41 protein-coding genes and 1 riboswitch are annotated in these 51,675 nt (G+C 44.4%); of the genes, 23 read left to right on the top strand and 18 right to left on the bottom strand.

The genetic code is table 11. The features are described from left to right. Positions 1-81: 81 nt before the first annotated feature. Positions 82-1,452, bottom strand: a complete 1,371-nt coding sequence (locus tag ACED28_RS09165) for an alanine/glycine:cation symporter family protein (RefSeq protein WP_371709705.1) — start codon at positions 1,450-1,452, stop codon at positions 82-84. Positions 1,453-1,580: 128 nt separating this feature from the next. Further along, a riboswitch (glycine riboswitch) is annotated at positions 1,581-1,715 on the bottom strand. Between the two features lie 301 nt (positions 1,716-2,016). On the opposite strand from ACED28_RS09165, the gene ACED28_RS09160 reads away from it, so the two are divergent. The 3 genes from ACED28_RS09160 (at position 2,017) to ACED28_RS09150 (ending at position 3,629) form a co-directional block, all read left to right on the top strand. Then, a complete protein-coding gene (locus ACED28_RS09160) occupies positions 2,017-2,175 on the top strand; it encodes a hypothetical protein (RefSeq protein ID WP_004733573.1) in 159 nt (52 codons plus the stop codon). Positions 2,176-2,354: 179 nt separating this feature from the next. Next, positions 2,355-3,089, top strand: coding sequence for a chromosome segregation ATPase (locus ACED28_RS09155; RefSeq protein WP_004733574.1), 735 nt, complete (start codon positions 2,355-2,357; stop codon positions 3,087-3,089). Between the two features lie 324 nt (positions 3,090-3,413). Then, positions 3,414-3,629: a hypothetical protein gene (locus ACED28_RS09150; protein WP_108100714.1), complete on the top strand. Its 216-nt coding sequence runs from the start codon at positions 3,414-3,416 to the stop codon at positions 3,627-3,629. Between the two features lie 143 nt (positions 3,630-3,772). Here the strand turns inward: ACED28_RS09150 and ACED28_RS09145 are convergent, their stop codons facing one another. The 6 genes from ACED28_RS09145 to ACED28_RS09120 form a co-directional block, all read right to left on the bottom strand. Continuing rightward, positions 3,773-5,314 carry a sodium:alanine symporter family protein gene (locus ACED28_RS09145; protein ID WP_009846571.1) on the bottom strand — a complete coding sequence of 514 codons (1,542 nt, stop codon included), beginning with the start codon at positions 5,312-5,314 and terminating at the stop codon, positions 3,773-3,775. A 558-nt stretch (positions 5,315-5,872) separates the two neighbouring features. Then, positions 5,873-7,027, bottom strand: a complete 1,155-nt coding sequence (locus tag ACED28_RS09140; RefSeq protein WP_371709704.1) for an ABC transporter permease — start codon at positions 7,025-7,027, stop codon at positions 5,873-5,875. Then, on the bottom strand, positions 7,024-8,286 hold the full coding sequence (locus tag ACED28_RS09135; RefSeq protein WP_371709703.1) for an ABC transporter permease: 1,263 nt from the start codon (positions 8,284-8,286) through the stop codon (positions 7,024-7,026). The genes ACED28_RS09140 and ACED28_RS09135 overlap by 4 nt, the downstream gene beginning before the upstream one ends. A gap of 7 nt (positions 8,287-8,293) precedes the next feature. After that, positions 8,294-9,268 carry an HlyD family secretion protein gene (locus ACED28_RS09130; RefSeq protein ID WP_371709702.1) on the bottom strand — a complete coding sequence of 325 codons (975 nt, stop codon included), beginning with the start codon at positions 9,266-9,268 and terminating at the stop codon, positions 8,294-8,296. Between the two features lie 3 nt (positions 9,269-9,271). Continuing rightward, positions 9,272-10,708: a TolC family protein gene (locus tag ACED28_RS09125; protein WP_371709701.1), complete on the bottom strand. Its 1,437-nt coding sequence runs from the start codon at positions 10,706-10,708 to the stop codon at positions 9,272-9,274. 215 nt (positions 10,709-10,923) lie between these two features. Further along, positions 10,924-11,151 carry a hypothetical protein gene (locus tag ACED28_RS09120; protein WP_009846577.1) on the bottom strand — a complete coding sequence of 76 codons (228 nt, stop codon included), beginning with the start codon at positions 11,149-11,151 and terminating at the stop codon, positions 10,924-10,926. A 661-nt stretch (positions 11,152-11,812) separates the two neighbouring features. Between ACED28_RS09120 and ACED28_RS09115 the strand changes: the two genes are divergently transcribed. From ACED28_RS09115 to gnd, 5 genes are all read left to right on the top strand, one after another. Then, complete coding sequence (locus ACED28_RS09115) at positions 11,813-13,423, top strand: ATP-binding protein (protein WP_371709707.1); 1,611 nt, start codon at positions 11,813-11,815, stop codon at positions 13,421-13,423. A 69-nt stretch (positions 13,424-13,492) separates the two neighbouring features. Further along, a complete protein-coding gene (locus tag ACED28_RS09110) occupies positions 13,493-14,188 on the top strand; it encodes a response regulator (RefSeq protein WP_371709700.1) in 696 nt (231 codons plus the stop codon). A gap of 437 nt (positions 14,189-14,625) precedes the next feature. After that, a complete protein-coding gene (gene zwf / locus ACED28_RS09105; protein ID WP_029222938.1) occupies positions 14,626-16,128 on the top strand; it encodes a glucose-6-phosphate dehydrogenase in 1,503 nt (500 codons plus the stop codon). Further along, complete coding sequence (gene pgl, locus ACED28_RS09100) at positions 16,125-16,841, top strand: 6-phosphogluconolactonase (RefSeq protein WP_371709706.1); 717 nt, start codon at positions 16,125-16,127, stop codon at positions 16,839-16,841. Before zwf ends, pgl begins: the two co-directional genes overlap by 4 nt. A gap of 28 nt (positions 16,842-16,869) precedes the next feature. After that, the gene (gene gnd / locus ACED28_RS09095; RefSeq protein ID WP_004733587.1) at positions 16,870-18,318 is read left to right on the top strand and encodes a decarboxylating NADP(+)-dependent phosphogluconate dehydrogenase; all 1,449 of its coding nucleotides are present in this window, start codon (positions 16,870-16,872) and stop codon (positions 18,316-18,318) included. Between the two features lie 128 nt (positions 18,319-18,446). Here the strand turns inward: gnd and ACED28_RS09090 are convergent, their stop codons facing one another. Continuing rightward, positions 18,447-19,607: an HD-GYP domain-containing protein gene (locus ACED28_RS09090; protein WP_371709699.1), complete on the bottom strand. Its 1,161-nt coding sequence runs from the start codon at positions 19,605-19,607 to the stop codon at positions 18,447-18,449. 423 nt (positions 19,608-20,030) lie between these two features. Here ACED28_RS09090 and ACED28_RS09085 point away from each other — a divergent pair, with 423 nt between their 5' ends. Further along, complete coding sequence (locus tag ACED28_RS09085; protein WP_012603790.1) at positions 20,031-20,444, top strand: VF530 family DNA-binding protein; 414 nt, start codon at positions 20,031-20,033, stop codon at positions 20,442-20,444. Between the two features lie 135 nt (positions 20,445-20,579). Here ACED28_RS09085 and ACED28_RS09080 read toward each other — a convergent pair whose 3' ends face one another. The 5 genes from ACED28_RS09080 to ACED28_RS09060 all read right to left on the bottom strand — a co-directional run bounded on the left by ACED28_RS09080 (position 20,580) and on the right by ACED28_RS09060 (position 25,243). After that, entirely contained in the window at positions 20,580-20,771 is a 192-nt protein-coding gene (locus ACED28_RS09080; RefSeq protein WP_004733590.1) for a hypothetical protein, read from the bottom strand. Between the two features lie 268 nt (positions 20,772-21,039). After that, complete coding sequence (locus ACED28_RS09075) at positions 21,040-21,798, bottom strand: sulfite exporter TauE/SafE family protein (protein WP_371709698.1); 759 nt, start codon at positions 21,796-21,798, stop codon at positions 21,040-21,042. Positions 21,799-21,992: 194 nt separating this feature from the next. Continuing rightward, positions 21,993-23,513: a tripartite tricarboxylate transporter permease gene (locus tag ACED28_RS09070; protein ID WP_009846586.1), complete on the bottom strand. Its 1,521-nt coding sequence runs from the start codon at positions 23,511-23,513 to the stop codon at positions 21,993-21,995. A 10-nt stretch (positions 23,514-23,523) separates the two neighbouring features. After that, positions 23,524-24,024, bottom strand: a complete 501-nt coding sequence (locus ACED28_RS09065) for a tripartite tricarboxylate transporter TctB family protein (RefSeq protein ID WP_009846587.1) — start codon at positions 24,022-24,024, stop codon at positions 23,524-23,526. A 247-nt stretch (positions 24,025-24,271) separates the two neighbouring features. Then, positions 24,272-25,243 (bottom strand): tripartite tricarboxylate transporter substrate binding protein, encoded by a 972-nt coding sequence (locus ACED28_RS09060; RefSeq protein WP_371709697.1) that lies wholly within the window; start codon positions 25,241-25,243, stop codon positions 24,272-24,274. 454 nt (positions 25,244-25,697) lie between these two features. Here ACED28_RS09060 and ACED28_RS09055 point away from each other — a divergent pair, with 454 nt between their 5' ends. The 11 genes from ACED28_RS09055 to ACED28_RS09005 all read left to right on the top strand — a co-directional run bounded on the left by ACED28_RS09055 (position 25,698) and on the right by ACED28_RS09005 (position 41,681). Beyond that, positions 25,698-28,871, top strand: coding sequence for an HD domain-containing phosphohydrolase (locus ACED28_RS09055; protein WP_371709696.1), 3,174 nt, complete (start codon positions 25,698-25,700; stop codon positions 28,869-28,871). Between the two features lie 391 nt (positions 28,872-29,262). Next, a complete protein-coding gene (locus ACED28_RS09050) occupies positions 29,263-29,982 on the top strand; it encodes a GntR family transcriptional regulator (protein WP_017071741.1) in 720 nt (239 codons plus the stop codon). Positions 29,983-30,082: 100 nt separating this feature from the next. After that, entirely contained in the window at positions 30,083-30,979 is an 897-nt protein-coding gene (gene prpB / locus ACED28_RS09045) for a methylisocitrate lyase (RefSeq protein ID WP_371709695.1), read from the top strand. 147 nt (positions 30,980-31,126) lie between these two features. Beyond that, positions 31,127-32,326, top strand: a complete 1,200-nt coding sequence (gene prpC / locus ACED28_RS09040) for a 2-methylcitrate synthase (protein ID WP_371709694.1) — start codon at positions 31,127-31,129, stop codon at positions 32,324-32,326. A gap of 100 nt (positions 32,327-32,426) precedes the next feature. Then, positions 32,427-35,063, top strand: coding sequence for a Fe/S-dependent 2-methylisocitrate dehydratase AcnD (gene acnD / locus ACED28_RS09035; protein WP_371709693.1), 2,637 nt, complete (start codon positions 32,427-32,429; stop codon positions 35,061-35,063). A 9-nt stretch (positions 35,064-35,072) separates the two neighbouring features. Continuing rightward, positions 35,073-36,245 carry a 2-methylaconitate cis-trans isomerase PrpF gene (gene prpF, locus ACED28_RS09030; RefSeq protein ID WP_371709692.1) on the top strand — a complete coding sequence of 391 codons (1,173 nt, stop codon included), beginning with the start codon at positions 35,073-35,075 and terminating at the stop codon, positions 36,243-36,245. Positions 36,246-36,362: 117 nt separating this feature from the next. Then, positions 36,363-38,267 carry a propionyl-CoA synthetase gene (locus ACED28_RS09025; RefSeq protein WP_371709691.1) on the top strand — a complete coding sequence of 635 codons (1,905 nt, stop codon included), beginning with the start codon at positions 36,363-36,365 and terminating at the stop codon, positions 38,265-38,267. A gap of 147 nt (positions 38,268-38,414) precedes the next feature. Next, positions 38,415-38,861, top strand: coding sequence for a hypothetical protein (locus ACED28_RS09020; RefSeq protein ID WP_371709690.1), 447 nt, complete (start codon positions 38,415-38,417; stop codon positions 38,859-38,861). A 238-nt stretch (positions 38,862-39,099) separates the two neighbouring features. Beyond that, positions 39,100-39,501 carry a glycine zipper domain-containing protein gene (locus tag ACED28_RS09015; protein ID WP_017062298.1) on the top strand — a complete coding sequence of 134 codons (402 nt, stop codon included), beginning with the start codon at positions 39,100-39,102 and terminating at the stop codon, positions 39,499-39,501. Positions 39,502-39,704: 203 nt separating this feature from the next. Next, positions 39,705-40,184 carry an N-acetyltransferase family protein gene (locus tag ACED28_RS09010; RefSeq protein WP_371709689.1) on the top strand — a complete coding sequence of 160 codons (480 nt, stop codon included), beginning with the start codon at positions 39,705-39,707 and terminating at the stop codon, positions 40,182-40,184. 84 nt (positions 40,185-40,268) lie between these two features. Next, positions 40,269-41,681 (top strand): NUDIX domain-containing protein, encoded by a 1,413-nt coding sequence (locus ACED28_RS09005; RefSeq protein ID WP_371709688.1) that lies wholly within the window; start codon positions 40,269-40,271, stop codon positions 41,679-41,681. 100 nt (positions 41,682-41,781) lie between these two features. Here ACED28_RS09005 and ACED28_RS09000 read toward each other — a convergent pair whose 3' ends face one another. After that, positions 41,782-42,591 (bottom strand): Cof-type HAD-IIB family hydrolase, encoded by an 810-nt coding sequence (locus ACED28_RS09000; RefSeq protein WP_371709687.1) that lies wholly within the window; start codon positions 42,589-42,591, stop codon positions 41,782-41,784. A gap of 185 nt (positions 42,592-42,776) precedes the next feature. Between ACED28_RS09000 and queE the strand changes: the two genes are divergently transcribed. Continuing rightward, positions 42,777-43,445, top strand: coding sequence for a 7-carboxy-7-deazaguanine synthase QueE (gene queE, locus ACED28_RS08995; protein WP_331284024.1), 669 nt, complete (start codon positions 42,777-42,779; stop codon positions 43,443-43,445). 60 nt (positions 43,446-43,505) lie between these two features. Continuing rightward, the gene (gene queC / locus ACED28_RS08990; protein ID WP_371702283.1) at positions 43,506-44,201 is read left to right on the top strand and encodes a 7-cyano-7-deazaguanine synthase QueC; all 696 of its coding nucleotides are present in this window, start codon (positions 43,506-43,508) and stop codon (positions 44,199-44,201) included. Between the two features lie 2 nt (positions 44,202-44,203). Here queC and ACED28_RS08985 read toward each other — a convergent pair whose 3' ends face one another. From ACED28_RS08985 to ACED28_RS08970, 4 genes are all read right to left on the bottom strand, one after another. After that, entirely contained in the window at positions 44,204-46,192 is a 1,989-nt protein-coding gene (locus ACED28_RS08985; RefSeq protein ID WP_371702281.1) for a diguanylate cyclase, read from the bottom strand. A gap of 162 nt (positions 46,193-46,354) precedes the next feature. Beyond that, positions 46,355-46,705, bottom strand: a complete 351-nt coding sequence (locus ACED28_RS08980; RefSeq protein ID WP_012603863.1) for a DUF2750 domain-containing protein — start codon at positions 46,703-46,705, stop codon at positions 46,355-46,357. 131 nt (positions 46,706-46,836) lie between these two features. Further along, the gene (locus ACED28_RS08975; protein ID WP_371709686.1) at positions 46,837-47,451 is read right to left on the bottom strand and encodes an OmpA family protein; all 615 of its coding nucleotides are present in this window, start codon (positions 47,449-47,451) and stop codon (positions 46,837-46,839) included. Then, on the bottom strand, positions 47,451-48,758 hold the full coding sequence (locus tag ACED28_RS08970; RefSeq protein WP_009846631.1) for a TolC family outer membrane protein: 1,308 nt from the start codon (positions 48,756-48,758) through the stop codon (positions 47,451-47,453). The genes ACED28_RS08975 and ACED28_RS08970 overlap by 1 nt, the downstream gene beginning before the upstream one ends. Before the next feature lie 400 nt (positions 48,759-49,158). Here ACED28_RS08970 and ACED28_RS08965 point away from each other — a divergent pair. After that, positions 49,159-51,675: Calx-beta domain-containing protein (locus ACED28_RS08965; RefSeq protein ID WP_371709685.1), on the top strand; the 2,517-nt coding region annotated here is incomplete at its 3' end.

Below are 51,675 nucleotides of genomic sequence, written 5' to 3'. Positions count from 1 at the left end.
TTCTACAATCAAAAATTCTAACGAAGTTATCGAGATTTTTAACAAGCTAGGGTGAGCAGTTATTTACTACGATTGGTATAATTATGCTTTAACTGCTTCACAATCCTTTGAGGAAGTTAACGGTTTGAAGAATAACTTGGTTTCTTCGATGACAACGTGACGTAACAAGATAAGACCGATTAGGTTAGGAATAGCCATTAGGCCGTTCACGATATCCGCCATCAGCCAGATCATGTCGAGCTTTAAGAATGCACCAGAAGCAACCAAGGCGATGAAGATAATCTTGTAAGGCAATACTGCTTTGGTACCCAGCAAGAAAACAACACAGCGCTCACCGTAGTAGTTCCAACCTAAAATTGTTGTAAACGCAAAGAAGATTAAGCCAACAGAAACCAACATAGGGCCAAGGGTGTCTGCATTCAAACCAACAGCGAACGCGTGAGTGGTCATCGCAGCACCAGAAAGGTCCGTCTGCCAAGCGCCCGTTAAGATAAGCGCCAAGCCGGTCATCGTACAGATGATGATGGTATCGAAGAAGGTGCCTGTCATAGAGACAAGCCCTTGCTTCACACATGAGTCTGTTTTAGCCGCGGCTGCTGCCATTGGTGCGCTACCTAGGCCAGACTCGTTCGAGAACACGCCACGAGCGATACCTGATTGGATAGCAAGCATGATGCTTGCACCAAAGAAACCACCAGTTGCAGCGGTGTTGGTAAACGCAGAGGTAACCACAAGGGTAATGGCATTCAGTAGTTGGTCGGCATTGGAAACCAGCACGCTCAAACACGCGACGATGTACATAATTGCCATGGTTGGAACCACTTTTCCTGCCACCTTCGCGATAGATTGAATACCACCAAGGGTTACAACTGCCACCAATATCGTAAGAACGACAGCAGACATCTCACGAGAAGCACCAAACGAAATTTGAGTTGCGTCTAAGATAGCGTTGACTTGTGGGAAGGTACCAATACCGAAGCAGGCAACACCTAACGCGAAGACAGCGAACATTACCGCTAAGATTCGTGAGCCGACACCGTATTGCAGGTAGTACATTGGGCCGCCAACCATTTCGCCATTGCTATCGGTTCTGCGGTATTTAACGGCAAGTAGACATTCTGCGTATTTGGTCGCCATACCAAATACAGCGGCAAGCCACATCCAGAATAGGGCACCAGGGCCACCAATCTTGATTGCGGTCGCTACACCAACGATGTTACCTGTACCAATGGTTGCTGAAAGTGCAGTACACAAAGCAGCGAAACTCGATACGTCACCCGTACCTGACTTGTCTTTGGTGAACACCATTTTTAGTGCGGTTGGGAGATATCTAAACTGGAGTAAGCCTAAGCGAAAAGTAAAGTAGATACCTGTACCCACTAGCAGAATAAGCAGTGGTGGTCCCCAAACGAATTGGTTGATGGTTTGAAGTGTAGCTTGTAGATGGTTCATAGTTTCCCCTTAATAAATATAAAATTTAAGGAGAAGAGGGAAGGCAGTGCAGATCACAGGGATCGATAGCACTACTTAATACATACGGATTTCTAGATAGAATTCTTTTGTTAATTAAGGCTGTTGCTTTCCACTCCTCTGTCCTTTTGCCTGAGAGTTTCACTTAGCGAATCACTTATAGATAAGTAACGGGCACTAAGCTTGCTCCTTCGGCGACCGCTTGCTACAAAAAAAGTAGTACGGTTCTCTCCAGAGGTTCCTCCAACGACAGTCCTCACTTTTCTGGATTTCTCCAGCACAAAGCGCCTGAAAGATTTACTTCTTCGGCGGGTTTATCTAACTAAATGTTAATATTTAGTTAAAAACCACTCTCCTGCAGTCTTCATCGGAACAATTACCTAAATAATTAGGTAATCTGTAGGCGTATCCTAGATCATATAAAATGTGATGTCAGCTACAAAATATCTGTTTGCTCAAATGTTGTTCAACTAAATGATCAAACAACGAGTCTCTGACGTAACTTGCTTATTTAAATGGTATAAAATAGAGAAACAAGGAGGAGTTATGACTCGATTAATAGCGATTGTTTTTTTATTGGCTTTGGCATTTGTGCTGTTTCGTTACCGGACAAACGAAAAACTGCAAAAATGGGTAGTGATTGTTATCGTTAGCAGCTTCCTTTTGTATACTGCCAGCCTGATGATTTCGGAGTTAACTCGTTAAATCTGTCTGTGAGCAGATAGGATAAACGTGTTAGCAAAGCTCAAGTGCTTCTGGCTTGGGCAATAGGTTTAACTGAGCTTAAAGTATCAGTATCAGTATCAGTATCAGTATCAGTATCAGTATCAGTATCAGTATCAGTGACCGTGTAACGTTAAACAAATTTTTGGGAGTACCCGCTAGTGAACCAGCAATCTGGACAAAGCGAACAAGATGAAGTGGTTGTTATTGAAGAACGCGATAAGCGCAGTCAGCTTTATATCGGCATTGCTGCGGTTATAGGTTTGGCGTTAGGTGGCTTGATCGGTTCTACAATCACGGCTTCGAAGTGGGAGTCCACTTATCAGGTACTCGAAACTCGTTATCAAGAACTGCATGACAGCAAAACACAGTTGATGACATCCGTTGAAACTAAAGTGGCAAAAGTCGATACCGAAATCGATGCAAAAGTAGAAGCCGCTCTAGTAAAACAAACAGAAGAACATCAAAAAGAGCTCCAAGACCTAGCGAAGCAGTCTTCGGTTTTAGAGAAAGCGAACTACTCGTTAGAGCAGCAGCTAAACGAACAGAAGCAAACGTTAGAGCAAACTCAGCAAGACAACCAGAAACTTAATCGTCAGGCTGACATGCAATCGACCTTGTTTGAGCGTTCGCGTGAAGTTTTCCGAAAAGAATTACAGATCTCTCAAGAACTTGAAAAGCTTGAGAAAGAAAAAAATGAACTTGAACAGAACCTTGGTTCTCTAAAGAAAGCGTGCGACGTTTTCTTAGATGGCACATCATGGGATGCTAAATCTGACGCGTGTGAGAAGCAGGATAACGCGAACTCTCGCCTGAGTGATATCAGACAAATGATTGAAGTCCACACCATGGATCTTAAGCAGATCAAAACGCTCACTGAAGAGATGGGTCTATAAGCCACAGGCTTTAATCAACCCAAAGATAGTTTGCAGTAAATATTGAAACGCCCACATCACACACGTGATGTGGGCGTTTTGCGTTTTCTCGACAGCATAGATCCGGTGCTTTCTCATTATTGATTTATTTGAGTGTTTTCATTGTTTGCTTAGATATTTGTGAATAGTTACGTATATCCACAATGATATGTTACTTGTTGTCTATTAAATGACTTTGCATACATATTTTCAGATCAGAGTCGCTGCATAATAGTGTTGTTCAGGATGAACACGCAGTCGATTGCTAGCTCGCATTTGGCTGCTTTGACGACAAGGGATGAAGTGATGCCAGAGTATCTTTGTGAGAACTGCACCATAGCTTATTGTTTCGATGATTGTTGTTCGCCATTAGCGCAAAAAGATATGATCGAAGTAGAAGAATTAGTTCGTCGTTTCGACGTTGAACACGATGATGAAAAGAGTGAAAAGAGTGAGCAAGGCATTGAGGATAGCAACTCGCCTAATCATTCAGGCATAAAAAATCCCCACAAGCAAAGCTAGTAGGGATTTGGATAAGTTGCAGTCCTGTTCTCGCTTTCTCAAGCAAAGGGCCTTACAAAAATTTTTAGAACAGTCTCGTTTATTAGAACTGTATCGTTATGAGACCTAAATTAGTTATTAGATCAACATCATTCCACTAAACGTTATTTTTCGTAAGTTTTGATTTCGCCAGATTTAACTCGAGCAACAAATGATTGCAGTTCTTTCTTCACAACAGGCATTAGGAAGTACAGGCCTAGAATGTTGAAAATAGACATCGCAAAGATAGCTGCGTCAGAGAAGTCGATTACCGCGCCAAACTGAATCGTCGCACCGATAACAACAAACACACAAAACATCACTTTAAAAATCAGTTCCGTTGTTTTGCCTTCACCAAATAGGTAAGTCCACGCTTTAAGACCGTAGTACGACCAAGAGATCATGGTAGAAAACGCGAACATGATTACCGCTAGAGCGAGTGTGTATTTGAACACTTCTGCCGTTTCAGTAAACGATGCAGCAGTAAGCGTTACACCCGTTAAGCCAGAACCATCGAATGGACCTGTATTTAGACCAGCGATAGTGATAACCAAGGCTGTCATTGTACAAATGATGACTGTATCAACGAACGGTTCTAATAGTGATACTAGACCTTCAGTGATTGGCTCTTTTGTTTTAACCGCTGAGTGAGCGATAGCTGCTGAACCTACACCTGCTTCGTTTGAGAACGTTGCACGTTTTAGACCTTGGATTAAGGCACCAATGAATCCACCAACCACACCTTCGCCAGTAAACGCACCTGTAAAGATTGCACTGAACGCAGGACCCACTTGATCAAGATTAGAACCGATAACAATCAGAGCCATACCGATATACAGAGCAGCCATCCAAGGAACAACTTTTTCCGTTACCGATGCGATAGAAGGCATACCACCAACAATCACAGAGAAAACTAAAGCGGCGAGTACAAGGCCTGTGATGACACCGTATTCACTTGGTACATCGAATGCGTAAGTTAACATGGCATGTGCTTGGTTAGCTTGGAACATGTTACCGCCGCCCAATGCGCCTAAAATACACATTAATGCAAAACCAATAGCAAGGGCTTTACCTAGTCCACCCAACCCTCTTTCACCAAGACCTTGGCTTAGGTAGTACATGGGACCACCGGAAACGACACCTGAAGGTAGGATAGTTCGGTATTTCACACCTAAGGTACACTCACAGAACTTAGACGCCATACCCAGAAGACCACACAAGATCATCCAGAATGTTGCACCAGGACCACCAATTGCGAGTGCAGCACCCACACCGGCAATATTACCAAGCCCAACAGTTCCAGAAAGCGCGGTTGTTAACGCTTGAAAGTGAGAAACTTCCCCTTCGTGTTTGGAGTTAGGGTCTGTGTACTTACCTTTAATAATGTCTATGGCCATCCCGACACGTTTAAATTGAACAAAGCCAAAGTAAACAGTAAAGATGATCGCAGCGAGCAGTAACCAGCCAACAATAATTGGGAAGTTTGCTTCACCTACCGGTACGCTTTTAAATATCAGTCCAACGAACCAACCTGTATATTCGTTGAAAAAACCATCAACACTTTGACTTAAGTTACTGATAGCTTGATTAAATGATCCTTCTTCTGCAAATGCACTGGAACTAAATAATAATATAAACCCAAAAAATAATTCACGTATGTTTTTCATGGTTTTCCCTGTCTTTTTATTAAATTATGTTTGTTGCTGTTGTGTTTTTTCTATTTGATTTTTTACATTTCAGCGACTTATTTATTGCAATTCGACGGCAACATAAACGGCTGTAGCTAGGTCGAAAAATGAAATAAATATGAGTACTGATCTTGCTTTATATGGATATCCTTTTGGTATGTGCACCAATTAGACTATGGCATTCGGCCTGCCAAGTCCTACTGATAATCCTATACACAAAAATAATACCATCAAAGATTTTTTTACAATAAATTTACAATTGTTCGGGTTTTGTCATTGTTTGGGAATAAGCAGGCATTTTTTAGGTTGGAAAAGGCATATGAAGTAGCTGTTATAGCATGAACTAAGGTGAATGATAGTGGAGGTGCATAGGGAAGTCGGCGAGTTTTAATGTTCAATATGTTTTGGGGAGGTGTTTAAACAATTGATAGCTGAAGATGTAATCAAGCTAAAAGACATTAAAAAAGCCCTTTATCAGAGCTTTGTTAATGGTTTCAATGAGCGTGAGGTTTAGTGCCTGACGAATAGAGACTAGAGTTAAACAGAGCCAATGATACGTTTACTCGATTTGTGGTAAAGCTTAAGTGCGAGTAACGAGCCCCATAGAGCGACTTGTATCCATAGCAATGTCCATTGAGACGCTACCTCTTGCCAAGATGCCCCCATCTGATTGAGCGCTAAAAAACCTTGGATAGCGGGTGTGCTTGGGAATAACTGTGACAGCAGTACTAACCATTCAGGCATCATTTCAACAGGCCAGATAAAACCTGAAGAGAAGATCAGCGGCATTGAACTGATTAACACCACAACCGTGACTAACGCTCTTCTTGGCACTAGCTCACCAATAAAAATCCCGATCAAACAACTAGCCAATAAGAAGGGTAGCAGTAAGGTCAAAATGTTTGTTATGGAGGCAAGTAGGTTAATGCCATACATCGAAAAGCTCGCGCCGAAGTAGTACATCGACAACAAGTAATATATGCCGACTAAGGTACAGCAGCGAGCAAGTATCAGTTTCGCTGGAGAGGTCTTACTCCAATAGCCAAACGTCGATTGAGCGTTTTGGGTCGCGCCAACTAAACCAGAAGCCATGGCTAAGGTTTGTTGCAGGATCAACACAAAGACGGCTGGAACCACGTAATCAATGTAGCCCATGCGACTATTGAAGGTTGGTTTTAGGTTCAAGCTGAATGCACTGTAGCCTTTGGCTGCGGATTCTAACGGCACACCTTCAACTAACAAGTGACTGACTTTAACTTGTGCAGCTAACGTGCCGCCTGCCTTGGCAAGCCCTTCAACAATGGTTCCGTAGACCAAGAAGTAAGATGCATCACCGGCGTAAGAAAGCGTAGGGCTCTTACCTAGGAGCAAGTCTTTATAGAAGTTCTCTGGGATGACGAGGAACCCACCAATCTCTTGATTAAGAACAGCTTGCTTAGCATCGGCAATGGTGGAGTCACGGCGTACCAAGTCAATTTGAGACGTGGCATCGACCATTCTTTCTAACTGGTAGCTGCTTTGGCTCTTATCCAAATTCACAACGGAAGCTTTAAGTTGTTGAGGAACTTGATTTGCGTAAGGCAGCGGATACAAGAATGAATAGAAGACCACACCACCAAATACCGTTAGAAGTACAACAGGGTTGCGAATTACCGCTAACAGTTCTTGTTTTAGCAGTTGAGTAAAGCTCATTGTTTTACTCCTTGTTCTGCTTCGTTTTTAGTTTTATCTGAGAGTGATGCTTGCATTAGATGTTTCTTAATTATTAACATAACCACCAATGCAGGAACTGCATACCACAACATAGAAGAGAGGCTGATCAGCGAATGTGCTGCGCTCACGCCATAGCTAGATTGTGCCGTTTGTACTTCGATGTAGTGACTCACGGGCAACAAGCTTCTCCAGATTTGCGCTGCAGTGTTCATGTCGGTTACTGGAAAGGTAATGCCCATGAACGCAAAGCTTGGTGCTGTAAAGGCGCCAGCGAAACTCATCGCCCTTGCTGGATCAAGCGTTAAGAAGAAAAACAAACACCCCATGATGATACAACTGATGACGGTAAGCAGTTGGGCGACGGTCAGTGCCACAAAACTGCCGTTAAACGGCCAGTCTAAGAGGACATAGAACCAAAAGCTAAACGCGATACCAAACATCAAAAACAAGACAAGGTAGGGCGTTAATGTTGATGCTAGTGACTTCATCGGGGCGTTGGATAACCAAGCATGAAGGCTACGTGCTCTAACGTTCGCTGTTAAAACCAATATCGTGCCCACCACAATCATGATCTGCCATAGCGCAGGAATAACCGCAGACACCAAGAACTGAGCATAACTGGTGTTCTTGTTGAACAGCGGCGTGATCTGGCTTTGCACTGTTATTGCTTGGCCTAATGCTGATTGCACCGTGGTATCACCGTGTGATAACTGCTTAACGACCTCAAGTTGCGCGTTAAAAGTCCCCTGAGCCTGCAGCAAGGCAGAGTTCACTAGCTTACCTATCAAGATAAATTGGCTGTTGTAGAACACAGACACTTGCGGATTCAATCCGAGCAGAAGGTCTCGGTCAAAATGCCTTGGTATCACAACATAACCGTAGATATCGCGTTCAATCATCGCTTTCGCCGCTTCACTCGCCGAGCTGTATTTCTGAGTGACTTGCAGCGTTGGTGATGCATCAACAAGACGTGTGAACTGTTGCGAAATTTGGCTGTGTTCCAAGTCAACAACCGCAACCGGTAAGTCACGAGCGATCCCTTGCGAAAAAATCAGCCAAATACTGGCAGCAAGCAGTAAAGGGATCCAAGTTAGGCAAGACAACAACCATTTGTCTTTGCGGACAATCGCCCACTGCCTAAGCAAGGTATTCTTCGCTCTATGATGCTCAGTTGATTGCGAGCCTCTAGATTGTGAGGCTGTAGCTCGCGAGCCTATCGGTCGAAAGTTAGCAGACATACGTCACCTAAAGCTCAACCACTAGGCTCATGCCCATACGCAGTGTTTCGCTAGTATTAACAGGGTGCGCTTCTACTTCAAAAGTACGTAAGTCGAAGCCTTGTGCTGCATCTGTTGAACGCCAAGTCGCGAAATCACCCATTACGGCGATGTGAGTCACTTGGAAAGTTAATGATTTATCCAGAGCCGGTAGGTACGCTTCAAACTGGCTGCCTTTCTCGAAATGCTTAAGCATATCTTCACGCACATTAAGTACTGCCCATGCATCCTTGGTGTCGATAACAGTCACAACAGGGAAACCTTGTGGTGCGAGCTCACCGCTGCTTAATAGCACCTGAGACACTTCGCCATTAAACCAGCTGTGGATCTGCGTGTCTTTTGCGTAAGCTTCAACTTCCGCCACCGCGCCTGCCGCCATTAACGCTTTTTGAGCGGCTGCCACTTTGGTTTCGTCACGAGCGCCTTCTCGTGCTAATTGATACATTTGGAACGCAGCGCTTTCCGTGTACTTCGCTGCTTGCCACTGTGTTTTGGCTTCATCGCGTTTTTGCTCGGCAACCACACCATCGTTGTAAAGGTTATTGACACGTTGATAAGTTTTGTCCATGAGATCGGCTGCTGCTTTTGCCTTCAACCACTGGTCTTTAGCAGCCTGGATCTGTTGAGTACGGGCACCATTCTCAGCTTGTTTTGCTAATGCGCCAGCAGCTTTTTGACCGGCTTTTGCTTGCTCTAATTTAGCGTCAATTTCTGGGCTAAGTAGGGAGAATATCAATTCGCCTTTTTCAACCGAATCGCCTTTACGCACGAATATTTCATCAATTCTGCCGGGTACTTTCGATGAGATGCTGTATTGCTGCGCATCTATTTGACCTTGAAGCTTAACAGGCTGTGGTTGGTACGCTTGGTAAAAGCCGTATCCAACCCAGCCAATAATGCCGATACCAACCAGAGAGAGAATAAATGGCTTAATAGGTTTCATGAATTATCCTTTTGACTGGCTAGCGGTGTCTGCTTTTGAATCGAAGTCAGACGGGACAGAAGACGTTAAGTAACTTGAATAAGCATTCATTTCACTGGTGAGTGCTAACAGCTTATTAAGAGAAATTAGGTATTTGAATCGAGCAGCAGATTGCTGTGTTTTAATGCTTGCAAGATAAAGCTCAGCATCAACCACTTCTAACGAATTGGATAACCCTTGAGTGAAGGCTTTTTTACGAAGTGAAAGGTTTTCTTGAGCTAAAGAAAGACTTGAGTTGAGGCCTTGAACTTCTTCAATTGCTTGGTTCGCTTCAAGATAGGTCTTTTGTACCAAAACGGTTAAGTCTTGCTTGGCTTGCGACTTAAGAAACTGGACTTGAGACACGGCGCTATGAGCGGCAGCGACTTTGTCGGAACGACCTGACGTGTCAAGCAGCGGTACATTCACACCAATACCGACTAACCAATCGGGTTTCATTTCACTGGCTAGCGAGTCATCTTCGTACAGGCCGTAATCACCGTATAGATAGACTTCTGGGTAGTATTTGCCTTTTTCAGCCTTGATCAAGCTACTCGCTTGTTTCTCTTTTGCATCAAGGATTTTAAGGCCTGGGTAGGTCATGAGTGTTTGATCAACAAATACGTCCATATGAGGCAGGTTTTTGTTGATAAAGAGTTGTTCTGAAGGTTCGACACTTTGGCTCTGACCAAGGATCTGAGTCAGTGCTAATTGAGCAATTTTGAGGTCGTTCTGCGCTTTGGTTCGTTCAACAACGGCTTTATCCAAAGAAGCATCCGCCTGCAGACGTTCTACTCGAGCAATTTGTCCTTGCTGTTCAAGCTTGATGGCGAAATCACGATGCTGAGTTAAGCCAGCTTCAACGGCTTGACGTGTTCTCACGACGTCTTCCGCTAAGATCACCGAGAAGTAATATTTACTTAAGTCTTCGTAGCGAGCCTGTTTCTCCATCAGCAGTTGGCTTTGCGCTTCTTCGCTTTTACCTTCGGCAGCAGTTTGCGCAGCGGTAATTCGTCCGCCTGTAAAGATAGGCCAAATAGCACGGATGGAAGAGCTGAAGATGTCTTGCTCTGTTATGGTCGAGGTAACGCCACCCAATTTAGCTAATAAGGGTGCAAATGCTGGATCTACGCCGCTTAAGCTATCGCCGAACTGTTTACCATTGATAGTCACATCATTATCAAGGTGCGTGTAGTTAGCTCCCAAGGTGATCGAGGGTAGATTAAGGCTACTTGTTGAGTTCTGAAGGTGTTGATAACGCTCAACGTTGGCTTGTTGGGCCGCAAGTGAGTTGTTGTTCTCTTGCAATATTTGCCACGCTTCAGAAAAAGTGAGCGGGGCGGACAAAACTGGCGAAGCCAATGTGCCGAGAAGCATACTGGCGAGCGCAAGGTATCGGAATTTTGGTTTGGTCATCTGCATTAAATACCAATTAGAGTATTGACTCTAATGTTAACAGGGCGATAGTCATTTGTCTTGAATAGATTGTCTCATATGAATAGAAATTCTCATAACTCGTTAATCAAGTGTAAATAAGATTGAGTGACGTGAATATCAAAGATAAATGAAACTTAAAAAGCACGCATAAGCGTGCTCTTTAAGTTCAGTATAGAAGTGTTTTTACAAAATGAAGTGGCTTATTTAAAGCTAGGACAATGGTGATCGGCGCGCCATACCAATTGTCTTGAACCTTGCATTGTTTGTAATAAATCTCTACCTGACATTTGCGGGAATGCTAACAATACCTTGAGATCGAGTGGGGAGGTGCCATCTTTCTCATAGGCTCTTACGTGAGTAAAAGTCGATTGTAAGTGTTTGAACAGCATAGTCTTAGTAAGACAAATTCCAAAGTTATCGCGTTTCATTGCCTGGTTTCCTTTTCAACAATGTTTATACGTTATGTTTTTTATCCTGTTTCTATTGGACGTTGCCACTGATCGATACTTCCTGCTCATCAATGTTTTATTATTGGGCGCTGATTTATCAGTCACCTCTTCGTTGTCTGGCTAGCCGAGTTTGAAATAGCGATGGATGAATAGGGGAGAATACTTAATCCGTTTGTCCATCATTCGTAACGGCGAACGAGTAACTTTTACTTATCGATACGTCCAGTGAGTGAAGAGTTGTTGCCTTTCTGTTAACCGAAATTCCGGTTTAAAGCGCAGTCTTAAAATTGCAACGTATAGCTTGGCAACAATAAACTTCTTCATATGCAACCATTATAATTGTATTTATTTTAAACAACCTAAAAAACACCTAAAAGCTTAGTGATCTAGCTCAATATTTATTCGTTTATTTTGGTTTTTAAGCTAATCCGTTCTAAAAATGAACGATTAATCGAGATGAACAACGTAAAGGATTATCAATTAACAATCTGCTCAATTATTTAGTTGAGTAGCAGTCACAAATTCACGTACCTAGAAAGGTCATGCGATTAACTTGGTGTTAACATCATTCGTCTAACACTAGGGACGGTGGAATATGAAATGGAGCAGTATCAGTTTCCGTAAAAGGTTACTGATTATCATGACGGTCACTGGCCTTGTTGAGCTTTTGATACTCTCAGGTGCTGGTTTTTACTACATCAAACAATCTCAAGAGCAAGAGATGGGTTTGAAAGCGTTAGGTGTTGCTGAATTTCTATCTGAATCGCCACTTGTCACCAGCATTATTCAAGAAAATGGAACGTTGGATCCTAACGGCGTTCCCTACGTTCTGTCTGAAGAAACCCAAGTTAAGTTTCGTAACCTTACCCAACTCATTGGTGCGGCGTTTATCGTTGTGGGAGATGATAAAGGTATCCGCCTGATTCACCCTTATGATGACAGGCTCGGTAAACCAATGCGTGGTGGCGATAACCAAAAAGCGTTGATATTGGGCGAGTCTTATGTGTCGACGGCTAAAGGTTCACTTGGCTTCTCTGTCCGTGGTAAATCTGCGGTAAAAGACCCCCAAGGTGCCGTTATTGGGGTAGTGTCGGTGGGTTATCTATTGGATTCTTTACAAGATCGAATTGAACCTTACTTAGCCTTTTTGATTGTGATGGCCTTGCTGGTGGTTGCGGTTAATGCTGTGATTTCAAGCTATGTATCTCGTCGTTTTCAACGCGCTATTTTGGGTTTTGAGCCTGAAGAGATTGGCCGTTTATACGTAGAACTTGATGTGACCATGAGTACTGTGAAAGAGGGCATTTTAAGTATCGATAAGAGCGGTATTTTGCGTTCAATTAATAAGAGTGCCTGCGATATTTTATCGATAGACCGAGATAAAGCACTTAATCAACAGCGCCTTTCTGATGTATTGCCAGGCAGTGATTTAGAGCAGCTGCTATCAACGGGTGACACTGATCATGATGTTGAGCTGTACCTGAACAATAAGCGAATCATTGCTAATCGCAGCCCAATTATCGTTGCGGGTGAGGTGGTCGGGGCGGTATCCAGTTTTCGATTACGAGATGAGATTAACGATTTAACCGATCAGCTTTCTCAAACTAAAGAGTATGCAGACTTACTTCGTTCGCAAACACATGAACATCAAAATAAGCTCAATACGATCAGTGGCTTGATTCAAATGGGCGAGCTGGACTCTGTTCAACAATTGATTGGTCAAGAAACCGCTCATTACCAGAGCTTAATTGAGTTCTTAAGAGAGACGGTGAAAGATCCATTGATTGCAGGCATGCTTTTAGGCAAAACAGAGCGAGCTCGAGAGATTGGTTTGGAGCTTAAAGTTGAAGAGGGGTCAAGGCTTGAGGCATTACCCGCTTGGTTAAACGCAGAGGATGTCGTGACGATTCTTGGCAACCTGATTGATAACGCGTTTGATGCCACCATGATGGCAATTAAACAAGAAGGGCCAATAGCACCAGCTCGTCGCGTAATCGATGTGTCGATCAGTGATTTTGGCAATGAAATCATAGTGGAAGTCGAAGACAAGGGCTGTGGTTTGCCGAAAGACTTGGCGACCAAAGCACTCACCGAAAAAGGCGTATCGAGCAAAGCGAAGCAGAACCGAGGTGTTGGTTTGTATCTCATTAAGCAACTTGCAGATCGTTATCAAGGGCAATTAGAAATGGTTGATAACCCTGATTTTGGGTCACGCATGACGGTGTATTTACCGAAAGAAGAACAACAATAATAATTGAGCACGGAGCGATCGAGTAAAGATCGTAGTGACGGAAAAAGCATGGTTAAAGGAAGAACATAAATGAACGCAATCACGAGAGTCATGGTCATTGAAGATGATATTGCGATTGCAGAGCTTCACCATCGTTATTTAGAACAGATGGGAGGCTTTGATGTGGTCGGGATTGCGACCACACAGTCTGAAGCATTAATGCAATTGGACATCTTAAAGCCTGATTTGGTTTTATTGGATGTGTATCTACCGGACGGATGCGGACTTGATATTTTGAACCACGTTCGTGGTAGTAATCAGGGATGTGATGTGATTTTGATTACTGCTGCCCGAGATGTCGACACCTTGCAACAGGCGATGCGTGGTGGAGTCGTCGACTATCTACTGAAACCTGTGATGTTTCCTCGTTTGGAAGCGGCACTGAAAAAGTATCAATCGCAGCTGCAAGAGTTTGAAAGTGTGTCTGACTTGAACCAAGGTTTGGTCGACAAGATGCTGCAAGCCAATGCCAAGGCAGATTCTCGAAAGGTTTCTACGTTACCGAAAGGGATCGATGGTGTAACGCTTGATAAAATTAGAGCTATTTTCCAACAAGCCGACATTGCTGATATTACAGCTGATGAGGCAGGTGAACGTATTGGAGCTAGTCGAACCACCGCTCGACGCTATTTGGAATTCCTTATCACGACTGGCGAGTTAGTGGCTGACTTAAATTACGGGTCAGTAGGTCGCCCAGAACGCTGCTACAACAAAGCTAGAAGATAGATTTAGCGACAACAAGTCACAAAGATAAACGCGATGCTATCAAATAAATATAAAGCCAGTTGAGTAAGCTGGTTTTGGTTTTTTCTCCCTTTCTTATTGCTCACTCCACCGACCAGATACCGTTCTTTCTTGACTACAATGTTTGAGAATGCCGATTTGCTTCTTCTTCCGGATAGAACAGCTGACTTATCGATTATAATTTGTTCGAAATCAGTCAATATTTAATCGATTGCTTTCACAGTGGTTGATGTAAATCAAATACTCATAGACAATACTGTCCCGAATAGAGGTGATAGCTTTCACCCTCGTTTACCAAACGCATTCTCAAGTGTAATAGGCACTCGCTATTGATGTAATAGCCAAGACCTATTATCTATTTTCGTATGTCGCTGATACCTTTGGCGAATACTAAAAACCTTGTTTTTATAGGAAAGATGATGGTAATACCTGAAAACAGCAGCATCGTTATTTTTGGTGCGTCGGGAGATCTAACTTACCGCAAGTTAATTCCTGCTTTGTACCACCTGTATGCTAGCAATCAACTTCCAGAATCCTTTGCGATTCTTGGAGTGAGCCGTACTGAGTACAGCGACGAGTCTTACCGTGAGAAGCTGAAGAAGTCTCTTCAGGAAATGGAAAAAACTGAGCCAGAGACGCTGAATGCATTTATTGAACATCTGCATTATCAAGCGATCAACACTTCAGATGTAGACGATTACGCTCGTCTAGCACAACGTCTGGATAAGCTTGAGCAAGACTACCAATTCGAAAACCATAACACATTGTTCTACTTGGCAACCCCGCCAAGCCTTTACGGTGTGATTCCAGCAAACCTTGCTGCGCATGGCCTGAACGATGAGAAGAACGGCTGGCGTCGTCTGATTATTGAGAAGCCATTTGGTTACGATCTTGCATCAGCTCAAGCGCTGGATGAAGAGATCCATCATCACTTCCAAGAACACCAGATCTACCGTATCGACCATTATCTTGGTAAAGAAACGGTACAAAACCTTCTAGTGCTTCGTTTCTCAAACGCGATGTTTGAACCACTGTGGAACCGTAACTTCATTGAATACGTTGAAATCACAGGTGCTGAGTTCCTTGGCGTTGAAGAGCGTGGCGGATATTACGACGGTTCTGGCGCAGTTCGTGATATGTTCCAAAACCACCTGCTACAAGTTCTAGCAATGGTTGGTATGGAGCCACCTGCTCAAATCAATGCAGATTCTATTCGTGATGAAGTGGTTAAAGTACTTCAGTGTCTGAAACCATTAGAAGAAGATGATTTGCGTAAAGACTTAGTGTTAGGTCAGTACACAGCATCAGATGTTCGTGGTCAGCACTTACTAGGTTACCGTGAAGAGCATGGTGTCGCAGACGACTCTCGTACTGAAACGTACATTGGTCTTAAAGCACACATCAATAACTGGCGCTGGAATGGTGTTCCTTTCTACGTACGTACGGGTAAACGCTTACCAACACGTGTGACTGAAATTGTGATTCACTTTAAGAACACACCACACCCAGTGTTTGGTCAAGATGCACCAGAGAACAAACTGATTATCCGTATCCAACCGGATGAAGGTATTCAGATGAGCTTTGGTTTGAAAGAGCCAGGTGCAGGTTTCAAAGCAAAAGAAGTGAAAATGAACTTCTCTTACTCTGACTTGCCTGAGACTCAGATGCTAACGGCTTATGAGCGTCTTCTTCTTGATGCACTGAACGGTGATGCGACTCTGTTTGCACGTACCGATGCAGTAGAAGCATGTTGGAAGTACGTTCAACCGATCTTAGATTTCAAGCAAGATCCTCAAGCACTGTTTGGCTATGCTTGTGGTACTTGGGGCCCACAAGAAGCCGATGAGCTTCTGCAGCGTGATGGCCGCGCATGGCGTTTCCCATGCAAAAACTTAACAGATACGGATTACTGCGAACTATGATCAATCACAAGATCTTTGCAACGCCTGAATTAGTCGTTGAAAACCTAGCAAACGAAATGAAAGCTTACAGCGAGCAGGGCAAGCCTGTTCACATTTCATTGTCGGGTGGCAGCACGCCAAAAATGCTTTTCAAGCTTTTAGCTCAAGCGCCATACGCAGAAGGCATTCAATGGAATAACCTTCATTTCTGGTGGGGCGACGAACGTTGCGTGGCACCAGACGATGTGGAAAGCAACTACGGCGAAGCAAACGCATTGCTGTTTACACAAGTAAACCTTCCTGCTGAAAACATCCACCGTATCCGTGGTGAAGATGAGCCAAAAGCGGAAGCAGAGCGTTTCGCGAAAGAAATGGCAGACGTGATTCCAACAGAAAACGGCACGCCTGTATTCGATTGGATTCTGCTAGGTGTTGGCGCAGACGGCCACACAGCTTCACTATTCCCGGGTGTAACTGACTACCAAGATGAGAACCTATCTGTATTAGCTTCTCACCCAGAGTCGGGCCAGATCCGTGTTTCTAAAACAGCGAAAGTTTTAGAAGCAGCAAAACGAATCAGCTACCTAGTACTGGGTGCAGGTAAAGTTGAGATCGTTAAAGAAATTCATACAACTCCTGCTTCAGAACTGCCTTACCCGGCAGCGAAAATCCAGTCTAAAACTGGTGAGACAGAGTGGTTCCTAGATTCAAATGCAGCAAGTGCTATCGCATAAGTGCGAATAGCCGCAAGGAGATAAAATAATGAAAGGTGATATCGGTGTAATTGGCCTAGCAGTAATGGGTCAGAACCTTATCCTAAACATGAACGATCACGGCTTCAAAGTTGTGGCTCACAACCGTACTGCTGCGAAAGTAGACGAGTTCCTAGAAGGTCCAGCTAAAGGTACTAACATTGTTGGTGCTTACTCTCTAGAAGAGCTAGTTGAGAAGCTAGAAGCACCACGTAAAGTGATGCTTATGGTTCGTGCTGGTGACGTTGTAGATACGTTCATCGACAAGCTTGTACCACTTCTAGATAAAGGCGACATCATCATTGATGGTGGTAACACCAACTTCCCAGATACTAACCGTCGTGTTGCTGCTCTTCGCGAGAAAGGCATCCACTTCATCGGTACGGGTGTTTCTGGTGGTGAAGAAGGCGCTCGTTTCGGTCCTTCTATCATGCCAGGTGGTTCTCCTGAAGCTTGGGAAGCGGTTAAGCCTATCTTCCAAGGTATCTCTGCGAAAACTGATGCAGGTGAGCCTTGTTGTGATTGGGTTGGTAACGACGGTGCGGGTCACTTCGTTAAGATGGTTCACAATGGCATCGAATACGGTGACATGCAGCTTATCACTGAAGCATACCAGTTCATGAAAGATGGCCTAGGTATGAACCACGACGAAATGCAGGCTGTATTTGCTGACTGGAACAAAACTGAGCTAGACAGCTACCTAGTAGAAATCACGGCTGACATCCTTGGCTACAAAGATGAAGACGGTGAAGCGCTAGTTGAGAAGATCCTAGACACTGCTGGCCAAAAAGGTACAGGCAAATGGACAGGTATCAACGCACTAGACATGGGTATCCCACTGACTCTAATCACTGAGTCTGTATTCTCTCGTTGCCTGTCTGCGCTTAAAGACCAACGTGTTGAAGCTGAAAAACTGTTCGGCAAGACTGTTGCTCCAGTTGAAGGCGACAAGCAAGAGTGGGTTGATGCAATCCGTCAGGCTCTACTTGCTTCTAAGATCATCTCTTACGCTCAAGGTTTCATGCTAATGCGTGAAGCGTCGAACGAAAACGGCTGGGATCTAAACTACGGTAACGTTGCACTTATGTGGCGTGGCGGTTGTATCATCCGTTCTGCATTCCTAGGCAACATTCGTGATGCTTACGAAGCGAACCCAGAAATCGCTTTCCTAGGTTCAGATGCATACTTCAAAGGCATCCTAGACAACTGCATGGGCGCTTGGCGTAAAGTTGCAGCTAAGTCTATGGAATCTGGTATCCCAATGCCATGTATGACTTCTGCACTAACGTTCCTAGACGGCTACACTACCGCTCGTCTTCCAGCGAACCTTCTACAAGCTCAACGTGACTACTTCGGTGCTCACACTTATGAGCGTACTGACCGTCCACGTGGTGAATTCTTCCACACAAACTGGACTGGTACAGGCGGCGACACTGCTTCTACAACTTACGACGTATAATCGTTAGTTAGAATCAGTAAAGAACACGTTCGTTCTTTCAGCTGAAACTAGAAAAAAAAGGATGCCAATTGGCATCCTTTTTTGTTGGTTCGCGTTTTCTTTGGTCTACACAACCAAGGCGTTACAGCTCAAGCCGTCATGACGTGCGGTTGAACATCGTCATTGTATTGCTCCCGAATGGCCATAAAGCCGTCTAGGTTTTGTTTAAGAGCCACAACACACTCTGGGTCGAACATCGAACCCGAGTGAGCTTCTATGTATTCCATCACTTCATCGAGTGACCACGCGTGCTTATAAGCTCTTTTGCTCATCAGCGCATCGAATACATCGGCTAATGTCACTATTCGAGCCTCTAGTGGTATCGCTGTGTTACTCAAAGCATCAGGCAACCCAGAGCCATCAAACCGTTCATGATGGTGGCGCACAATATTCTTAATGAATTGAATCTCTTCACTGCACATCGAGCTGTGGTGGGATAGGGCAACCACGTCATCAATCATCTCTTCGCCATACAAGGTGTGATTGTTCATGATGTTTCTTTCTTCGTCATTGAAACGCGCGCTACTGAATAACACCTTATCTGGAATTCGATATTTACCTATGTCGTGGAAGGGCGCATACAACCGAATTCGATGAATGAATTGGTGGGTAATTTCCCTTTTGGTGTGCGACAGCGTGCGAGCAATTTGTTCACTGTATTTACCCATGCGAATTAGGTGTTCTTTGGTTTCTGGATCTCGAGCATGACCCATGTTTAAAGCGATCGCTAAAGAAGATTGAAAGTGACGCTGGCGCTCAAACCACTGAACGAAAAGGCTAGAGATGACTTGAGTGAGATAGGCGATATCACACTGAATAGTTTGGTTAGCAAAAAATCCTGTTGATGAAGCATTGATAAACACAAATCCAAGATTACTTTCTTGATGATGAATTGGTGTTGTATAACTGCTTTGATGACCGATATCGAGCAGGTGAGATATTTGTTTGGTTGGGCTAATGGTGGTGAGGTCGTGGATGATTCGAGTATCTAAAGACTCAGCCATTCTAGATAACGCTGATTCTGGCTTAAGTTCTTGTTCGATGTAGCGATGCTCGGCTTCTTGGCACAGAGTATCCGAAACAAAATAGTTCGATGCTCTATTTTCATTGCATAGCACGACCGAAAGCCTAGACAGAATGGGGTAATGTTCGCGAGCTAGCCGAAAGAGATCATCAACGATGGCGATAATGTCTTTATCTTGGGCGGCTACTCTGCTGATTTGGGAGTAGTCAAACATGGTCAAAGCCAACCTTTATTTATAGTTATATCATTGTTTAATATCATTATTAGTAGGTTTCTATACCACTTCTAACATAGCACCTCGCTGTTAATTAGCAACACTGCGTTCTAATAAGTTTAAATTCCATTGGTAAAGTAGGGATATTTCATTCTTCTATCATGGTTTTTGTTAACTTGAGCTAGTTTGGTGGATCTTTAAGACAGACCCTTTTTAGTAGGGGCGGCTGTATTACACGCAACATCAGGATGGTAAGTGACCATATTAAAATTAAATTGAAAGATAAATAGGATAACGAGCATGCTTTATGCCATCATAAAGGCATAGATAAGGGCAATGGATGATATGCCCAAATGATTGAGCTAGAAGCGGTCAGTGATGACGGTGTTCTAGAGTAAATTCAAGGCCTTTAGTTGCCTTGGAAAAGGTAATGTTATGACTGAAGAAGAAAGAATCGAACTGCAACAAAACAACCCACTGCATGGCTTAAAGCTTGAAACTATGATCAACGAATTAGTGGATCATTACGGTTGGGAAATTTTGGATGCAGCAATGCGCATGAACTGCTTTAACACTAAGCCGACAGTAGCAAGTGCCGTTAAATACTTGAAGAAAACAGAGTGGGCTCGTGAGAAAGTAGAGAATTTCTACCTTTACCGTTTCAAGCGCATGCCTAAAGCTTCTGATATCGAATACCAGATGCCTCCGCGTTCACGTACATTCCGTCACGGGTTAGAACCTCGTGAGCCAATGGAATTAACGGTTGAATCGATTCTAGCATCACAAGCTAAAGCAGCGTCAGCATTTAAAGAGCGTCGTGGCGGCAACGGTCGTAATTTTCGTCGTTAATAGGGCGTCGTTAGTTTTAACGTCTTTATGTAAAGGCGTAAGTTGAGCATCGTTAGATAGACAAAGCCTTGACTGAAAAATACAAAAGGAGCCTAAGTGCTCCTTTTTTAATGCGTGTTGCTTTAGTCGTTCGTCTTAAGCTTCGCGGTTCTTTCTTTGATTCTTCCAAAGATCAACGACATAGACAATAGCGCTGATCAGTAAGAATAGCGCTGACACAGAAAAAAGAGCGGGCATTTTTAGAATCCACGCGAATGTGGCAGCGAGAAAAGCGACAAAGCAAATGAGTCGACTTGATGACATGACATGACCGAGTTTAATGTTCATAACGCCTCCTAATGAAGTCTCACTTTCGACAGGAGAATTATCCCACCTTTGGCAAAATAAAGGCTAAAAAATAGTCTAAATTGTTATCAAATTTGCTAATTGAAGGACTCGCCTCACATATTTTAGCTTGGCTATTTCATAGTTCATAAAATAACCAGTCGAGGGGCTTTGTCAATTCTTTATACTTAACGATTTGCGTTGTGTTTTGCTAACGAAAACCGTGATTGCTGCACGAAGTAGTTCGAATAAAAGCTAGTTGGTATAGAACCTAGTTAGCATAGAAGAAGTAAGCGGTAATCAAAAAGCTCGCGATGATCACTGTGGTGCGAACATATTGTTGTGGGATACGACGAGAAACTTTTGCTGAATAGTAACCACCGACCAATGTCCCAAACAAAACGGCCATGCCTGACGGCCAATCAATCGAACCATTCACAACAAAGAACACGATTGCCGCGAGTGATGCGCATGCCGATACCAACAATTTGATGCCATTCATCACGTTGATATTGGTATACCCTGCCAGTGCCAAGTAGCTCAATGTCACAATGCCTAAGCCTGCATTAAAATAACCACCATAAACACACACGATCAAAAGCAATACAGCTGAAAAGAACGCGCCTGCGCTGGTGGCGTGCTTATGTTTAGCGGTTACTTTCTTTAGCCATTTATTGAGTGTGCCACCAAAGGTAAAAAGTAGAGCGGCGAACAGCAATAACCAAGGTACGGATTGAGTAAATAGCGCTTCTGGTGTGTGTAGTAGTAAAAATGCACCAATGCTGCCGCCAATTATACATAGTCCAACAATGAGCTTGAGTTGTTTGGTACCAGATTGAATTTCGTGGCGTAGAGCGCAGGCTCCGCTAATGTATCCAGCACACGAAGCAAAGGTATTGGTCGCGTTGGCTGCTATTGGTGGAACGCCTGCAAACAATAGAGCGGGGAAGGTGATGAAGCTGCCTCCTCCTGCAATTGAGTTGAGCACACCGCCAATCACTCCCGATAAGAATAGAATCAACCAATCCATAGTTTTGAATCCAATGCGTTAAATGATGAATCACCTTACTTGATTTTGTTATTGATATCAGGGATATGTGTTTTTCAGGAGTCGGATTGTGAGTTTGCTACCATCTTAGAGCTACGGTTTTTTGAAATAGCTGCTACGGAAAAAGGAGCCTGAAGCTCCCTTTATTACGTTTTGTTTTTCTAGCTAAGCCAAGTTTACACTTCAACAGGCTTCGCTCTAAAGCTCTTGAACAGCTTAACCAGAATAGGACTAGATAGAACCAATACCGCTAAAATGGTGAAGGTCATTGTGATAGGGCGTTCCCAAAGGAAGCTGAGTTCACCATCACTGATCATCAGTGCGCGTCTCAAGTTCTCTTCCATCAAACCACCTAATATGAAGCCAAGCAGTAACGGTGCGAGCGGGAAGTTGGCCAACCTTAACGCTATCGCCGCCATTGCCACAATTAGCATCACAAACACATCCATCGTGTTGAAAGACACCAAGTACACGCCTGTGATTGAGAAAAAAATAATCATTGGCAGTAGTACCGTTCTTGGTACCGCTAGCAGTTTAGAGATGTAAGGGATTAAAGGCAGATTCAAGATAACCAGCACGATGTTGCCAAAGTACATTGAGATAATCACCGACCAGAATACATCTGGGTGCTCAACGAACAAGCGAGGACCGGGTTGGATGCCATAAGCGATGAGTGCACCAAGCATAATTGCTGTAGTACCAGAGCCCGGAATACCGAGTGTCAGTAGCGGAACGAATGAACCACTCGAAGCTGCATTATTTGCTGATTCAGGAGCCACAAGACCACGAATACTGCCTTTACCAAACTCCTTCTGCTTGTCTTTTGGTGCTAGGCTGCGTTCCATGCCGTAGCTTAAGAAAGCTGCGATAGTTGCGCCAGCACCCGGAAGCACGCCAGTGAAGAAGCCAAGAATTGAAGAACGAATCGAAACGGGCGCTACTTCTTTGAACTCTTCTTTGGTCACTTTCATGCTGCCAATATCGGCCATCTTTTGGCTTTCTTCGCCGCTGGTGTCTTTCTCAGGTTTCAAAATACCCATTAAAGTCTCACCTAAAGCGAATGTTGCCATAGCAAGAAGTAGGAAACTAAAGCCATCCATTAGGTCTGTTAGGCCAAACGTGAAACGTTCAACACCGACGCCTTTATCGATACCAACAGTAGACAGCATCAAACCAAGAATGGTCATCATCCATGCCTTTATTACCTGACCTGGGCCTGCAAACGCCGCTACAGCCGATAGACCTAACAACATCAATGCAAAGTAGTCTGACGACTGGAAGCTCAATGAGACACTTGCTAGAGCCGGTGCTGCAATCAAAAGCATGATTGCTGACAGCGTACCGCCAGTGAAAGAAGAGTAGGCTGCTAGTGCCAACGCTTTACCTGCTTGGCCTTTTTGTGCCATTGGGTAGCCGTCGAATGCGGTTACTACCGTTGAAGAACAACCTGGAGCATTGATTAAGATTGATGACGTTGAGCCCCCAAATACTGCGCCGTAGTACACACCTGCCATTAAGATTAACCCAGAAGAAGGGTCTAGGCCGTATGTAATCGGGATCATCAACGCGATTGCTGAAATTGGACCTAGCCCCGGGAGCATACCAATGAAGGTACCCACGAAGCAGCCCACAATTACCATCATGATGTTCATTGGCATCACAGCGGTAGAAAGTCCTTGTAAAATTCCGTCTAACATAATGTTATCCCTACCAAAGAGTGAAGATTAAGCCAGGCTCTAGGTAGATATCTAAGCCTTGAGTTAATAATAAAAAGAACGCGATAACGAAAGGAAATGACGCGCCAAATAAAATAGATTTACGGCGCTCACCCAATAGGTAAAAGCCAGCAAGCAAGAAGAAGCTAGTTGCTAAAACAAAGCCAAGATAAGTCAGTCCAACACCGTACAAAGCCATCAACACTAAAAAGCCAATGAGCAGCTTCCAGTTCAACGGCGTGGTGTCGCATGAAACCTTCTGGTCCGGTTGTCCTGTAACTAGTAGGATCAACGACAGGCCGATGCCGATAAACGTTAATAGGGTAGGTAAAGTTCTTGCTGTGAAGGGTTCGTACTCGTCACCGGGGAACAAAGGAATTAGCGTGGTTTGGTAGCCATAGCACAAGCACGCCAGCATAAAGATCATGGCTCCGATGCGATCCTTTGAAAGCAAAGATTCCTTACTCAGAAATTTGGTTGGTAAGTCCGACATATCCAACTCCATTTGGGGTGGTATAAATAGTAAAAAAGCCGTACATGAGCGAGTTAATGAAGAATGTCTGGGATCACTAACCAAAGGTAAGCGAATTACGGTACTGGTTTATCAGCCACTTGCGTTTACAACGAATCGGCAAGCGTTAGTAATACGTCTACGAATAAACAAAGGAGTTTGAAGTTAACTCATGTACGGCGAAACAAGGAAAGAGTAAGAGGGCACATAGACCCTCTATGGTTGTTAGTTATTTCAAGAAACCAAGCTCACGCATTAGGTCGCCCATCTGTTTTTCTTGGTCTTCTAGGAAGGCGTAAAAATCTTTGTCAGCTTTGTAGTTGTCAATCCAACCGTTACGGTCACGAACCACTTGCCACTCATCGGTCTTGTACATCTTGCCTAGAGCTACATTCCACTCGTCGATTTTCGCTTGGCTAGTGCCAGGTGCCGCGAAGAAGCCACGCCAGTTAGCAAATACTGTTTCGTTGCCGTACTCAGTTAGTGTTGGGATGTTTGGTGCCGCATCAAGACGTTTTGGTGCCGTTACTGCCAATACTTTTACTTGGCCTGATTTAGACATTTCTAGCACTTCACCAAGGCCTGTCGAAAGCAGTTGTGTTTCGCCAGAAAGCAGTGCCGCCATCGCTTTACCGCCAGCATCGTAGGCAATGTAACGTACTTTCTTCGCATCAAAACCTTCGCCTTTGAACGCTGCCGCTACAACAAGATGGTCCATGCTGCCACGAGCCGAGCCGCCTGCGATTTTCACTTTACGTGGGTTGCTTTCAAACTCTTTTACTACGTCTTCCCAAGTGTTGTACTTAGAATTCGCAGACGCGACGATTGCGCCATAGTCGGCAATCGTTGCTGCAACTGGTGTTAGGTCGCGGAAAGATTGAGGGAAGATACCGGTCAGCGAGCGCACAACGATAGGTGTTGAGTTCACCATCAGCGTGTCTTCTTGACGTTGAGCCGTCTCGATTAGGTGTGCAATGGCTTTACCGCCGCCACCACCAGACAAGTTTTGGAAAGAGACATTTTCTACGATGTCGGATTTAACTAATACATCACCCGTACCACGAGCCGTCATATCCCAACCGCCACCAGCGCCGCCAGGGATTAGGAAGTGGATTTTTTCTACGTCAGCAGCAAAAGTGTTAAAAGAAAAGGTTGCTGCGATGATAGAAGCCGCAAGAGTAGGTTTCAGTGCCTTGAACATGGTTCACGTTCCTTATGTAGGGGATCTCTTCAATGGAGAGAAACTTATGTTTTATATCCAGCTGCTAAACACACGAGTAGGGTATTGCTTAGCAGATGACGTTAAAGTTAACGATGTGTTAAAGAATTGTCTTCAATGCGGCGATATTGAGGATAAAGAACATTGGGTGAATAAAGTTCATAAAGTTCACGGGGAGGTGGCTCTAGGATTCTTCAAGAAATAATTATTCTCATTTTTTCTTAAGGTTGTGTGAACAATTTGTTTTGACTATTAGCCGTTTTATACTGTTGGGTATCATTAAAGTAGGTACTTTATTGTGACACAGAGAGAGGGATAGGGAGACGCTCTTGTATATATAGAATAATGTGTTGCTAGGTGGGGTGTGCTACTGTAATAATATAAATATTGCTGGCACGTTACATTTCTGAGCTAATGGTTATTCAAGGATCGAATAATGACAGACAAAAAAATTTCGTTACGATTTACTGTTGGAGGAATGTTTTTACTCGCGACATTTCTTACCGCTGTTGTTGCGGTTTCACTGCAATATTACTTCAGTAAAAAAATGGCGACGGAGAGTACACTGTCAAAATTGACGATGGTGTCTCATGACCTGAGTGATTATATAGGCGCTATTGATTCTGACGCAGCCAACACTGCGCGTTTACTTGCTTCAGTGAAACGGTCAATCAGTAACAAAATATCGAAAGAAGAGTCGCGTAGTATTCTTTCTGAAGCCATTAAAGATAACCCTCTCTTTTATAGTATTTACATTGGCTCATCCGATGAAAACTTCTTCCAAATTATTAATCTAGAATCTGCCCCTGTCGTTAGAGAAAAAATAGGTGCACAACAAACGGATCGTTGGGTTGTGGTTGAGATTAAAAATATAGGGCAGGAGCGAGTCCGGACAACGAAATACTTTGACCAAGAGTTTACGCTCAGAAGCTCAACTACGGAGCAGAGCAACTACTTTCCAACGACCAGGCCTTGGTATGTTTCTGCCAATGTTCAGTCGGTCGAAAAAACTCAGCCATATCTTTTTCAGCATTTACAAATTACCGGACAAACTTATTCTTTAGCGTTTGAGTCGAAAATAGAATCTGAAATTCAACATGTGATTGGTATTGATATTGTGTTGTCTTCTTTGGCTAACAAATTATCAGGTACGGCGCTTGGATTAGCGGAAGATAGTAAGGTTGAGTCTTTCTTATATTCGAAATCGGGAAATATCATAGCGTCCAACCTCAAGGTTAATAATCAGGAATCGGAGTTTGATGTATCAACATTGATACTATCATCTGAGCAAAAAACCTTGGTTAACGATACCCCTCCGCTGCTAGTTTCTAATCAAAATGATTGGGGGCCGATGGACTTTTCTGTGGCGGGGAAACCAAACGGTTATGCGATAGACCTTCTCAAAATGATTGGTGAGATGACTGGGATCAGGTTTGAATTTGTGAATGGTTTCTCTTGGGACGAGCTTGTCAGTAAGTTTCAAGAAGGAAGTATTGATGGCCTGCAATCGGTTCAGCATTATAAAAATAATGGCATAAATGGTCTATACACAACTCCAATCTATGAATTGCCGTTTGCTATCGTGACAAAGGTTGGTGCGAAGGTTGTTACTCATTATGCCGAACTTGAGGGTAAAAAAGTTGCCATTTTATCTGGGTGGTCAGTTATTCCTAAAATGAGGGAAGACTTTCCGAATATTGATTTAGTTGAGTTTGAAAACCTGGAGTCTGCATTTAATTCAATTGAAAGCGGAGAGAACTTTGCATTCTTAGACGCTGAACCCGTACTCTCGTTTGCATTAGATAGGTTTTTCCAACCAGGCCTTGTTGTCAATGGGACTCTAGAAGATCTAAAACGGAACTACACAAATCAATTCCATTTGGTGTTGCAGAGCAAGCATAAGCAATTGCTTCCAATTATTGATAAGGCTATCAGTAGGTTGGGTGATGAACAACTTGATGCCTTAGCGAAAAAGTGGCTCCATGATACCGGCTTCAATACGAATACGACGGTTCCTTATACTGAACTTTATGATTTGGCTAAGGAAGCAACGGTTGAAGGCAGTATGATAAGGGTAGAGTTGAATGGCGAGGTCAAGCATCTCTATTTAAAGAAAATAGACACGGGCGAACACTACTCTGAGTATTTTGCGGTATTGATTCCCGAAACTGAAATCTTTAGTACAGTCAATAAACGTCTAGCAACCTCTGTTGGCGTAACGATGTTACTGATGAGTTTGACCTTGCCTATTGCTTGGGTTTTTGGTGCACCGATAGTGCGTCCTATTCGTCAATTAGAGGAGGAGACTCATAAGATCAAGATGCGTGATTATGACAGTGTCGAGCTTGTTGAGACTCGAATTAAAGAGGTATGGGAACTGTCTATTGCGGTGAAAGGTATGGCTGCAGAGATTAAGCGACATGAACAGACCCAAGAAGCCTTTGTTGAGTCGTTCATTAAACTTATCGCTCAAGCAATCGATGATAAGTCCGCTTATACGGCTGGGCATTGTAACCGTGTACCAGAACTGGGTTTGATGCTGGCTGATGTGGCTGAAAAATCACAGTCTGAGCACTTCAAAGATTTTAAGTTTGAAAATGATGATGAGCGTCGTGAGTTTAGAATTGCGGCTTGGCTTCATGATTGTGGCAAGATCACGACACCGGAACACATCGTCGATAAAGGTACGAAGCTAGAAGCTAACTACAACCGAATTCACGAGGTGAGAACTCGATTTGAAGTGCTTTGGCGTGATGCAGAAATTACAGCTTTGACAAAACAACTCGAAGGATCTCTACCGGCTGAGCTGGTAGCTGATGAACTTGCGTCAACCAAACAGCAGTTACAAGAGGACTTTGAGTTTATCGCGACATCAAACGTTGGTGGTGAATTCATGAGTGATGATAAAGTCGCACGTATTCGCGTGATAGCTGAGACTACTTGGACACGTAACTTTGATGATCAACTTGGTTTGTCACCGATAGAGGCGTTGAATCGAGAATCGAGCTCAAGCTTACCAGCGGTAGAGCCGCTGTTATGTGACAAGCCTGAACATATAGTGAAAAGAGATAGGCCGTTAGAGTTCGACCCGAAATATCAAATAAAAATGGATGTGCCTGAGCACTTATACAATCTGGGCGAAGTCTATAACCTGAGTATTGCGCGTGGCACCTTAACTACTGAAGATAGGTTTAAGATAAATGAGCACATGCTTGGTACCATCAAGATGCTTGAAAACCTGCCATTCCCGAAAGAGCTAAGCCGTGTGCCTCGTTATGCGTCGACTCACCATGAAACCCTTAAAGGCACAGGCTATCCAAGGAAGCTGACAGGTGATGACCTTTCAATCCCAGAACGTATTCTGGTGATCTCAGATATTTTTGAAGCGTTAACCGCTGCGGATAGGCCTTATAAGAAGGCGAAACCAATCAGTGTTGCTGTAGACATCATGTATAAAATGGCGTTGGACGAGCATCTTGATATCGAACTGTTTAGATTGTTCTTAACCAGCGGTACTCACCTGCGTTATGCAGAAGAGTATCTCAAACCAGAACAGATTGATTTTGTCGATATCAGCAAATACCTCGAAGTCACTCGTCAGATAGCTTGATTAAAGGTTGGCTTGTTAGAACGGGTTCGATGAATGAAAGGCGCACATGAGTGCGCCTTTTTTATATCTGTTTATCGGTGAGCTGGTGGATAGGCACAAACGGGGCTGCTTTTGACCAGTTTGGCTATAAGTTGTCGACACATCGATTTTAAATGACTTTAGAGTAGGTATCGGGCTGGTTGTTGTTGTCCTGTTTAAATTAATAAATAACAAGTATTTAAGTTGTTTTCAGTGTCCTTTTGGAGGAGTTTTTATCGTATATAAAAAATACTACCTTAGTCTAAATTGTCGACAATCTGCTTGATTGTCGACAATTTGATCGTGTATTTTATGTTCATGTTATGAAATTGTTGACAGTTAGGGTCGGCAATCAGAAGTGAGCAGCGTGAATATGAATACTGCGATAAAAGACCTCACCTTAAGTGCAAACACGAAAACACGTGTGAGCGACAAAGAAAACACCAAGTCGGAAAATCTGACTGAGTACCTCGTTGAAGCGATTGTTAACGGTGAATTAGCTCCGGGCAGTAAGATCTCGGAACCTGAATTGGCTAAACGCTTTGAGGTAAGCCGAGGTCCATTACGTGAAGCGATAATGCGTGTTGAAGGACTTGGCCTGATAGAACGTATTCCACATGTCGGCGCTCGAGTTATTACTTTTTCGGCAGACAAACTGCTAGAGCTTTACGCGGTGCGAGAGGCATTGGAAGGCATGGCGGCTCGCTTAGCAGCGCGACATATCACGCAAGAAGAGCTTATCGGGCTTGAAGGATTATTGTCGACACACTCAAAGCACATCGATGAAGTCGAAGGTTCTTCTTACTTTCATCAACATGGGGATTTTGATTTCCATTACCGCATTATCAAAGCGAGTCGTAACAGCAAACTCATTTCGCTGCTGTGTGATGAGCTTTATCACCTATTACGCATGTATCGCTATCAATCGCCTAGGGCTCAGTCTCGACCAAAAGAGGCGCTCGATGAACACAAATACATCCTACAAGCAATTCGTAATCGCGATGAAGAGCTAGCAGAAATGCTAATGCGACGACACATCTCGGGTAGTCGATTGCTTATAGAACAACAAATTCAATCCAAAGATCTTGATTAAGCGACCATTGGAACCTGTCAGCAGATCAGTGCTGGCGATAACCAAAAGCCGTAAGTCTTAAAGATTAGCTAGAAATAAACAATTAACAGGGAGCGTCATTATGAAGTTATCAGCAGGAGCTAAGTTCCGACAAGCTGTGCAAGACAACGACCCATTGCAGATCGTCGGTACGGTGAATCCGTATTGCGCGATGATGGCAAAGAACTTAGGGCATCAGGCGATCTATTTGTCGGGTGGAGGTATCGCCAATGCGTCTTATGGTTTGCCTGATTTAGGTATTACGACATTGAACGATGTGTTGGTGGATGTTGAACGTATTACCAACGCGTGTGATCTGCCATTGCTGGTGGATATCGATACGGGATTTGGTGGCGCATTCAATATTGCACGTACGATTCGCGCTATGGAGAAGGCAGGCGCAGCAGCAATTCACATGGAAGATCAAGTCGCTCAGAAACGCTGTGGTCATCGGCCAAATAAAGCGATTGTGAGCCAACAAGAGATGGTCGATAGAGTCAAAGCGGCAACCGATGCCAGAACCGATGACAGCTTTGTGATTATGGCTCGTACCGATGCATTGGCGGTTGAAGGCATTGATAGTGCGATTGAACGAGCAATTGCGTGTGTTGAAGCGGGCGCAGACATGATTTTCCCTGAAGCTATGAGTCAACTCGATCAATACGTGAAGTTCTCGGCAGCGCTGAAATCAGCAACGGGTAAGCATGTACCTATCTTGGCTAACATCACTGAGTTTGGCCAAACGCCGCTCTATAACTGTAACGAGTTGGCCCAATCAAGTGTCGACATGGTGCTTTATCCATTGAGTGCATTCCGCGCGATGAACAAGGCGGCGGAGAATGTTTACAAGCACTTGTTAGTTGAAGGCAATCAAGAAGCTCTGTTGGATTCAATGCAAACCCGTAAAGAGCTTTACGAACACCTTAATTACCACGAATACGAGAACAAGCTTGATCAGTTGTTTTCAAGTGAAGGGTAAAACCAGTTTCAATTAATCAAAAATCAACTTAATCCAATAACGTGAAATGGTTAGTCGCCATGTCCAGTACCGATGATAAAGATCACCGGACACATAAACAGGCAGCACCAAAGAGTGCAGGCGGCTAACACAGAAAAGGAGTTCACCATGTCTGTATCTTTGAGTGATAAAGCAGCTGTCGAAAATGCTTCAAAAATAGAACAACAAAGCACAAAAACAACAAGCACACCTGCAATCGGTGGTGCTGGTCTACGTGGCCAAAGTGCGGGAACCACGGCGCTATGTACGGTAGGAAAATCAGGTACCGGCTTAACCTACCGTGGTTATGATATTACCGACCTTGCTAATCATGCTCAGTTCGAAGAAGTGGTGCACCTGCTACTAAGAGGTCATTTACCCAATGCAAAAGAGTTAGACGATTACAAAACATTGTTGGTTGGCCTACGCGGCTTGCCTCAACCTTTGAAAGTAGCATTAGAGCTTATTCCTGCAGACGCTCATCCAATGGATGTGATGAGAACGGGTTGTTCAATGTTGGGTAATTTAGAGCAAGAGACTGATTTTTCTGAGCAACTGCCCGCGACTGAACGAATGCTTGCGCTTTTCCCTGCGATTATTTGTTATTGGTACCGCTTTAGCCATGATGGTGTGCGTATAGATACTGAAGACCAAAGCGAAGCATGTTTGGGTGGTTACTTCCTGAAGATGCTAACGGATAAAGCGCCTAGTGAACTTCATAAAAAGGTGATGCACTGCTCGCTAACTCTTTACGCGGAACATGAGTTTAATGCTTCAACCTTTGCGGCTCGTGTGTGTGCATCAACGTTGTCGGATATTCACTCGTGTGTCACTGCAGCGATTGGTACGTTGCGAGGCCCTTTACATGGCGGTGCAAACGAAGCTGCGATGGAAATGATCCAAGATTGGCAAACCGCAGATGAAGCGGAAGCGAACATCATGAATATGCTCGCCAACAAAGACAAAATCATGGGTTTCGGGCATGCCATTTATCGCGAGAGCGATCCACGAAACACTCTAATCAAGCGTTGGTCAAAAGAGCTAGCTCAAGAGGCGGGTGATAAACAGCTTTATGCCGTTTCAGAACGTGTTGAAGCGGTAATGAAGCGCGAGAAAGGGCTGTTCTGTAATGCTGACTTCTTCCATGCATCGGCCTACCACTTCATGGACATCCCAACCAAACTGTTTACTCCGATCTTCGTGATGAGCCGCCTCACAGGTTGGACAGCACACGTGTTCGAACAAAGAGAAAACAATCGCATCATTCGTCCAAGTGCAGACTACACCGGGCCAGAGCATCAAGACTGGCTACCTATTCATCTACGTTAGCCCTCTATAACGAGCCGACTTATGTCTGAGGTGACTTCCGTCTTCATACGACAAGGCCTCAAGAAACAACGAATAGAATTTAACAGATAATGGTGGATGTATGTCTGATGTAAAACTTGAAAGAAACCAAGAGCTTGATGAAAACAAGTATCGAAAGGTTTTACCGGGAACGGGTTTAGAATATTTCGACGCTTGTGAAGCGGTAGAAGCAATATCCCCGGGCGCTTATAAAACCTTGCCTTATACGTCGCGAGTGTTGGCAGAGCAATTAGTAAGACGCTGTGATCCTGAAACCCTTGAAGACAGCTTAAAGCAGATCATTGAACGCAAGAGCGACTTAGATTTTCCTTGGTATCCTGCGCGAGTGGTGTGTCATGACATTCTAGGTCAAACAGCCCTAGTAGATTTGGCTGGATTAAGAGACGCGATTGCCGATCAAGGCGGAGACCCTGCCAAGGTGAACCCAGTGGTCGAAACTCAACTGATTGTTGATCACTCTTTGGCAGTGGAACATGCCGGGTTTGATAGCGAAGCATTTGATAAAAACCGCGCGATTGAAGAGCGCAGAAACGAAGACCGTTTTCATTTTATTGAATGGTGTAAAACCGCGTTTAAAAACGTGAGCGTGATCCCAGCGGGTAATGGAATTATGCACCAGATTAACTTGGAGAAAATGTCTCCGGTGATTCAATCCAAAGAGGGTATCGCGTTTCCCGATACCTGTGTCGGCACCGACAGTCATACTCCTCATGTTGATGCTCTGGGTGTTATTGCAATAGGTGTCGGTGGTTTGGAAGCTGAGACTGTGATGCTCGGTCGTCCGTCTATGATGCGTTTACCAGACATCGTGGGCGTTAAACTTACCGGTCAGAGACAAGAAGGCATTACCGCGACGGATATTGTGCTCTCCATTACTGAGTTTCTTCGCAATGAGAGAGTGGTCTCAAGCTATTTGGAATTCTTCGGTGAAGGGGCGCGTGCACTGACCATTGGTGACCGCGCAACAATATCTAACATGACGCCAGAGTACGGTGCGACTGCGGGTATGTTCTACATCGATGAGCAGACCATTCAATACCTCAAGCTTACAGGGCGAGAGCCTGAACAAGTTGAATTGGTAGAGCTTTACGCCAAACAAACTGGGTTATGGGCTGATGATCTAGACTCTGCTCAATATGAGCGTGTATTAGAGTTTGATTTATCGAAGGTTGAGCGCAATCTTGCAGGGCCATCCAATCCACATCGTCGTTTGCCAACCAGACAGCTGGCTGAACAAGGAATCAGTCAAGCATCTTGGAAAGACCAACATGCTAAGCAGTACAGCGATGATCAGATGCCCGATGGTGCCGTGATCATTGCGGCGATTACGTCTTGTACCAATACCAGTAACCCAAGAAATGTCGTCGCTGCCGCTTTAGTCGCTAAGAAAGCCAATCAACTTGGATTAGTTCGCAAGCCGTGGGTGAAAACATCATTTGCTCCTGGTTCTAAAGTTGCCAAGCTTTATCTTGAGTCCGCCGGTTTGTTGCCTGAACTGGAAAAACTAGGCTTCGGTATCGTCGGTTATGCGTGTACTACCTGTAACGGAATGAGTGGGGCGTTGGACCCTAAAATCCAACAAGAGATCATCGACCGTGACCTGTACTCAACCGCTGTATTATCGGGGAATCGAAACTTTGATGGTCGAATCCATCCCTATGCAAAGCAAGCGTTTTTAGCCTCACCGCCATTGGTGGTTGCTTACGCTTTGGCTGGCACGATTCGCTTTGATATCGAGAAAGACAGTTTAGGTACGGACAGCAATGGAAAGCCAATCTACTTAAGTGATTTATGGCCGAGTGATGCAGAGATCGATGCCGTTGTCGGTGAGCATGTAAAGCCACAGCAATTCCAACAAATCTACGTAAAAATGTTCCAGCCAGACGAGGATCAGGTGACTACTGAGCCACTTTATGATTGGCGACCTCAAAGTACCTATATACGCAGACCACCTTATTGGGAAGGGGCTCTTGCGGGAGAGCGTAGCCTTTCAGGGATGAGACCTTTAGCGATTCTGGGTGACAACATCACTACGGATCATTTATCTCCTTCAAATGCGATTCTCGCTTCGAGCGCTGCGGGGGAATACCTCACCAAAATGGAAGTGCCGGAAGAGGACTTTAACTCTTACGCGACCCATCGAGGTGATCACTTAACCGCACAACGAGCAACCTTCGCCAACCCTAAACTGTTCAACGAAATGGTGAAGGACGCAGGAGAAGTCGTGCAAGGTTCATTGGCAAGGGTTGAACCCGAAGGTCAAGTTACGCGAATGTGGGAAGCGATAGAAACCTACATGAACCGTAAACAACCCTTGATTGTTGTTGCGGGTGCCGATTATGGACAAGGTTCATCACGTGATTGGGCAGCCAAAGGGGTGCGCTTAGCGGGTGTTGAAGTGATTGTGGCTGAAGGCTTTGAACGAATCCACAGAACCAACTTAGTTGGCATGGGCGTGTTGCCTTTGCAGTTTAAAGCGGGAACGGATCGAAATACTTTAGAACTGGACGGCACCGAGCTTTACGACGTTTACGGCGACATTGAAGCTGGTTCTGATTTGGCTCTAGTAATCACTCGTAAAAACGGTGAAAAGCTTGATGTGCCAGTAACTTGCCGATTAGACACAGCAGACGAAGTGAACGTGTATAGCGCTGGTGGCGTGTTGCAACGTTTCGCCAAAGACTTTCTCGCCCAGTAGGAGCTTGTGATGAACACTAAACAGATAAAAGTGCCTGCGACCTATATGCGAGGCGGGACGAGCAAAGGCGTTTTCTTCAACCTAAGTGATTTACCTGAATCGGCGCAAGTTGCCGGAGAAGCTCGAGACGCATTACTTCTGCGAGTCATTGGCAGTCCAGATCCTTATGGTAAACAAACCGATGGCATGGGTGGCGCAACATCCAGTACCAGTAAAACTGTTATTGTTTCGAAAAGCAGTAAAGCCGATCACGATGTTGATTATCTCTTCGGTCAAGTTGCGATAGATAAGCCGTTTGTCGATTGGAGTGGTAACTGCGGAAACCTATCTGCAGCAGTAGGCCCATTTGCTATTCATAGTGGATTGGTTGATTCGAATCGTATTCCAGAAAACGGCGTGGTCGAGGTGCGAGTATGGCAAGTGAACATAGAGAAAACCATCATTGTTCACGTGCCCATCGTTAAAGGTGAAGTCCAAGAGTTAGGTGATTTTGAACTCGATGGTGTCACTTTCCCCGCTGCTGAAATCCAAGTTGATTTCCTAGACCCAGCCGATGCGAGTGGTTCAATGTTTCCAACAGGGAATGTTGTCGATTTTTTAGATGTTCCCGAATTGGGCTGCATCAAAGCGACATACATCAACGCAGGAATACCAACCATTTTTGTTGATGCTGAATCGGTTGGTTATCAAGGCACAGAGCTTCAATCGGATATCAACAGCAATTCAAAAGCCTTGGCATTGTTTGAATCCATCCGAGCACATGGCGCAGTTGCAATGGGGTTAATCGATTCCTTAGAACAAGCGGAATCACGCCAACACACACCGAAAGTCGCGTTTGTTGCTAAGCCTCAAGCGTATCAAGCTTCAAGTGGTAAATCGGTATTAGCTGACGATACCGACCTTCTTGTGCGAGCTTTGTCTATGGGGCAACTGCATCACGCCATGATGGGCACAGCTGCAGTCGCCATTGCTTCAGCTGCGAGTGTTCCGGGTACGTTAGTGAACTTGGCAGCCGGTGAGGGTTCCCGTGATTTTTTGAACTTTGGCCATCCATCAGGAACCTTAAAGGTGGGAGCTAAAGCTTTGCAGACCGAAAGCGGTTGGAAAATAGAAAGGGCGATAATGAGTCGTAGTGCCCGAGTGATCATGGAAGGTGCCATCCGTGTGCCTTTTCCTAAGTAAAGCGATTGTCGTGAACGGTTAAATGTTCACGAACACAACGCTGAGAAAAGAGTGCACCCAAGTGAACGGCCAAAAGCTAGGCGCTTGGAAGAATGGATGAATCATGGAGGAGGCACTATGTCTGCTACGAATCGAATGAATAGAAAAACAGATTACATCACCGAGTACCAATGGGCGAGGGAAGACCCCAATTCGTTTTGGGAAACGCAAGCACAAGCGATAGATTGGTTTGAACCACCAAAAACGATATTACAAACTGACGATAACGGTATTGAGCGTTGGTTTCCTGATGGGGTAATGAATACGTGCTGGTTGGCGCTTGATTATCATTGTGAAAATGGGCGAGGTGGCAATACGGCGCTGATTTACGACTCTCCAGTTACAGGAACTCAATCCTCGTACACTTACAATCAATTGCGTGACCAAGTGGCAAAAGTCGCAGGCATGTTAGCCACACAAGGCGTAACCAAAGGCGATCGTGTGGTGATCTACATGCCAATGATTCCTGAAGCGGCAATGGCAATGTTGGCCTGTGCACGACTAGGCGCGGTGCATTCGGTGGTGTTTGGTGGTTTTGCTCCTCATGAGCTTGCCGTTCGAATTGAAGATGCCGAGCCCAAGGTGTTGATTACTGCCTCCTGCGGTGTCGAGATAAACAAAGTCCTGCCATATAAGCCGATGGTCGATCGCGCGATCATGGACAGTCGTTGGAAGCCCGAAAAAGTGGTGGTATTCCAAAGAGAGCAGTCTCTCGCCGAATTGAACAATGAACGTGATGTACTTTGGCAGCAAGCGGTTAGCGATGCATTACCTCATGTGTGCGTGCCTGTTCTAGCAACTGACCCACTATATATCTTGTATACATCAGGAACGACGGGTAAGCCAAAAGGCGTGGTGCGCGATAATGGTGGTCATGCGGTTGCCATGAAATACTCGATGAGCACTATCTACGATATGCCGCAAGATGGTGTATTTTGGGCGGCTTCTGATGTCGGCTGGGTTGTGGGTCATTCCTACATTGTTTACGCGCCATTGATTCATGGCTGCACGACCATTTTGTTTGAAGGCAAGCCAGTCAGAACGCCAGATCCCGGCGCATTCTGGCGTGTGTGTGAAGAATACAACGTCGATGTATTGTTTTCTGCTCCAACGGCATTTAGAGCCATTAAGAAAGAAGATCCTGAAGGTGAGTTGCTCACCAAGTATGACTTATCATCACTCAAGTCGATTTTCATGGCTGGCGAGCGTTTGGACCCGCCAACATTGGATTGGGTTGAATCTCATACCAATAAACCGGTTATCGACCACTGGTGGCAAACCGAAACGGGTTGGGCTATTTCTGCCAATCCAACAGGGCTTGAATCTTTGCCTGTAAAAGCGGGTTCTTCAACCAAGCCAGTACCCGGTTACCAAGTGGAGATCCTCAATGAGTTGGGTGAAATCGCACAAACGAATCAACAAGGGTTTGTGGCACTTAAACGACCATTGCCGCCTGGTTGTTTACCCACGGTATGGCGCAATCATGATCGGTTTGAATCCGGCTATTTGAGTCAGTTCCCGGGCTATTATGTTTCTGGGGACGGTGGCTATCTTGATGAAGATGGGTATCTATTTGTCATGGGCCGTATCGACGATGTGATAAACGTAGCGGGACACCGTCTGTCGACGGGAGAAATGGAAGAGATTGTGGGTGGTCACCCAGCCATTGCAGAATGTGCGGTAGTCGGTATTCACGATGACTTAAAAGGGCAGTTACCTCTTGGTTTCGTTGTGCTGAAAGATGGCGTAAAAGTCGATGGCATTGAGTTACAAGCGGAGTTGGTTGGCAAGGTTCGCAATGAGATTGGCGCGGTAGCCTGTTTTAAGCAAGCCTTGGTTGTTGAGAGACTACCCAAGACACGTTCAGGTAAGATCTTACGCAGAACTATCCGACAGATCGCAGAAGGTGAACAATATGTGGTGCCTTCGACGATTGACGACCCTACCAGCTTAACTGAAATTGCTGAAAAGCTCGGCAAGTAGACGTCGCAGTTTAGGTAATCTCACCTTCGGCTTGTTGATTTATACATAACCTAGCGTGATAGTTTACCTAAACTCTACTTTATTCATCCGCTTATCCATTGCGTTTACTATGACCTCATTATGAATCCCACATATTGAGGTCTTTTTATGCGAGCTTACTTTTTGTTGATTGCTTTACTGGTCAGTAGTGCTGCTAGTGCCAGTATTTCAAAGGATGAAGCGAGTAGAGCGTTGTTAGAGCCATTGAGTCATCCCAAGATATTTAAATGTGTGTCCAAGACTGGCGTCGATCTCTATCAAGCAGTTTTTGATATGGGCGTGGGGTATGAAGCCGACCCGATTAACTCGAAGATGATCGTTAATTCAAGGAAAGGTCGCTACGAATATCAAATCTTAGGCGCGGTAAGGTCTGAAAGAGCCGGTGAAATTGTCGTGTTGACTCGTCATGTGGGAGACGGTGTTAAAGTTGCCGCAATGATTGATGACGAAAATGGCAAGATACTGGGGATAGGCGATAAAAATCATTATCGAGATTGCGGTGTTAGGCCACCACCTAGTGCAGAAAATATGCAAAACTTTTGGTCCAAAGGCTAAGAGCGACATCTGAAAGAGAATAATTATAGAGAAAGAGTGATTGAGGCGACCTTGTTGGTCGCCTTTTTTGTGTCTGATGAATTAGGTACACCAATGCGATACGTCATCAATCGGTTATGTGTTAACTGCGAAATACATAGCTAAGTATGATGTATCGTCTAAAGGTGGCTTTATTTATCTGGTTAACGGATCTGCTTAAGATGGCTTTACTCCAAACGAAGAACTAAGCGAGACTCCTATGAAATTCACTAAACCTTTTCTTTTAGCGACACTGATTGTGACTCTTTCTGGTTGCGCATCACCAGCAATGGATAACGAAAATGAGAATGCCGCACGTAATCGTGGTGCTGTGGGGGGTGCTTTATTAGGAGCGACAGCAGGCGCTCTAACTGGAGATGCGAGTTTAGCCGTAAAGGGCGCTGCATTAGGTGGCGTGACCGGTGGCGTTGCGGGTTCAATGAAAGATACGGACGATGCAAGAAACGCACAACGAACCCAAGTTACTGCTGACGGTCTAGCGCAAGACAATCGCACCGATGCAGAAAAACGAGTTGCTGAAGTTGAGGCTGAAATTAAGCTTATTGAATTGGAACAACAACTTGCTGATCTCAAAGAAGAGAAAGAAGATAACGGTGCATAAATCTGAAGCTACAGCAAAAGCCATAGCTTCGATATTCGTTTAATTCAAAATAATTCAAACAGAATGGCCACGTAATGTGGTCGTTTTTGTATCTAAAATACACACTTCAAACAATGAATTAATTCAATAACTTGTATAGATACTCACGCCAAGTAAACTAGACTCAGTTTAGATATTAATTTGGTTTGAAAAGCGCAATAGTCATGAATGTCACCTTAAGGGCCGCAAAGCACGCGGATTTGGAACAACTTAACGAGTTAATGTTCGATCTCCACCATCACCACAACCTTGCAAGCCCAGAGCACTTTAAAACGGCAGAAGAGATTGAGCAGGAAAAAAGCATTGCACGTTACTTAGATGATCCTGAATGCTTAGTCTACGTGGCATTAAAAGGTGAACTAATTGTTGGCTTTATCTCCGGACATTTTTGTGAGCTTATCTCAACGGTGAGTAAACCGGTGCCGATGGGGAGTGTCGATGAACTGTTTGTCTTACCTGATTATCGAAAAGAATCAATTGCTGAAAAGTTGTTTAACAAAGTTGAAAGTACTTTTGATGATTATGGCGTTGAACAAGTCTTTGTAGAGGTTTGGGACTTTAATTCACCTGCCAAGGACTTCTATCAAAAAATGGGGTTCACACCTCACATTCAATGGATGAGGAAGGCTTTGCACAAAACGTAGACAGCGATTTTGTGTGGCTTTGATTACAATAGACTCGTGTATTAGCAGTCTTAAATTTCTTCTATTATTTTTTAGGTAAACTCGTTGGTTATTAGATATTTTTTCGTTTTCATACTGTCTCTTTTGAGTACTACTTCCGCTTGGGCTAACAACACTTTGCCCGATCATATCGCGGGCGCTTTGTGTGTAGTACGTGCTGATAACCAAATCGTGTTGGTTGATGAATTGATCACGGGGCAATTGTCTCTACCGGGAGGCACTGTGGTTTCTGGTGAGCCGCCTGCCATCGCAGCGCAACGAGAAACTTGGGAAGAGGCGGGCTTGTCCGTGACGGTCGGTGATGTGTTGGGATATACCGACAGTGCCGTTGTATATGATTGTGTCTCTGACTCTGAAGTGATCAGTTTTCAAACTCGAAATGAGCTAGGTGGTTTTGAACTACCTATATGGTTTGCTCCTCATTATGGCGTGGAAGTTAGTAGAGCGATGTTACTTCCTCCCATTGAGTTGGAAGCAAAGCAATATCGTTACCCAGAGCAGTGGTCAGAGATTAATGAGTTGTTTTTATCTGCGACAGATCAACCTGTGACGTATGTGACTGAGCTGGTGGGCGCGGCACCCCAAGTCCATCAAGTTGAACTAAATTGGATTGTGTCGCTTCAAAACGCGTTCGATAAGATGCCAAGCTTGTTTGCGAATACTGTACTTTTAACTGACTCGTTAGCGAAGCCATGGGTTTTTATCGTGATATTGCCGCTAATTGCTTGGCATTTTGGCCGTAACTTCGCGTTGAAGTTTGGCTTCACTTTGATTTCAGTGACACTGCTCACTTTAATCGCCCACCAAGGGTTTGGTTTTCCACGTCCGCATGCTTACTTGCCAACATTGAAACTAGTGATGAGCAGTGGCTATAGCTTCCCAAGTTTATTGGCTGGCTTGTGGGTGAGTTTAACTTTGTTAGTCTTTTGGAAACTAAAGCGCCTCTTGGAGCAAAAATCGATTTTGATAGTGCTCGCGGGCCTATTGTGGATTATGCTATTTACGTCTTATTCAGGCAGTGCGTTCTTTAGTGATGTCTTAATGGGAGGCGTACTGGGCGCGTTAACGACTTGGCACATCGTGAGATTAGATGCGAAACCTGATGTTGATATTAGTGCCTTATTAAGCTCTAAAGGTGTCTGGTGGGTATTGTGCTTACTGTCGATTGTTCTCACGGTGATATGGCCACTGCCAACATTCTCTTTCTGGGTGGCAATTTTGATGACGATTGCATGCTTAGTAACGTTAACGGATTCGAAGCCTTTGGTCGGCCAGTTCTCATTCAAGATTGTATTTGGAGTGATGGCGATGTTGTTAGCGGGGAATCTGCTGATTAGCTGGGCAGGAAGTTTCGTCTCATTCAGTGGCATCGCTTCATTTATCGTTGAGACCTTACGTTTCCCAATCTTGATTCTATTTGGTGTAGTGGCGTTTCGTCTGCCATGGAAAAGAGAGTAGGCGAACCGACTAATATAAAATCAAAAAAGGCTGTGCAGTGCACAGCCTTTGTCATTTGTGCAACAAGCAAAAAGTAATTATCACTATAGCTGATGAGCGTTTATGAGTTGAAGATAAACTTCTCAATCGCGACCGCTACACCATGGTCGTCGTTGCTCGCTGTGATGTGATCCGCCAGTTTCTTGGTTTCTTCCATTGCGTTTTCCATCGCAATACCCATGCCCGCGTATTCAAGCATATGGTGGTCGTTTTCAGCATCGCCCATGCAGATCACTTCTTTCGCTGTAATCCCCAAATGTTTAGCGATTGCTTCAATACCCACACCCTTGTTTGAATTTGGGTTTAAGAACTCTAAGAAGAATGGTGCACTTTGCACGATAGTAAACTGAGTCTTAAGTTCTTGTGGTAACTTGCTGATGATTTCGGTCAGCTTACTTGGTTCTGCGACAATCATTGTTTTGATAATTTCATGGTCGTCTTCTAGTTGAGAAAAGTCGAACTCGGTAATCTTTAAGCCGTTAATACGCGCTTCAATAGCGGTGTACTCATTGTTTTCAGGTGTTATTAAGCCATGAACCTTGCTGAAGGCATGCACATAACCACCAAGCTGTACAGCGAGGGCTGCGATCTCTTTCGCGGCTTTACCATTGCTGATCTCACTATGAATGAGTTCTTTTGTAGAGACGTTTTGAACCATAGAGCCGTTGTAGAAGAGCACAAAGTCATCTTCGCCGTTGATTGAAAGCTCGTCTAACTTACTCTGCATGCCTTCTAAAGGACGACCAGAAGCCAGAACCACTTTCACACCTGCAGCGCGTGCTTTGGCAATCGCGTCTTTGTTCTCTTGAGAAATTACTTTATCACTGTTGAGCAGTGTGCCATCCATATCAAGAGCAATCAGTTTGTACATGTTGTTCCTTACTAAAAAATTAAAAGCTAACGAAATCTAATGGGCGAAAGGATAAGGGAACTTGAAAGTTCAGGCTAGAGCTTTGATCAACTCATTTATCAGTACTCATTTGTTTGACCAAAAGGGGCAAGTGCTTTAAGGTCTGCGGTTGATTAATTTCATCAAATGATTGAGCTGAGGGTAAGTTGTACAAGATTAATGAAATGTTTGAAACCATCCAGGGCGAGGGCGTATTTACCGGCGTTCCTGCTGTTTTTGTTCGACTGCAAATTTGCCCTGTAGGCTGTTCTTGGTGTGATACCAAACAGACTTGGGAAGCGTTGCCGGAAGATGAAACGAGCCTTGGTGATATTATGGTTAAGACAGAGGATTCACCGACTTGGACTGCAATTGATGCGCAGGGAATCGTGAATGAATATATCAAGCAAGGTTACACCGCGAAGCACATTGTGATTACCGGTGGTGAGCCGTGCATCTATGATCTTGTCCCTCTTACTGAAGCATTTGAGCAGCACGGTTGTCGTTGTCAGATTGAGACCAGCGGAACATCGGAAGTAAAAGCCACACCAGACACTTGGGTTACGGTGTCACCAAAAGTCGCAATGAAAGCCAAGTTGGATATCCTTGATAGCGCACTCGTTCGTGCGAATGAAATCAAACACCCTGTTGGTACAGGTAAAGACATCGAGCAACTAGATGCTCTTATTGCTAGAGCCGATGTCCCTGAAAATACAGTCATTGCGCTTCAGCCGATTAGCCAAAAAGAACGCGCAACTCAGCTTTGTATTGATACCTGCATTGAGCGCAATTGGCGCTTATCAATCCAAACTCACAAATATTTGAGCATCGCATAGGTTGTATTTGTTTACTTGCCTATATAAGTCGCTAGTAGAAGATTCTCGTAAGGATTTAAGATGAAAAAAGCAGTTGTAGTATTCAGTGGTGGTCAAGACTCAACAACGTGTCTTGTTCAAGCATTAAAAGAGTATGATGAAGTTCATGCGATTACGTTTGATTATGGTCAGCGCCATAGACTCGAGATCGAAGTTGCTGAGTCATTGTCGAAAGAACTTGGTGTGAAAGCGCACAAAGTAATGGATGTGACTCTGTTGAATGAACTGGCTATTAGCTCTCTTACTCGTGACGATATTCCTGTCTCTCATGAGCTACAAGAGAATGGGCTACCGAATTCTTTCGTTCCCGGTCGTAATATTCTGTTCTTAACTTTGGCGGGTATTTACGCTTACCAAATCGGTGCAAATACCGTAATCACGGGTGTGTGTGAAACAGATTTTTCAGGCTACCCTGATTGTCGTAATGACTTTGTGAAAGCGATGAACTCTGCGCTTGTACAAGGTATGGATAAGCAGCTTGATATTAAAACACCGTTAATGTGGCTCAACAAAGCTGAAACATGGGCGTTGGCAGATCAGTATTCAGCACTCGAACTTGTTAGAAACAAAACACTGACCTGCTACAACGGTATTATCGGCGATGGCTGCGGCGACTGTCCAGCGTGTGAACTACGCAAAATAGGCCTTAGCGATTACCTAGGTGATCGCCAAGGTATTATGGCTGAATTGATTCGCAAGCAGGGTGAGAATAAATAACCTCATGAGTCAATAGGTTCGTTATAAGCATCAATGATGCAGTTTCGGCCGTTGCTCTTTGCTTGATACAGCGCCTGGTCAAGCACTGAATACAAGTCATCAAAGTCACTTAATGCGTTTGAGGTTGCTAAATAAGCAAAGCTCGCGGTTACATTAAGTGGCTTTTTGTTTTCTGATAAGAAGACTGCACTCGAAATGGCATAATGTAACTCCTCTACACGCTCTTGTACTTCAGCTGGTTTTGTATCAGTAAGCACGATCAGAAATTCTTCGCCGCCTAAACGCCCGAACAGCTCACCTTTAATTAAATGTTGTCTTATTTGATGACTTATATGAACGAGCGCTCTATCACCAGTAGGGTGGCCATATTGGTCATTAATTTTCTTGAATTTATCTAGATCGAGTAAAACGAGAACATGTTGTTTTTCTGTTCCTTTACAGGCTTTGATACGCTTGACTCTTCGTATTATCTCGGTGCGACTATACGCCTTTGTCATGGCATCGATTGCTGCTTTCGCACGAATGGCTTTGTTTGTGAAGATCATAAAGCTAGCCGCACACAGCAATAGAATAACAATGATGTTATACACCATCCTTTGATGTTCCATCTTTTCGATTTGAAGTCGGTCTAAATTTGCTTGATGTCTCAGGAAAGAACTCTCTAGTTCTTTTTCGTACCTAGCATGAGCTAGATCTAGTGCTTCAAAAGCCAACCTGTTATCTATATCTCGGGTTTCGAACTGTATTAATGTGTATCGCTGATAGAAATAGAAAGCTTGCTTGTAATCGCTGAGAGTTTGATAAATATCAGAAAGTTGAAGTAGTGCTTGAGCTGTGTATTTGTGTCTTGTGACTTGTTCGGATAGCTCCAAAGCTTGTTGTGCATAATTGAGCGCTTCCGTTTTAAGTTTTTGGTCTTCGAACATATCGCTGATTGCCAAGAAAGCGTTGATTCGAATGACATCGTTGTTTAGCTTGCTTGAAGCCGACAGAGACTCTACTAAGTAGTCTCTCGCCAAATCATAGTTCTTCGTCTGCGTGTATGCTTTTCCTAAACCAAGAGTTGTTAGCGCAATACCGTAGCTATGAGATGATGTAGTCAACAGTGCTTTTGCTTTTTGAAAGTGATTAATTGCTAGGTCACTTTGTCCTTGATTAAGGTAAAGATCTGCAAGGCTATGATGAACTTGTGCTTTCATCAAATCAGAAGCATCCGATCTCAGAGCGAGTGCTTCTATGAGGTACTCTGCCGATTTATCATATTGCTTTAACTCTTTGAGCAAATTACCCACATCGTTATAGATCCCCGAAATATCGTGTCCTTGTGGGAACACGCTTATCAGTGATAGGTAAGTATCTAGTGCGGCTTGATAGTCGCTGCGGAAATGGTGATTGTTAGCGATCACTCGATAAGTGCCAAATTTTGGTAATACAGGGTCAGCAATGTCATGCAAATCCGACTGAAGTGCAGAACAATAATAGTTCGCTTGATGGTATTTAGCTTGCTCATTGAGAGAACGACATAATTGGTATTTTAATAATGCTCTACCTGTAACATCGTTGATTGATTGCATTTTTACTAATATGGACAAAAAGCCTTGTTGAGCTTCTTTGTACTGACCTTGTCCATCATTTACTAGGGCATTAATAAACGCTTGTTCTATCGCTTGGTAGTCACTGTCGTTTGAAGCGATTCCATAAAACGGTTGATCGCGCTGGCTCATGTATTGATATAGCAGTGCCGATAGGTAGAGCTTATCCCCGTAGGTTGTTGAACTCGTGTAGCGTGTTTGCAGCATGTTCAATGCGCGCGAAGGGGAATGAGTTAGAGTCGAGAGATAGAGTGCGTTCCAATCAGCATTTGGAGTTGCGTGGGGATCTAATACCGAGGTGCTAATTGTTGGAGAAGATTCATGATCCGCTGTTGATGCTTGGCTAAAGGAATAAAGGTTGATGAGAAGCAGAAAGGCAATGAAAATGGAGTGAATCACGAGATAATATCAATCAGATAAAGAACGATATTCTATTGTTAGTTTGATATTGCTTCAATTTTTTTGGCGAGTTGATGGTTTGTTATGTGAGGTAAATCTCTAATTCTCAATGGCTTATCATGGGTAACCGGTCGTACGCTATTGTACGACCGATCTTGGAAGCTAGATGTATAATTTCGCTAGATCAGAAGGCTCAAGCTCTTTGCCTTCCAATGTTGCATTCCAGTTAATACCAACAAGAACGCCATCTTCAGCTAGGGTCAGTAACCAATCTTCTACAAAGATATCTAGTGGGATTTCTAATACTTCGAAGTCTGCCCACTCTTCAACGTTGTGAGTCTGAGCGTCCTCTTTTGAAGACCAGAACGGCATCACTTCACTGTTTTCGAATTCACTTGAGTCACATGCTAGCCAACCTTCTTCGTTGCGAAGGCCCCATACCAGTTTAGTTTCTTGTGTTTCAGAAACGAAAAGTTCTAGATTTGCTTGAGTATCAGCGGTTAGTTTGCTCATGAATAATTTCTCTATGTTGATAACAAGACAAGATTAACATTATACAAGGGGTAGGTATATGGCGATCAAGGAATTATAAGGATACTGAAACGCTTACCAAACGTTTCAGTATGGTTTGAGTGCGGTAGAATCTATTTGCCGATTTTAGTAAATATATGCCACTCTTCTTTGATGTTGCCTTTAAAACCAACAACAGAGGCTACGACTTTTCTGTTCAATGCATGATTAGTTTCAGTGTCATTATCACGGAAGCCTGCATCTCCGTACCCTACGGTATAGACCCTTGATGGCGGGATACCATTGCTGATGAGCGCACGTCTTACATTGACGGCACGCTCTTCTGAGAGTTTGAGATTGTATTTGGCATTACCTACTTTACTAGCATAACCTTGCAATTGAATACTTGTGTTTTCGTAACGCTTTAGAAACGCAGCCATTTGACGAATTTGGCTCAGAAACACAGGTTTAATTTCTGCAGAGTCATTGGCAAATAAAATATGAAGATCTTTTTCTTCGCTAGACTCGAAATACGAGCCACAGCCATCATTATCTATTTCAGCGCCTATTTGTGTGTCTATACATAAATCGCGAGCGTTGATAACACCATCATTATCATCATCTTCGAGATCATAACTTTGTGTGGTGCTAGGAAGAGCACGATAAGTGAATTCATCATTTGTTTCAGCCATGATGTTGGCAGAAGCAACCACGAAGCATAGTGGGAGTATAGTTTTGAGAAGCTTCATTAATATTCTACCTTTTCATTCCATTCTTGTGGAGTCTCTACACGTAACCCTGTTAATAGATTACCTGTCGCATTCATGACTCTATACTTTGCGTATTGTACATCGTACTTAGCGTCTAAAAATCCCTTACGTGCTTCGAAGAGTTCATTTTCAGTGTTAAGTAGATCGAGAAGGGTACGCTTACCAATTCGGTATTGTTTTTCATAAGAGATAACGGTGTCAGAAGCCGAGTCTACGTGATCCGACAAGAAATCTTTCTGCTGAACGGTTAAGTCAAGAGCGCTCCATGAAAGGCGTAAGCTTTCTTCTACATTGCGGTAAGTACTCTCACGTAGGTCTTTTGCTTTGTTGAGTTGATAAGCGGCACTTTCGGCACGGTCTTGATCGGCCCCACCGTTATAGAGATTGTACTTTAAGCGGAGCATCGCAGAAAATTCATCGCTGTTGCCTTTCGTACCACCTGCATCATCGCGCCACCTTTGAGCGGCTTCAAAAGAAACAGTTGGGTAGTTGGTACTCTTAGACTGTTTGTACTGGAACTTCGCTGAATCTACATCAGCCTGTGCAATTTTGATAACCGGGTGTTGGTTAAAGGCTTTTGCCAAAGCACCGTCGATCGTATAAGGAATAGAGCCTGCATCAGCACGTGGGTATACCAAGCCTAGTGGGGCTTGGCCAACAAGGCGTTTGAATTGAGTATGGGCATCAAATAAATTATTTTGAGCTGCCAGCAAATTACCGTGCGCTTTTGCAATACGAGCTTCTACCTGAGACATGTCTGCCGTAGATCCAATGCCTGAATCAACTCGTTTCTTGATATCTATATAGATATTTTTGTGCGTCGCCAGATTGTTTTCAGAAAGTGTAAGCACTTCATAAGCTTTAACTGAATCAAGATAGACTTTGGTTACTTGCAGTGCAATATCTTGAGCGCTAGATAGCAATTGATAACGGACAGACTCTGCATCAGCAGCGGTACGATCAATGTCGTTAGAAGTATTCGCGCCATCCCAAATGAGTTGTGTCAACGTAATTGCTGCTTCTTTACGCGTTAGATCTGTTGAGCTCGAATTCGTCGCCAAATCCGTATATTCGTAACCAATGCCACCGTCTAAATCTATACTCGGGCGGTAAGCTCCACCAGAAGCATCGTTAAGGTAACGTTGACTAACGTACTGGTTATATGCCGCTTTGATTTCAGGGTTACTTTCTAAAGTAAACGCGACGGCTTGCTCTAAGGTTTGCGCGCTAGCCGGTAAACTGAGTGCAATAGCCAACCCTAATGTAGTCGTTTTAATCCAGTTCAATTTCAATCTCCCAAAAATGGAGTATCACCTAAGTTTGTCGCTTTTAAGCTTGAATATATCAAATTTAGATGAACCGCCAAAAAAATAACGAATGCCCGATGAGCATTCGTAAATGGTTGTAAAGTTGTTAACCGATCATCGTACAGTTTAAGTCGATTTTGAGTACTTAAATTTGATTTGAGTGTTTGGGTTATCTTTCCCTAAGACAATAACTTATATGGAAGTTTTCGTCATCTTAATTATCACTCAGTGACCGTTATCATTCGTTTACATTGTAAGTTATTAAACATGCAATTCATAGCTAGGAATTATATGACATTAGATGTTATATTGTCACTAGATTATAAAATTGATGTCACTATTTTGACATCGCAAACAGAAAATGAGCTTAGGGATTTATATGGACATGACAGTATTGAATGCGAGCGGTGCATTAGCATTAGGTCAACGCATTGTTATTTCGATAGATGGCACAATCAAGGTCCTAGAAGACGGCCAGCCATTACAAGCTGGGGATGTCGTTTTAGAAGCCCAAAATGCAAATTCTGAATCTCAGATTTCAGTTAAGCGCTTTACGCCACAAGGAAAAGATGGCGATGAAGTCGATCTTGACCAAGATATTGAAAATATTTTTGCCGCTTTAGAAGAAGGGCAAGATCCTACAGAGTTAGGCGAAGAGTTCGCAACTGCAGCAGGTGTACGTGGATCGAGCTTAGTGAGCAGCGGGACAATTGAGCGTGATGGTGACGAAACCATCCCAGTTACCGAATTTGTAACAACAGGTTTCGAAGGCTTGGTTTTGTCTCGAACTCAAAGCTTGAGCTTGCTTGATCTGTTCCGATCAGTTGAAGTTGAGCCAACCGTAACTATTGAAGACAGCCAAATTATTAATGAAGGCTCAACAGCAATTTTCGAAGTAAGTCTAAGTAAAGCTGCGTCAGGCGATGTGAGCGTTACGCTAGAGACGTTATACGGAACGGCAACAGCGGACGACATCACAAGTGTTGTTGTGAAAGATGCCGCGGGTAACGTAGTGACACCAAACGCTGACGGTTCTTACACCGTGCCAGCGGGTGAAACTAAGTTAGTTGTTGAAGTCGCGACCAAAGACGACGGTACGTACGAAGGCGATGAGAAACTGAGCCTGAAAGTGACGGGTGCAACCGGCGTCACGGGTACGGGTACGGGTGAGCTAACCATTAAAGATGATGGCACCGGTCCTGTAGACCCAACCGATCCTACTCCGCCAGGGAATCCAGATGATCGCCCAAGTGTGAGCATCGAAGACAGCAAAGTTATTAACGAAGGTTCAACCGCGAGCTTCGATGTCAGCTTAAGCAAAGCTGCATCCATCGACGTCAGCGTAACGCTAGAAACCCTTTACGGCACAGCAACAGCGGACGACATCAACAGCGTTGTTGTGAAAGATGCCGCTGGTAACGTAGTGACACCGAACGCTGATGGCTCTTACACGGTGAAAGCGGGTGAAACCCAGCTGACTGTCGAAGTGGCGACCCAAGACGACGCGACGTACGAAGGCGACGAGAAACTGAGCCTGAAAGTGACGGGCGTGACGGGCGTTAACGGCACGGACACCAGTGACTTAACCATCACCGATGACGGCACCGGCCCGGTCGACCCAGGCACTCCAAACCCAGACGATCGCCCATCGGTGAGCATCGAAGACAGCAAGAGCATCAATGAAGGCTCAACGGCGAGCTTTGGCGTGACGTTGACCAAAGCGGCAGCGGTGGATGTGACGGTTGATATTGACACGCTTTACGGCACCGCGACGGCAGAGGACATCACGAGCATCGTGGTGAAAGACTCGGCAGGCCAGGTTGTGACGGCGAACGCAGATGGCTCTTACACGGTGAAAGCGGGTGAAACCCAACTGACTGTCGAAGTGGCGACCAAAGACGACGCGACGTACGAAGGCGACGAGAAACTGAGCCTGAAAGTGACGGGCGTGACGGGCGTTAACGGCACGGACACCAGTGACTTAACCATCACCGATGACGGCACCGGCCCTGTTGATCCAGGTAAACCTACAGACAACGATAAACCAACACTAACGGTTGGTGATGCAGCACCAGTGGTTGAAGGTCAAAGCGCAAGCTTTGCCGTGAGCCTGTCGAACGCGGTCGACGCCGACCTGACGTACAAGTTCGATTTAGACGTGAGTGACAACGCTGAGATAGCCGACTTTGTAGCCACGGGCGGCAAAGTAATGCTGAACGTAAACTACACGGTGGATGGTCAAGCGGTGAACAATACCGTTGAAAATGGTAAGACGTTGAGCATCCCAGGCAACGCAGTTGGCATTACCGTAGTCGTAGCAACTCAAGACGACCCCTACCTAGAAGGGGCCGAAAACTTCAAATTAAAAGTCAATGTAAGTGGCACTGTTGGGGATGGCAACAGCATCATAAATATATCGGATGTTGGTACCGGAACCATCACAGACGAAACCACAACCGACCCAACGGATCCAAATCCGAAAGACACGGTGTTTGCGCAAATCAGCGTAGACCAAGCGAGCGTGACGGAAGGTGGCGAACTGACGTACACCATCACGTTAGTGGACAAAGACGGCCAGGCGGTCGACGTGCCAGCGGGTCAATCGGTGGCAGTGGCTCTGGACTGGAGTGGCGCAGCGGCAGGCGGCGCGGACACCAGTGCGTTGCCAAGCAGCGTGACTGTGACGGGCAACAGCACCAGCTTCAAAGTGCAAACAACCGACGATGCCTTGAATGAAGGCAGCGAGCAGCTGAACGTTCAAGTGACGGGCGTGACTGACACCGACAACAGCTTTGAGCAAGTGGCGGCGGCAACCGGTAATGCGGGTCAAGCGAACAGCACCATCACAGACGAAACCACAACCGACCCAACGGATCCAAATCCGAAAGACACGGTT

The organism is Vibrio sp. 1F253, assembly GCF_041439295.1.
GTDB lineage: Bacteria > Pseudomonadota > Gammaproteobacteria > Enterobacterales > Vibrionaceae > Vibrio > Vibrio tasmaniensis_A.
Note: the sequence above shows the minus strand (reverse complement) of the source record. Positions and strands in the feature narration are given on the sequence as shown.

What these genes read in the sequence shown, in the direction of transcription:
- ACED28_RS09165 (WP_371709705.1), bottom strand. Translation starts at nt 1,452, where the DNA reads ATGAACCATCTACAAGCTACACTTCAAACCATCAACCAATTCGTTTGG.
- ACED28_RS09160 (WP_004733573.1), top strand. Translation starts at nt 2,017, where the DNA reads ATGACTCGATTAATAGCGATTGTTTTTTTATTGGCTTTGGCATTTGTG.
- ACED28_RS09150 (WP_108100714.1), top strand. Translation starts at nt 3,414, where the DNA reads ATGCCAGAGTATCTTTGTGAGAACTGCACCATAGCTTATTGTTTCGAT.
- ACED28_RS09145 (WP_009846571.1), bottom strand. Translation starts at nt 5,314, where the DNA reads ATGAAAAACATACGTGAATTATTTTTTGGGTTTATATTATTATTTAGT.
- ACED28_RS09140 (WP_371709704.1), bottom strand. Translation starts at nt 7,027, where the DNA reads ATGAGCTTTACTCAACTGCTAAAACAAGAACTGTTAGCGGTAATTCGC.
- ACED28_RS09135 (WP_371709703.1), bottom strand. Translation starts at nt 8,286, where the DNA reads ATGTCTGCTAACTTTCGACCGATAGGCTCGCGAGCTACAGCCTCACAA.
- ACED28_RS09130 (WP_371709702.1), bottom strand. Translation starts at nt 9,268, where the DNA reads ATGAAACCTATTAAGCCATTTATTCTCTCTCTGGTTGGTATCGGCATT.
- ACED28_RS09125 (WP_371709701.1), bottom strand. Translation starts at nt 10,708, where the DNA reads ATGCAGATGACCAAACCAAAATTCCGATACCTTGCGCTCGCCAGTATG.
- ACED28_RS09120 (WP_009846577.1), bottom strand. Translation starts at nt 11,151, where the DNA reads ATGAAACGCGATAACTTTGGAATTTGTCTTACTAAGACTATGCTGTTC.
- ACED28_RS09115 (WP_371709707.1), top strand. Translation starts at nt 11,813, where the DNA reads ATGACGGTCACTGGCCTTGTTGAGCTTTTGATACTCTCAGGTGCTGGT.
- ACED28_RS09110 (WP_371709700.1), top strand. Translation starts at nt 13,493, where the DNA reads ATGAACGCAATCACGAGAGTCATGGTCATTGAAGATGATATTGCGATT.
- zwf (WP_029222938.1), top strand. Translation starts at nt 14,626, where the DNA reads ATGGTAATACCTGAAAACAGCAGCATCGTTATTTTTGGTGCGTCGGGA.
- pgl (WP_371709706.1), top strand. Translation starts at nt 16,125, where the DNA reads ATGATCAATCACAAGATCTTTGCAACGCCTGAATTAGTCGTTGAAAAC.
- gnd (WP_004733587.1), top strand. Translation starts at nt 16,870, where the DNA reads ATGAAAGGTGATATCGGTGTAATTGGCCTAGCAGTAATGGGTCAGAAC.
- ACED28_RS09085 (WP_012603790.1), top strand. Translation starts at nt 20,031, where the DNA reads ATGACTGAAGAAGAAAGAATCGAACTGCAACAAAACAACCCACTGCAT.
- ACED28_RS09080 (WP_004733590.1), bottom strand. Translation starts at nt 20,771, where the DNA reads ATGAACATTAAACTCGGTCATGTCATGTCATCAAGTCGACTCATTTGC.
- ACED28_RS09075 (WP_371709698.1), bottom strand. Translation starts at nt 21,798, where the DNA reads ATGGATTGGTTGATTCTATTCTTATCGGGAGTGATTGGCGGTGTGCTC.
- ACED28_RS09070 (WP_009846586.1), bottom strand. Translation starts at nt 23,513, where the DNA reads ATGTTAGACGGAATTTTACAAGGACTTTCTACCGCTGTGATGCCAATG.
- ACED28_RS09065 (WP_009846587.1), bottom strand. Translation starts at nt 24,024, where the DNA reads ATGTCGGACTTACCAACCAAATTTCTGAGTAAGGAATCTTTGCTTTCA.
- ACED28_RS09060 (WP_371709697.1), bottom strand. Translation starts at nt 25,243, where the DNA reads ATGTTCAAGGCACTGAAACCTACTCTTGCGGCTTCTATCATCGCAGCA.
- ACED28_RS09055 (WP_371709696.1), top strand. Translation starts at nt 25,698, where the DNA reads ATGACAGACAAAAAAATTTCGTTACGATTTACTGTTGGAGGAATGTTT.
- ACED28_RS09050 (WP_017071741.1), top strand. Translation starts at nt 29,263, where the DNA reads ATGAATACTGCGATAAAAGACCTCACCTTAAGTGCAAACACGAAAACA.
- prpB (WP_371709695.1), top strand. Translation starts at nt 30,083, where the DNA reads ATGAAGTTATCAGCAGGAGCTAAGTTCCGACAAGCTGTGCAAGACAAC.
- prpC (WP_371709694.1), top strand. Translation starts at nt 31,127, where the DNA reads ATGTCTGTATCTTTGAGTGATAAAGCAGCTGTCGAAAATGCTTCAAAA.
- acnD (WP_371709693.1), top strand. Translation starts at nt 32,427, where the DNA reads ATGTCTGATGTAAAACTTGAAAGAAACCAAGAGCTTGATGAAAACAAG.
- prpF (WP_371709692.1), top strand. Translation starts at nt 35,073, where the DNA reads ATGAACACTAAACAGATAAAAGTGCCTGCGACCTATATGCGAGGCGGG.
- ACED28_RS09025 (WP_371709691.1), top strand. Translation starts at nt 36,363, where the DNA reads ATGTCTGCTACGAATCGAATGAATAGAAAAACAGATTACATCACCGAG.
- ACED28_RS09020 (WP_371709690.1), top strand. Translation starts at nt 38,415, where the DNA reads ATGCGAGCTTACTTTTTGTTGATTGCTTTACTGGTCAGTAGTGCTGCT.
- ACED28_RS09015 (WP_017062298.1), top strand. Translation starts at nt 39,100, where the DNA reads ATGAAATTCACTAAACCTTTTCTTTTAGCGACACTGATTGTGACTCTT.
- ACED28_RS09010 (WP_371709689.1), top strand. Translation starts at nt 39,705, where the DNA reads ATGAATGTCACCTTAAGGGCCGCAAAGCACGCGGATTTGGAACAACTT.
- ACED28_RS09000 (WP_371709687.1), bottom strand. Translation starts at nt 42,591, where the DNA reads ATGTACAAACTGATTGCTCTTGATATGGATGGCACACTGCTCAACAGT.
- queC (WP_371702283.1), top strand. Translation starts at nt 43,506, where the DNA reads ATGAAAAAAGCAGTTGTAGTATTCAGTGGTGGTCAAGACTCAACAACG.
- ACED28_RS08980 (WP_012603863.1), bottom strand. Translation starts at nt 46,705, where the DNA reads ATGAGCAAACTAACCGCTGATACTCAAGCAAATCTAGAACTTTTCGTT.
- ACED28_RS08975 (WP_371709686.1), bottom strand. Translation starts at nt 47,451, where the DNA reads ATGAAGCTTCTCAAAACTATACTCCCACTATGCTTCGTGGTTGCTTCT.